This window comes from Arthrobacter sp. Sr24, from assembly GCF_054511175.1.
Genome location: NZ_JBTNDB010000023.1, coordinates 1 through 57,671 on the forward strand (window position 1 = coordinate 1; position 57,671 = coordinate 57,671).

The window sequence follows — 57,671 nt, forward strand, 5'->3', positions numbered from 1 at the left end:
CCTTCCCACCCCACCTCACGGTGACGCAGTTGCCATTGACTAGGTCTTAAACCACCTTCTCGACCAGAGGACTTTCACCTCCAAGCAAATGCCCATGCTGGGCGTACTGAAGAAGGCCCGAAGCCGCGAGATTTCGCAGCTTCGGGCCTTGACTAGGTTCTTCGTTTATATCGCCTTGGCGCTTGCCAGGGGAGCATGCCAAGGGAACGTTCCAGATGATTCCTGGCAGCCTCCCCCAAGTTCGCTCAGTGCACTAGGCCGAGAGGGCCTCTGACACGGAGGCTGACGGGCGACCAATCAAATCTTGCAAGTCGGTGCTCTCAGAGTAGAGGGCACCCTTTTCAATGACGGGTTCCATGCCCGCGACCATCCCTGCAACCTCGGCGGGCAACCCAAAGCTCTCCAATGTTGCTTGGTACTCGTCCACCGGCTGGTTGACGTACTCGACGTCGGCACCGATGACCTTGGCCACCCCGTCCGCAATACCTTGGTAGCTAACCGCGGGAGAACCTGCGAGTTCGTAAACTTTGCCAGCCTGATTTTCGCTGGTCGCCACTACGGCTGCAGCTTCTGCGTAGTCACGACGCGCCGCCCCTGAGACCCTGGCTGCGCCAGCGGCGCCGAAGAACTTCCCAGCAGCCTTGCCTGATTCAATGGCCGAGGCAAAGTTCTCCCAGTACCAGCCGTTGCGCAACCGCGCGTGGTCAATGCCGCTCTTCGCGAGAAGTTCTTCTGTGGCAGCGTGCTCCGGGGCCAAGCCGAGGTCAGAGGTGTCAAGGTTGAGCAGACTCGTGTAGGCAATGAACTTCACGCCAGCCGCCTTGGCGGCATTGATGATGTTGGCATGTTGCGCCACGCGCTGGCCCACCTCACTACCGGAGACGAGCACCAGCCGCTCCACGCCTTCTAGAGCCGCGGTGAGTGCGGCCTCGTCTTCGTAGGATGCGACACCAAGCTTGATGCCCTTGGCGGCAAGTTCAGCAGCCTTGTCTTGGTTGCGAACAATAGCAACGATGTCCGTTGCCGAGACGCCGCGGCTGATAAGTGATTCGATGACATGACCACCCAGGTGGCCGGTAGCTCCGGTGACTGCAATACGCACGCTGCGCCTCTTTCAATAGGTTGTTCAATAAGCTAACCACTTACTTTAAATAAGTGCAACTCTTTTGTAAGCACTGATTTCGGTGTAAGCTATGGGCATGTCAGGCAAGGAAGATGAATCAGTCGAGTTGCTAGAAGCCGACGTTTTCTCGAGCGCATGCACGTCTCGGCTTGCACTCCAGCACCTCACTGGACGGTGGGGTGCGCTCATCGTCGTGGCACTGAAACTCAGCGAGGATCCGATGCGCTTCGGCGAGGTGCGGCGCAGAGTTGAAGGTGTGAGTGAACGGATGTTGTCCCAATCGCTGGGACAGCTTGAGCGTGACGGGATGGTGACGCGGACCGTGCATAGCAACATCCCACCGAACGTCGACTACGCCCTGACGCCCCTTGGCCTCAGAATCGCAGGACCGCTCTTGGCCTTGACCAGCGCCCTGGAAGCCGAGCTTCCGCACGTACTTCAATCGCAGCAGGCCTACGACGCCGCCGAGGCCTGATACAAACTATCAATCGCCTCTGTAGCAGCCAGGAAAGCCCCGAAGCCCCGCTTGCCACGCAAGATGCTGGCACGGTAAGGGTCGGAGCCCTTTAACTGGAGAAAATAAAGACGCCCCGGATCTGCGACATTTCGCAGATCCGGGGCGTTTTAAGATTTTCAGCTGGAGCCTTCGAGAGAAGAAAGCTTAGAAGTCCCAGTCGTCGTCTTCGGTGTTGACTGCCTTGCCGATGACGTAGGAGGAACCTGATCCGGAGAAGAAATCGTGGTTCTCATCCGAGTTCGGTGACAGAGCCGAGAGGATGGCCGGGTTCACGTCGGTGACGGCGGCCGGGAACATGGCCTCGTAGCCCAAGTTCATGAGCGCCTTGTTGGCGTTGTAGTGCAGGAACTTCTTGACGTCCTCAGCCAAGCCAACGGGATCGTAGAGGTCATGAGTGTACTGAACTTCATTTTCGTAGAGTTCAAACATGAGCTCAAACGTCCAAGCCTTCAGCTCTTCGCGGCGCTCCTCGGAGACCTCCTCCAAGCCCTTCTGGTACTTGTAGCCAATGTAGTAGCCGTGCACGGCCTCATCGCGGATGATCAAACGGATCAAGTCAGCGGTGTTCGTCAACTTGGCGCGTGAGGACCAGTACATGGGCAGGTAGAAGCCCGAGTAGAACAGGAAAGATTCCAGCAAAGTGGAGGCAATCTTGCGCTTGAGGGGATCGTCACCGTGGTAGTAGGACTCAATAATCTGAGCCTTCTTCTGCAGGTTCACGTTTTCCACCGACCAGCGGAATGCCTCGTCAATTTCCTTCGTGGAGGCCAAGGTGGAGAAGATCGAGGAGTAGCTCTTGGCGTGGACCGATTCCATGAAGGCAATGTTCGTGTAGACGGCTTCCTCGTGCTGAGTGATGGCGTCAGGAATCAGCGAGACGGCACCCACCGTGCCCTGCAGGGTGTCCAGCAGGGTCAGGCCAGTAAAAACGCGCATGGTGAGCAGCTGCTCTTCCGGCGTCAGAGTAGCCCAGGACTGGACGTCGTTGGACAGCGGCACCTTCTCCGGCAGCCAAAAGTTGTTGCACAGGCGGTTCCAGACTTCAACGTCCTTGTCGTCCTCGATGCGGTTCCAGTTGATGGCCTTCACATGGTTCGCCAACTTCAGCTTGTCCGGTGTCATCGCTATTTCTCTCCTCGTAAAAATCTTTAGCGGCCGCACTGGGCCAAATCAATCTTAATCCGAAGGCACGACGGCGGGAACTCACCCGCCGTCGTGCTCTTCAGTTATGTGGTGCTCACGCCATTAAAGCTGACATGATACGCAGTTTTCGACCTCGGTCCCTTCCAGCGCGAGCTGGCGAAGACGGATGTAGTAGATGGTCTTGATGCCCTTACGCCAGGCGTAAATCTGAGCCTTGTTGATGTCACGCGTGGTGGCGGTGTCCTTGAAGAACAACGTCAAGGACAGGCCCTGGTCCACGTGCTGGGTGGCAGCGGCGTAGGTGTCGATGATCTTCTCGAAGCCGATCTCGTACGCATCTTTGTAGTACTCGACGTTGTCGTTCGTCAGGTACGGAGCCGGGTAGTACACGCGTCCCAGCTTGCCTTCCTTGCGAATTTCAATCATGGAGGCAATCGGGTGGATCGAGGAGGTGGAGTTGTTGATGTAGCTGATGGAACCGGTGGGCGGAACAGCCTGCAGGTTCTGGTTGTAGATGCCGTGCTCCATGACTGAAGCCTTCAGCGCACGCCAATCTTCCTGAGTAGGAATGTGCATGCCCTCGAACATCTCCACAACCTTGGCGGTCTTCGGCAACCATTCTTGATCGGTGTACTTATCGAAGAATTCACCCGTTGCGTACTTGGAGTTCTCAAAGTTGATGAACGTGGAGTTATTCTCGATCGCCAACAAGTTCGAGGCACGGAGGCAGTGGTACACAACCGTGTAGAAGTAGATGTTGGTGAAGTCCAGGCCCTCTTCGGAACCGTAGTGAACGCGCTCACGGGCAAGGTAGCCGTGCAGGTTCATCTGGCCCAGGCCGATGGCGCGCGACTGACGGTTGCCCTTGGCAATGGAGGGAACGCTGGTGATGTTTGACATGTCAGAAACAGCGGTCAAGGTGCGGATAGCCGTCTCGATCGTGGCACCGAAGTCGGGGGAATCCATGGCCTTGGCAATGTTCAATGAACCCAGGTTGCAGGAGATGTCCTTGCCGGTCTCGGCGTAGGAGAGATCATCGTTGTACGTGGTGGGTGCTGACACCTGGAGAATCTCAGAGCAAAGGTTGCTCATGATGATCTTGCCCTCGATGGGGTTTTCACGGTTCACCGTGTCTTCAAACATGATGTACGGGTAACCGGATTCGAACTGGATCTCGGCAAGAGTCTGGAAGAACTCGCGGGCCTTGATCTTGGTCTTCTTGATCCGGGCGTCGTCCACCATTTCGTAGTACTTCTCGGTGACCGAGATGTCGGAGAACGGCACGCCGTAGACCTTTTCGACGTCGTACGGAGAGAACAGGTACATGTCCTCGTCGCGCTTGGCCAGCTCGAAGGTGATGTCGGGGATGACAACGCCCAAGGAGAGGGTCTTAATACGAACCTTTTCATCAGCGTTCTCGCGCTTGGTGTCCAAGAAACGGTTGATGTCGGGGTGGTGAGCGTGCAGGTACACAGCTCCTGCACCCTGGCGGGCACCGAGCTGGTTAGCGTAGGAGAAGCTGTCTTCGAGGAGCTTCATCACGGGGATGACACCGGAGGACTGATTCTCGATCTGCTTGATGGGTGCGCCCACTTCGCGGATGTTGGTCAGAGCAAACGCCACGCCGCCGCCGCGCTTGGAAAGCTGGAGTGCGGAGTTGATGGAGCGGCCAATGGACTCCATGTTGTCTTCGATGCGAAGCAGGAAGCAGGAGACGAGCTCGCCGCGCTGTGCCTTACCGGCGTTCAAGAAGGTGGGGGTTGCCGGCTGGAAGCGACCGTCGATGATTTCATCGACGATGCTGTTTGCCAATTCCTCGTTGCCACGGGCCAGGTGCAGGGCAACCATGCACACACGGTCTTCGTAGCGTTCCAGGAAACGGTTACCGTCGAACGTCTTGAGCGTGTATGAGGTGTAGAACTTGAACGCGCCCAAGAAGGTTTCAAAACGGAACTTCTTTTTGTATGCGCGCTGGAACAGCTCGCGGGTGAAGTTCATGCTGTACTGATCCAGCGTCTCGCGTTCGTAGTACTCGTTCTTCACCAGGTATTCCAGCTTTTCTTCCAAGTCATGGAAGAACACGGTGTTGTTGTTCACGTGCTGGAGGAAGTACTGCCGGGCAGCTGCGCGGTCCGCGTCGAACTGGATTTCACCCTGAGAGTTGTACAGGTTGAGCATGGCGTTGAGCTCGTGATAACCCATGCCCTCCCATGCTGCGGGCATCTCCTTCGACGCCTTCACTGCAACTTCTTGGTCTGAGACAATCGTGTCCAAAATTCTTCCAATCCTTCACGAACCCGATCGACGTCCGCAGACGTTCCCATGAGTTCAAAACGGTATAAATGCTGTACTTTGCACTTCTCGGCGACGATGTCACCGGCGAGGCAATACGTTTGACCGAAGTTGGTGTTTCCCGCGCCAATGACGCCGCGGATCAACGCCCGGTTTTGTTCCACGTTGAGGAACTTGATGACTTGCTTTGGTACCGCCCCCAGCCGGTTCTCCCCACCATAGGTGGGTAGGACTAAGACAAATGGCTCTTGTGCCAGGAGGGTTTCTTCGTAGGTGTAAATCGGCATCCGGGCCGCATCCACGCCAAGTTTCACAATGAAACGGTGGGTGTTATCGGAGGCCGAGGAGAAATAGATCAGCCGGCTACTGGTGGTTCGAGAAGTTAGTGGAGCTACTGCGGCTTCTGCTGCAACGGCTAACATGGCTTTCGCTTTCCAACTACTTACGTGCGTGTGTGGGGCTGGCTGGTTGTGCTGGCCAGCCCCACCTCGTGTGCGTGATGCACGGGAACTAATGTTGATTCCACAGGCGCCTAGCCTGCAGGATCAATTAAGCTACGCTGGCGCTTTCGACGGCGGCAGCCAGTTCGGCAATCTTGTCCGGGCGGAAGCCTGACCAGTGGTCAGCGTCGGTGATCACTACAGGAGCCTGCTGGTAACCCAAGCTGAGCACGTGCTCGAGCGCTTGAGGATCGGTGGAAATGTCGACGCTCTGGTAGGTGATGCCCTTTTTGTCCAAGGCGCGGTACGTGGCATTGCACTGGACGCATGCGGGTTTGGTGTAAACCGTAACGGTCATGATCGAGTTCCCCTTTTTCATAAAACTGTTCTTAAAATTTAGCGCTCATGCCCCTTGGGGGCTTGCTCACTGCTTATGGGGCCTGGGCGCTTGCGCTACGGCCTCGCCAGTGTATTTGGGCATCAACCCAAACTGCTGTGTTCGATGTTTCAATACTACATCTAGTGCATCCCCCAACGAAAGACCCCAACATGATGTATTACACCTTTGTCATTTTGTGCACCCGTCATCCACAGGCTGTGGAATTTAAATACGCCAGAACTCAAGGTTTAATCCGATCTGTCCACAGGCTGTGGACTAGTTAGCCACAAATTAATGTGCGGCGTGTCTAGTTCTGTGGCGTGTCGGATCTAGTGTTGGGCAGCCACCGAAAGCACCATGGCAAGGATGCTGGTATAGGGCCCTCGGTGACCTAGAGTTTTCAAGAAACATGCCATTCCGCCAGAACCGGTAGAACTGCTAGAAAGTGACACGCTTGTGATCAACCCTCTGCACCTGCGCACCTTACTAGAAGTGGTGCACCGCGGCTCCTTTGCCGCCGCTGCCACACGACTGGGGTACACGGCGTCGGCCGTTTCACAGCAGATGACCGCCTTGGAGCGAGACAGCGGAGTGCAGCTCTTCCAACGCTCCGCCCGCAGCGTACAGCCAACCGACGCCGCTCTGGTCATGGCACGGCACGCATCGAAGGTGCTGACGGACATTGATGCGCTGCTGGCTGCGAGCGCCAAGACCGAGGCTGGCGCGGGGCAGCAATTGCGTCTTGGAATCTTCCCCTCACTAGCCAGTCATGTGTTGCCGCGCCTACTGGCCAGCCCGCAATGGCCGGAGCTAGGGATCAACTTGCATGTCTCGGTGGGCGAGCCGCAACAGACCATTGGTGGTTTACGGACAGGAGGCGAACTTGATGTCGCCCTGGTGTATCAGGTGGGCCAATCCGGGCTAGCGTGGCCGCACAGTCTTAATCGGCAGTGGATCGGCGACGACAACTTCAGGGTAGTGCTGCCTAAATCGTGGGGTATCCAACCAGGCTCGGTCATGGAGGCCGCGCAACTATCCGACATGCCATGGATCATGCACCACCCCGGCACCAGCGATGCCACCGTGATCGAGCGGCTGTTCGCCAGTTGCAATCTGTATCCACGCGTGGCCGTCTACAGTGACGACTTCAACACCAGCCTGCAACTTGCTGGCGTGGGCATGGGCGCCGCACTGGTTCCCGAATTAGCGCTGCAAGGCCGGACCGAGAACGTGGTGGTGTTGGATGTGCCCGAGATTCGGCTGGCCCGGAACATCTTTGCGCTGCTCATCAATGACAGCCGCACCGCACGTGTGGAGGTGTTCGTGGACAAACTAGCCAGCACTCTGGCCGAGGTTACCGGCACCAGCCACGTGGACCCCAAACCGTAACGAGCGCCGAGGCGCCCGGGCACCTGGACCCTAAGACTTCTTGGACTTCTTCGCCGGCGCCACAAGACGCTTGATGATCTGGGTCTTAACCGCACCGTACGGCGGGTAAATCAGCGAGAGGGTGTCCGGGGACAGCGGCTTATCCATCACGGCCTTGTGGTGGGAGAACGTTTCCACCGAAAGCTGACCATGGTAGCCCCCCATGCCGCTCTCCCCCACCCCGCCAAAGGGCAGTCCCGGAATGGACAGATGCGCCACGGGCACCCCAAAGTTTAGGGCGCCGGAGGAGGTCTGTTCCATGAAGTCCGCCCTCACACTTTCATCGCTGCTAAAGACATACAGGGCAAGAGGTTTGTCCCGCTCATTGATGAAGTCAATAGCCTCCGCCGCGGACCCAACGGTCAGCAACGGCAGCACGGGGCCAAAGATCTCCGCCTCCATGAGCTGCGCCGCGTCATCTACATGGATAACTGTCGGTTCGATGTAGCGCGTTGCAGCGTCCGTGTTCCCACCACTGACGAGGGCGGATCCGGCGTCGTCGGCAAGATCGTGGGCTAAGAGTCCGGTGATTCGGGCAAAGGCGTCGTCATTGATAATCCGCCCGTAGGCCAAGCTGTGCGCCGGCTCTGCGCCGTAGAGGTCCTCGATGGCAAGTGGCAGTTCCTTGGCAAGCTTGGCCAACGCCGCATCGGTGCCCAGTACATAGTCCGGGGCCACACAGGTCTGCCCGGCGTTCATGAACTTGCCCCAGGCGATGCGGCGCGCGGCAGCAATCATGTCCACGGACTCGTCAATGTAGACGGGCGATTTCCCGCCCAGCTCCAGCGTCACGGGCGTGAGGTGCTTGGCGGCGGCGGCCATCACAATGCGTCCCACGCGGCCATTGCCTGTGTAGAAAATATGGTCGAAACGCTGCTCGAGCAACTCGGTGGTCTCGGGTACGCCACCCTCCACGATGGTTACCGCGCCCGAGAGGTATTCCGGGATCCAGCGGGCCAGCGCCGCCGAGCTGGCAGGAGCCATCTCACTGGGCTTGCCCACCACGGTGTTGCCGGCTGCGAGCGCGCCAATCATGGGTGCCAGCAGTAGCTGGATGGGGTAATTCCATGGCGCAATGACCAGCACGACGCCGAGCGGCTCAAGTACCGTTGTTGCCCGCGCGGGTGCAAGGGCCAGCGGCACAGGAACCTTGCGGGGCTTCAGCCACCCCTCGAGGTGCTTGAGGGTGTGGGCGATATCTGAGGTGAGGAAGCCAATCTCGGTAAGCCATGACTCTGCCGGATGCTTGCCCAGATCGGCAGCCAGAGCGGCGGTGAAGTCGTCGCGATGCTCAACGAGCATGGTGTTCATGGCCTTCAACTGCTGCACCCGCCATGCCAAGGGCTTGGTGGTGCCGCTATTGAAGACTGCCCGGGCCGCTGCGACGCTCTCTTGTACGCTCATGGCTTTAATCTACCCCTCCACGGAACCCGTTGGTTACCCACGAGTAGTGTGCGGTGCGAGCAAACAACACAGCGCCCCTGGCCATTCCGTGCGGAGTGGCCAGAGGCGCTGTTGCTGAGGCTGGGGAAGCTGTAGAGCTAGTGCTGAACTCCGCTCCGCGCAGCAGAAGCAGCAGCCGCAGCAGTGCTAGTGCGAATGGGCGACGGCGAGCTGGGCGCGGACTTCTTTGGTTGCCGCCACCAGATTGCGCAGGGACTCTTCGGTCTCTACATAGCCGCGGGTCTTCAATCCGCAGTCCGGGTTGACCCAGAGCTGGCGGACCGGCACATGCTTGACGGCAGTGCCGAGCAATTCGGTGACCTCGGCCGCACCGGGGACGCGGGGGCTGTGAATGTCGTAGACGCCCGGGCCAACACCACGACCAAAGCCGTGTGCTTCCAAATCGTTGACAACATCCATGCGTGAGCGGGCAGCCTCAATGGAGGTCACGTCAGCGTCCAATCCGTCAATGGCGTCAATGATGACCCCGAATTCGGAATAGCACAGGTGGGTGTGGATCTGAGTGGCATCTGCTGCACCGGCGGTGGAGAGACGGAAGGAGTTGACCGACCAGTCCAGGTAAGCCCCCTGGTCTGCGCGGCGCAGCGGGAGCAGTTCGCGCAGGGCAGGCTCATCAACTTGGATGATCTTGATGCCGGCGGCTTCCAGATCTGCAATCTCATCACGCAGCGCCAAGCCCACCTGGTTGGCGGTGTCTCCCAGGGGCTGATCATCGCGCACAAAGCTCCACGCCAGAATAGTGACCGGACCCGTGAGCATGCCCTTCATGGGCTTGTTGGTGAGTGACTGCGCGTATTCTGCCCAAGAAACCGTAATGGCCTTCTCGCGGGTGACATCGCCCCAAAGGATGGAGGGCCGGGTGCAACGGCTACCGTACGACTGAACCCAGCCATGGACCGTCACATCAAAGCCTTCGAGGTTCTCGGCAAAGTACTGGACCATGTCATTGCGCTCGGGCTCGCCGTGCACCAGCACATCAAAGTCCAGCTCTTCCTGCAGGTCAACAACGCGCTTGATCTCATCCTTCATCAGCGTGGTGTATTCGTCCGAGGTGATGGCACCCTTGTTGGCGCGGGCACGGGCCGAGCGGATTTCTCCGGTCTGCGGGAAGGAGCCAATGGTGGTGGTGGGCAGCGGCGGCAGTGCCAACGCGGCTTCCTGCGCCGCCTCGCGCACCTCGTAGGCGGAGCGGTTGAAATCGGACGGGGTTAGTGCGGCCAAGCGGGCACGCACCTCTGGGCGCTTGACACCCGCCCCTTCGGCGCGGGAGGCAATGATGGCTGAGGCCTGGGCAATAGCGGCAGCGGACGACGCCGGGTCCCCAAGGTGCGCTGCCAGCGTCACCACTTCGGTGATCTTCTGGTCCGCGAACGCCAACCAGCTGCGCAGTTCCGCCGAGAGCTGGGTTTCCTCGGTGACATCGTGCGGGACGTGCTGGGTGGAGGTGGAGGTGGAGACGGTGACCGTGAGGCCGGCAGCCTTCAAGGTATCCAAACGGGCAGCCGATTCTGCCAGATCGTTGAGCCAAATGTTATGACCATCCACAACACCGGCCACCACAGTCTTGCCGGCCAGCAGTGCCAATTCCGCAGCGGAAGGAACGGCACCCTTGAATGCATCGATGTGCAACGCCTCGATGGGTGAGCCAGCCAAGGTCGGCAGCAATTCAGTCAGGGCGCCGAATGGGGTGGAGACAAGGATCTGCGGGCGGCCAGCAGCCGCACCGAGCACCTCGTAGCTACGGGCAACAGCAGCCTGAATCTGCGCAACGGGTACATCTTGATCGGCTACCAGAGCCGGCTCATCAAGCTGAACCCAGCTGGCACCCGCGGCACCGAGACGGCTCAACAGTTCAACGTAAACCGGCAGCACGTCTTCCAAACGGGAGAGCGGGTTGAAGTCTGCCGGCGCTTCATCGCTGGCCTTGCTCAACAGCATGAACGTGACAGGGCCAACCAGGTACGGGCGGGTCTCAAATCCGTTGGCTAGGGCGTATTTGAACTGCTCCACCACGCGGGTAGAGGTCAACGAGAAGGAGGTCTCCGGGCCAATCTCCGGCACCAGGTAGTGGTAGTTGGTATCGAACCACTTGGTCATTTCCAGCGGCTGTTGCTCCACTGTGCCACGGGCCAGGGTGAAGTAGGCGTTGATGTCCAGCTGGCCATCGGCGTTGCGCAGTTCACCGAAGCGGGCCGGGACGGCGCCTATGTGAGTGATGGCGTCCAGCACCTGATCGTAGTAAGAGAACGTGCCGGGGATGGCTGCTGCCTCGGTCAGGCCCAACTCAGCCAGGCGGCGGGCGGTGCCCAGCTGGATTTCCTTGGCGGCCGCATCGAGCTCGGTGGCGTCGATCTTGCCAGCCCAGAAGCCCTCAATGGCCTTCTTTAGTTCACGGCGGCGGCCAATGCGGGGGTAGCCCAGCAGGGAGGCGGTGGGGAATGCAGAGATGTTTGACATGTAAGTTTCCTTAGATTTTTAAGACAAAGATTTCATAGAAAAAAGGTAAGAGAGGGTGTGGAAGGGTACCCGAACGGAAGCTAGGCCCGCACTAAGCGTGGTGCTGGCGTTCGGGGCCCAACGGAAGGGCGCCCAGGACGGGGCAGTTGGAGCTTATCCAGCACTTCAAGAGCAGCTGCGTGCTCATTGAAGGTGTAAAGGTGAATGCCAGGGGCCCCTGCATCCAAAGCGGCTCGAGCCAGATCTACGGTAGCTTTGACCCCAACTTTCCGGCTCTGCGCACTGTCATCAGCACGGCCCAGATCATCAAGGAGCTTGGCGCTGGGCTCAACCCCGGTCAGATCCCCCAGGCGCTGAACTCGGCGCAGACTGGTCAGCGGCATGACCCCCGGGATGAGGGGAATGCTGACCCCGGCGCGGCGGGCCCGAGTGACTAGATCCTTGTACTGGTCCGCGTGGAAGAACACCTGAGTGATGGCAAAATCGGCGCCGGAGCGCTGCTTGGCCAGCAGGACCTCCACATCATGTTCAATAGAGGGCGATTCCGGGTGCCGTGCCGGATAGGCTGCCACACCAATGGCCACCTTGCCAGCACATAACAATGCCGAGCGGCGCTGTTCAACGCGACGGATCAGCTCAATGAGGTCTTGGGCATAATTCAAGGAACCTGCCCTAGGCGTGGTGGGTCCGTCCTGCGGCAGGTCCCCGCGCAGGGCCAAGATTCCGCGGACACCATGGTCCAACAGCTCAGAGATAATCTCGGCGAGTTCATCGGCCGTATTGCCAACGCACGTCAGGTGCGCCAGCGGTAAAAGGGAAGTCTCGTTCAGGAGCCGGTGGAGCAGTTCGACCGCGGTGTCACGGTTACTGCCATTGGCCCCATAGGTGACGGAGACATAGTCAGGATTGGTTGTTTCCAATTCACGGATGGTGTCCCACAACGTGGATTCGGCAACATCATTCTTAGGTGGGAAGAGTTCGTAGGAAAGGGCGATCGGCGCACTGTGCGATGCTTGCGCCGATGCCTGTATCAGGCTCGGAGGAGACATTTGCTTGAGGGTCCTTGAGGATGGGTTGGCCGTTGCCACCACAGGCTTCTAGAACACCTACTGGCTGCAACGATCACATTTTCGAAGAGAACAGCGGAAGCCAAGCCCAGTGTTACGCAAAATATTTAGTAGAACTGTTGCGTAGTCAGCGGCTTGATCCGCGAGCAAATGTCAGACCCACATGGGGGCACCCACACCTTCGAATCATCCAAAGGTCGCTGACACACGTTGAGGAACTAACGTGCGTCCACTATATGCACCCCTTTTCCGGCTGTGCAACCCGGGAATCGAATTACGACGCGACTTTACGGAATATTTCTATTCTTTTGTTCGGGCGGAGAAGAGTTTTTACCCTCTACGCCGAATTACTGAGCCATCGGCAGGTCTTCCGGTGATTCACGGGCGCTACCCTTCACCAGGGCTTGGAATGCTGTTGCGGCTCCTCATCGAGCATCTCACCGAGCCGCTCACCCTTGCTGCGCTCGCGCTGCGCTTTCTGCCCAGCCTCCTTCAACTGCTCCATCTTGCTGGCCGGCGGCGCTGGTGCCTGCTCAGGTTCACCCTCACCCTTCTGGTCCTCTTCACCACCAGTGGCGGCGCCCGATTGCTTCTCCTCAAGGCGTTGCGCCGCCTCGCGCAACGCCTCACCCTCACCCTCCTCGTTGTTGGGACTAGTGGGTGTGAAGCAGTCTCGGGGAGCCTGAGCCACCGTTTCGCTGCCCTGGGCATAAAATTCCATGGCCGACGCCGTGTCCCCGGCCTTTTCCTGCGCCTCACCGAGCTTCTCCAGGCTGAGCACCAAGTTCACCCGGACCTTGCATGACTCGTGTGCCGGCACCAGTTCCAACGCTGTGGAAAATTCCTCTTTGGCCTGGGCGAAGTCGCCGCGCAACACGTACCCATCCCCTAAGGCGAAGTGCGATTTATACCGTTCAACCATGTTCAGCACTCCCATGGCCTGGCCGGCCCGGACTGTCCCATCGGCGTTGTTTGCCTCATAAGCTGAGGCAGCCTGCCCAGCAGCCAGTGGCAGACTGAGTAGCTTCAGCGCTACCACAGCGGTGAGCAGCACGGCAGGGGCAGCCATGAGCAGTAACTTGCGGCGTCGGCGGCGGGCAGCCACGAGCACTGCGGCGGGTTCTGCCTTATCCATCTCGATTGCTTCAGCTGCAGATGTGGCAGCCTGGCCGGCGTCGCCCAATTCTTGAGGGTTCATCATGTGCGCTCCTTGGTCGGGACCGGTAGCTGTCGGTAGGCGCGGTTGATCGAGAGCAGTTCCCATCCGGCAACACCAAAAGCAGCCAACGCAAAGAGCCAGTACAGCTCCGTGCGTCCCGCCCCAGACCTGGCATCCGCTTCCTCGAGCGCTGAGGAGGAAACCATCGGTGCGGTCTTGCCCAACGCTGCGCCAATGTTCCCGGGCTGGTCCCGGTGCACATAGGGAACGTTGAGCTGCGCCGCAATTCCCGTAAGCGCTTTTTCATCAATGCTGGAGATGGCGGGCTTGTACTGGGCTGCCTTGTCCAAAATGTAGGGGCCGGGGGAACCGCTGCTGAAGCTGTATTCGCGCATCTTTCCACCCGCGGCAGTCCCATAGCCCAGTACTGCACCTCCGTCGATGAGTTCCGTGTTGTCCTTGAAAGGCTCGGGGGCGGCGTCGGCAGTCTGCTCACCATCCCCCAAATAAAACACCAGACGCGGCCGCTCAGGGTGGCTTTGAGCCCCTGCGGACAACCTCTGACCGAGCAGCTGGTTCGCCACACTGATGCTGCTGCCTTTGGAGATGAAAGTTGATGTGGGCGTCAGTACCGAAGTCATGGTCTGCAGTGCCGTGGCATCGGTGGTGAGCGGCAGCGTCACCTGGGCATTGCTATCAAAGGAGATCAGCGAGAAGCGTGCACCGGCCAGTTCGGTGGCAAGAGCAGCGATATCACTCTTCATGCCGTCAAGGCGCTGAGCTGCTCCGTTGTAGTCCTCGGCAGCGACGCTGGGTGTCACATCAACCACGAAGTACACATTGAGTTCGGTATTGGCCACAGGAGTATCGGCGCCCACCAGCCCGGGCCTGGCTCCGGCTACCAACACCAACGCCACCAAGGTGGCCAAACGCCAGCGGGCGGCGCTGGGCCCCTTCACCAGGAGCACAACTGCCCCGGCCAAGAGCAGTCCAGCCACAGACAGATAGAGCCAGAGGGGCAAAATTGGAAGCAGTGTCATCGCCGCAGCCTCCAGCACGCAGTTCCCAAGACCAGCAAAGCTATCAATGCCACGCCTAAGGCCCAGCCCGGGTTATCCAGAATAATGCGCTGTGGCGCACCCTTGAGCAGGGCCGCTTCAGTAGCCTGTACTTTTTGTACGATCTCCGGAACAGCAGACTCAGACTCCAGGGCAAAGTAGGCGCCGTCGGTGGCACTAGCCGTCTTTTTCAGGCCATCTGCTGCGTTACCAAAGTATATGTTTGTCCCGTAGTCGTTGGGGTTCAGGGGGTAAATGCGGATCTTGGCTGTTTGAGCCAAGGAGGTGGCTTCGGCCAAACTGAACAGCGGCCTTCCCGCCAAGAGGTTGTCCGTTGCCAGAATGACCGATCTGGACCGTTCTGACTCCCCCACTTCCGGGAAGCCATTGATACAGCTGGCTAATCCATCACCAATCAGGGAAGATCCGGCAGCCTCGTAGGTACCCGCAAAATACTGGTAGGAGGAGAAGTCAATACTGAGTGCCTTTTGGGCGATCTTGAGCTCTTCAGCGACAAAGTCGTAATCGTCCGTCAAGGGAAACACCGTGACAGCTGAGGAATCAAAAATGGTCAGCCCAATCCGTTCGCCCTTAAAGTTCTCCACCAACGTGGCAAACACGGAGACAATGGCCTCATCGGTGTCCAGCATGGAACCGGAGACGTCCAGACACAAGATGATGTCCCGGTTGAGCTGTTCTGGAATGCTGGTGCGTTCAGTCACGGGCCGGGCAGCCGCCACTAAAAGGGAGAGCGCCAGCACCGCCACAGCGGCCACAGCGGTGGTGAGCCACTTTCGCCGCCGCCGCACAGCACGCTGATAAGCCGGTAACGCCGTCAACCGTTCCGCGTGGGCCACCGGCAGATCGTGGATAGCGTCGTCGCGGCGACGCCATAAAAGCACCACAGCGATTGCAAGGACAACGAGTCCCAGTGGTAGTAGCCACCAAAACTTCAGTTCCATCGCGCTACCACCTCCCGGGCTGTCTGGGCCGATTCCGGGAAGGAATAATTTTGGCTCACTCGGGAAAATTCGGCAGGATAGAACTGTTCCACGGCATCTGCGGCCAACGGCAGCCGGTGCTCGCGCAGTTGGGCGAGGGTCATCCGTTGAGTCTGCAGGCCTGTCATCTCATGCACAAAGGTGCGCACAACCAGGCTCAGCTCAAGGTGAGCTGCGCGCCCATCCAACTGGCCGGCGTCGTACCGGTGTTGGATGTCATCGATCAGCGACCAGTACTTTCGTTTGACACTCGAGGTGTTCCGCGGTGCTACGAAGATGGGTACCGCTGTGTTGGTTCGCGATTTGGTGGCGATCCAAATCCACGCCACCGTGCCAGCGCACAAGATCAAGAGGGCCGCGCCCAGCAGTGGCCACCACACTGAGTACCCAATGGGGGCATAAAATATTGCGTCACCGGGCACGACGATGCCTTTCCAACAGGGCAAAGACTTCATTCATCACCTGGGCCGAGGCGCCAATACTGCTCGAGACAATCCCGTTGGACTTCAAGAGGTCGGCCAATCCACGGGCACGTTCGGCGGCGGCGTCAGCGTAGCTGCGGGCCAGTTCTGGTTCGCCAGCAAGATCGAGCAGCACCTGCGCCAGGCCGTCAACATCCGTCCCTGTGCCATGTACGCTGTGGACCGCATCAGGACCGGCCAGAACAGCATCCGCAATTTCCACCCACAGGATTTCGTGCTGGGCTTTGAGTCGGCGCAGAACTTTGGCTAGACGCTCGTCAGCAGTAACTTCATCAGCGATGACCACCATGAGGGTGCGGGTTCTAATGTGAGAGGCGGCATATTCCAGCCGGGCACACAGATCGCTGGAGCCGCGCTCCAAGGAGGCCGCATCCATGTGGCGCAGCACGTTCTCGAGATGACTTTCGGTGCCCTTGGCCGGCAGTGCCGAGCTGTTGGCTCCCTCGCCGTGGACCAGCGCCACGGAGTCACCGTGGCGGGTGGCCAGCAAGCCCATGACACCCATGACCATGACGGCAATGTTCTTTTTAATGTCTCCGCCGCGAGAGGTGGCTGCCATGTTGCGGCCAGTATCGGCCACAAAAAGAACTTGCTGCCTTCGGGTGGCGACATACCGTTTGATCAGTGGCGTCCCCACACGCGCTGTTGCCTTCCAATCGATGTCGCGGATCTCATCCCCTGGCACGTAGTCCCGGAGATCATCGAAATCTAGGCTGCGGCCACGAAAAATCGAGGCGTACTCGCCATCGAGCACACCACGGGCGCGGCGGTGCGCGAAGATATACATTTTGGCTTTGACGCCCGTCAACAACGTGATCATAAGCAGGCTACGGCGTCTGAACTGAGGCGACGATGGCGGCAATCACCTTTTCGACGCCGACGTTTTCTGCCACAGCCTCAAAACCCAGAATAATTCTGTGCCGCAAAACCCGATCGGCCAGTGCCTTGATATCTTCGGGAATGACATGGTTGCGGCCTTGCAGCAGTGCCAGCGCACGGGCCGCTTGAGTGAAGGCAATGCTGGCACGTGGGCTGGCCCCAAATTCAATGAGCTTGGCGAGGGCCGGGTCAATGTACTGGCCAGCATGACGGGTCACATACACCAGTCCCACAATGTAGTTGATCAGCGCCGGGTCCAAGTACACCTTTCTAACAGTGTCCTGCAGGGCTCGAATATCAACGAGGTTAGCCACGGGCTCTGGGGTTGCGCCCGCCAGAAACACGCCGGAGTCAATGCGCCGGATCACCTCGGCTTCTTCAACCGGGCTGGGATAGTCCAGCACATCCTTGAGCATGAACCTGTCCATCTGGGCCTCCGGCAGTTGGTAGGTGCCTTCTTGTTCGATGGGGTTCTGGGTTGCCATGACCATAAAAGGTTGCGGGAGTGTGTGGACCTGCCCACCAATAGTGGTTTGGCGCTCCTGCATGGCTTCAAGCATGGCCGACTGCGTTTTGGCACTGGAGCGGTTAATTTCATCAAGGAGGACAATGTTCGCGTGAACCGGTCCCAGCTGAGTCACAAAGGTGCCCTGGGCGGCGTCGTAAATCTGGGTTCCCACAATGTCACTGGGCAGCAGATCAGGGGTGCACTGAATGCGATGGAAGAGGGCACTGACAGACTCGGCCAGGGTCTGGGCGGCGGTGGTCTTCGCCAGACCCGGTACGGATTCCAGAAGGACGTGACCGCCTGTCATGAGCGAGATCAGCAGGGTCTCACGCAAGCGGGCCTGTCCCACCACCTTGCGCTCAAAGCTACGGGAAATATTACCGATCACCTGCTGCGCTTGAGCCAGCTCTGCCTGGTCGAGGGTGGAGCTGACGCTAGTTGATAACACGGCGATGGGGCCTTTCATCGGTCACAGGTCACAGCTGATGCTACAGACCAGTCCACACATTCTAGTGCTGCACCGCAATGGGTAGAACTTCCCGTGCGCCCCTGTCCGGGACGCACGGTGCGGACTAGAGTAAAGACCATGAGCCAGTTGCCAGCAGTGTATGAAGCCTATCTGCAGGGCAAGGACGCGGACTTCATTGCCACCGTCCGCCCCGTCCTGCAGCAATCAGTGGCGGAAAAGGACCATGGGGTCCGTGTCGTTCGCAATCCCCACGTTCTTCAGGCCCACACAGATCCTGCCATCCCCTTTGGTGAGATCTTGGAGGTAGCGGACTGACTCCTCATCCGTCCATAACGTCCGGAAGATACGATCGCACTGACTGAGCTGGCCCCGCTGGATCAGTCAGTTTTTCGCGGGTACAGGTAGCGGGCCTGATCAGCGTTGGGCTGGGTAGTCGCTGGGCTAAACTGGCTCTCGGCTAGGCCTTGGAGTCCAGCAATAGTTGAGCGGCCTTGGGACTGAACGCATTTTCCATCACAAGGCAGGCCGCCCCGAAGGCTTCCTCCCCGGAATTTACTATGGTTCCGACAACGTCCACCGAATGAACGCAACTCGTGACGCTGAGGCCAGTCAACAGAGCGGGCATCTGAGCCAAGTAGGTGGGTGCCAGAGCGGGCCAGAACGGGCCACCAAAAACCACCCGATCCACATCCAACAGGTTCGTCAACACTGACACTGCACCTGCCAACCGCTGGGCCGATTGCGTCAGCACATCTTGAGCTCCCGTGTTACCAGCAACAGCGGCCTCCGCCAGTGCCGCCATGTCATCAGGCAGAGACTGGGCTTCCCCTTCGGCGAGAGCAGGAAGTGCTCCCAGCGCACGGGCCTGTGCCACAAGGGTTTCGGGCATGCAGGTGACCTTGACGCAACCACGCCGCCCGCAATCGCACGGCGGACCGTCGGGGTCGGTGATGATGTGGCCGATCTCGCCCACGTTTCCCGAGGAACCACGAACCACTTCGTCATTGAGCACCAAGCCTGCGCCGATACCTGTGCCAATGTACACAAAGACAAAATCAGTGGCGCTGGCATCTGCACCGGCCCACAGCTCAGCTACGGCAGAGGCGGTGACGTCCTTGTCCATGACCACTGGCAGCCCCGTTGTTTCGCGCAAAATATCGCGGACAGGAACCCTGTTCCATCCAGGCATGTGCGGCGGGTCAACCACTGTTCCGCTGCTGGCATCCACGGGGCCTGGGGTGGCAACTCCCACCCCTGCAATTCTTTGCTCAGGAATTCCGGACTCGGCAATAATCTGACGAATTTGTCCGCCCATGGCGGCGACCGCCTGTTCTGGCGGGCTGCAAAGATCGGTGGGTTCGTCAATTGAGATCAGAACGGTGCCCACAGCGTCCAACAAGGCGTAACTGGTCAAGGTCGGGTCTATGTGAATGCCGATGGCATACATACCTTGGGGGTTCAGACGTAAAATAGTACGGGGTTTGCCGGGACCTGAGGTCTCTTTGCCGGCTTCCATAATGAGCCCGGTATCGAGCAGGCGGCGGCAAATGTTGGATACCGTTTGTGCGGCCAAACCTGCCGAGGCGGCCAGTTCAACCCGGCTCAGCCCCTCCTCGGAGCGCCTGATGGAGTCCAGGATTACGGCCTGGTTGAAACCACCCATCTTGGGCAGATTTGTGCCGCGGCGGCGCTGCGGCACCACCATATCGGGAACACCCAACATTTTCTCCTTGAGACGATCACTGATTGTTGCTTACCAGCATCCTGGACAATGCTGTCCCCCACCATTCCCCAGCTGTCAGATTACATCTCAGCGGGCGGAGAGTTGTGCACGCCACGGCGGGCCAAGGGCCCTGAGTTCTACTCCCCGTTCAGGCTCTGGGTGATTCAGACTATCTACGGTTGAGCTTTGGTGGAAACCGTGACCGTGAATTTGCTGTTCCGTCCTGCAACACGCGTCGGTCCCACCACTTTCTCCAGAGCTCCCCGGTAGTCCAGATGGCGGTTGTATACGCACCACAGCTCACCTCCCGGGGCCAACACTCGGGCGGCCGCGGCAAAGAGCTTGTGCGCAATCCCCGCATGGACCGTGGCCCCGACGTGGAAGGGCGGGTTGAGGACTATCAATCCGGCTGAAGCTGAGGCAAATCCAGCCAGCGCGTCATCGCGGACCACCTCTATGCGGTCAGCTAGGCCGTTAGCCAACGCTGTCGCTTCCGTGGAAGCCACCGCCGCCGCTGACTGATCAGAAGCCAGAACAGACAACTTTGGCCGAGCCTTCGCCAAAGCAGCGGAAATGGTTCCATTGCCACAACCCAGATCAATGGCTACAGCGGCGTCCGGACGCATTTCAGGAATGAATTCGAGCAGGAAACGGGTGCCGATATCCATTTTCGTTCCGCCAAAAGTTGCCCCATGGGCGCACAACCAGAACCCGGCGTCGGCATGGAATTCCCGCTTGGGAAAGCTCGACGCCGTCCTCTCCTTCAAGGGGCCAGCCAGGGTCAACGGGCGAGACTTGCGCCAGGCCCGGCCGGGGACAACGGAAGAAAAGTATTGCGCCAGAACGGTGTTCATGGCCAGAGTCATGTGCTTGATGCGGCCGCCGGCAAAAACCACTACGTCTGGGGCGGCGTGGGCGCTGATCAGCTCGGCTACTTCGGCTAACTCCTCAAGGCTCCGAGGCAGCTGCCACAACACCACCGCAGCATCAGCAAATAGTTCTGGCCCGAGCGCCATCGAGGTGTACTCTCCCGACAGGCCTGCCCGCTCCGCATTGGCGGCCAGCGCCCGTTCACCAGAGAGCCCATCTTGATGGACACGCACGCCAGCGAGTCCGTGGACCGTTGCAGCAGCCAGGGTCAGTGCGCCGTATCGATCCCCCACCACGGCGAGATGTCCGCCGTCGGCCGTCTCCAGGGCAGTTGCCGCCTCGCTCAGGATCAGTTCGTCAGTGGGGTCATGGGCAAACAGATTCTCCGCCTCAATGTCAGGGAACCTGCGCAACTGCCCAAAATCAAAGGTGTTGCCCTGTACGCTACTGCCGCTGTTTTCCTCCACCGGACAACTCTACCGTGCCGGTTTTCAGCAAAAAGTCGCTACCTATATTGAGGTATTCAGGATCACAGCAGACTGGGAAGGGAGGCAGTCACCCGAGGTCAAAGGTACGTCGCCGTGAGGGCCGCCGTCGGGCTGCGGTAGTGAGTGTAATTTCCATGCCATTGATTGATCAAAGGGCAGGTACAGACTTCGTGGTCCGCTCATGAGGGGCGAGATCCTGCATGCCCGCCGTGTGCTGGCCGAGCGCTGGCCCAGCGCGAAGCCGCATCAGTTTCAGCAGGTGGATCTCACGTAGGACCGCCTCAAACAGAACCCGACCTAACTGAAGAGGAAGACTGCTAAAGCTCTAAGGATTGATCTCTAAGGCTTTGACGTACAGCCATTGCTGGCCAACTTTTACGAAGCTGCTGGTCTCCTTAAAGGAATCCCGCAGCTTGCGGTTGACTGACGAGCGGTAGTGCGCGCGGAAGCTCACCACACCGTCATTATCAAAAGGTCCACCGCGTGTGGAACCGAGAATTTCCAGTAAGTACCACTGCTGGTCAGAGTCCAATTCCAACGAATCCGGGCGCTCGTCCGGGTGCCAGGTGCGCAATAGGTAATCAGCATCTCCGAGGGCGAAGGCGCTAAAACGGGAGCGCATCAGCGCCTCGGCCGTGGGCGGGAACGCCAGGGCCACGCCGTCGTCATTCTCCGTGCCCAAGTAGCGAGCACAGCAACTTCCGAATGACTCCCCGCTACTGCACGGGCATCGCATGCTATCTACTCTCATGATCTCTACTTTTCGTTGGTGATTCTGTTCTTACTGTGGTTTTTGCTCAAGACGTCTATTACATCGGGTGAGTTTGCGAGTGGAACCATTCGATGTGGTTCTTCAGCGCACTGGCTGCGCGGACGCCGTCGTCGGCCAGGACTGCGGCCAGAATTTCACTGTGCTGAGCGCGCAATGAGGGAACCATGCCATCCCACATGGCGTCGTTGTCTATGGCTGCACTGACATAGCTCTGAATGGCCTGGCGCAAGGACTCCATCATGGCTGTGATAACCGTATTACCAGCGAGAGAGCTCAACATCACGTGGAAGGCGGCGTCCAAAACATGGAATTCCTCCCTGTCCAGATCGGGGGCGTCCATGGCATCAAGGAGCTTTCGCAGCGATTCTTCCTGGCTGGTACTGCGAGGCCGCCCAGCACCCTCCACGGCCGCCCACGTCTCCATCATGATGCGGGTTTGAACAATGTCTGTCACGGGAAAATGGTTGGTCGCCATATGGAGTCGCAGCGTGGCAGCTAGGCCTGCCATGGGATTGGCGATCACCACCGTACCCGACTGCGGACCCGAGCCCACTCCAGCGCGGACAACACCCATGACGTCAAGGACTCGGATGGCGTCACGCACGGAAGCGCGCGAGATTCCATGAGTCAAGGCCAGCGCCCGCTCACCAGGGAGATGATCCCCCACCTTGATTTTTCCCTCGCGAAGGTCAGTTTCGATGCTGGTGAGCACCACCTCGTAACTCCGGGCAGCGGGAATGGGGGCAGGTTCTGGCGTGGACACGCAATCATTCTTCCACTACCTGCGAGGAGACGGTGAATCAGTGGCGCTTAGGGGCGCGGTAGTGCGGATCCGGTTCAGAATCGTGGCCACACCGGCTAACCCGCTAACCCCTAGTCTTCGAGACCTCAGGTATGGCCCCTTCCCCCGCTTTCAAGGGGCCAAACCTGAGGTCTCGAAGAAGGTGAGTCGCATCAGCTGCAGTTTAGGTCGTTGCGGCACATAAAAAACCGGCCACCTACGAGTAGATGACCGGACTTTGTTTTGGTGGAGCTGAGGGGACTCGAACCCCTGACCCCCTGCATGCCATGCAGGTGCGCTACCAGCTGCGCCACAGCCCCAAAACTTTTGATATTTAGTTATAAACCACCGAATTAATGTTTCCATCATTCGGTGCGTTTGGTGGAGCTGAGGGGACTCGAACCCCTGACCCCCTGCATGCCATGCAGGTGCGCTACCAGCTGCGCCACAGCCCCAAACACTTTGTTACGTTGCTATTTTTTCCTTGACCTTTCGGTCTTGTTTGTTACGTTGCTATTTTTTCCTTGACCTTTCGGTCTTGGCTGAAGCAACCTGTCTATCCTAGAACACGTTTTGGCGTAGTGCCAAATCGGCGAGTTCTAGGGGCCTAATCCTCTACGGGTTCGGCAAGATCTTCGGGTGCTTCATACGGTTGTGGCAGTGTTCCAACGTTGTGCTCAAGCAACCTCCAATGCCCAGTTTCAGCTCCGTCCAAGGCCGATTGCGAAGCTTCGACCACTGACCAGTGGCAATTGGAAAGCCCAGAGAGGGTTCTCCAGAGCGACTCCGGTAGGCCCAGTAATTTTGCCAGGGCAACACGTGTGGCTCCGCCGTGTGTTGTCACGACCAAGGTGCCGCCGTCTGGCAGTGAGGTCACTGCATCAAGGACGGCATCGACCATCCGTTGAGCCACTTCACTTCTGGTCTCGCCCCCACCCGCACGGATACCGGGCTCATCGCGCTGCCACAATTTAATTTGTTCGGGATAGGTGGCGGTAATTTCAGCAAAAGTCTTACCCTCCCACTCCCCGCCATAGGTTTCCCGCAGCCGCTGATCTACTAGTACCGCTCCACCAGTCAGCGCCGCCAATTGCTGAGCCGTGGAGAATGCGCGGGAAAGATCTGACGAGACGATGCGTACAGGGTGTTCGGGGGCGCTACTCGAACCAAGCTTGCCGGCCAGCAATGCGGCAGCTCGGCTAGCTTGCGAAATCCCAACCTCATCTAGGGGAATGTCACTTTGACCTTGGAAACGTCCAGCAGCATTCCAGGAGGTTCGGCCGTGACGCCAAAAAATGACCCGCCGGCGTAGACCGGCGGGCTGCAGGACTGAACGCCCAGGCGAGTGGTTGACCATCAATTGATAATGTCCCATCCAAAGCTCCCAACGGAGCGATTCAGAGTGCTGATTTTTGGTGTGGTTACTCCGCGGCCGGTGTGGCCGGCACTGCTGCGTCATTCGAGTCTGTGGACTCTGTGGCCGTACCTGACTCAACCGATCCAGCTGAGTTAGCAGAGGGATCGCTCTCAGATAGCTGCAGGTCAATGACCGGGCACTCACCGTAGAGGCGCTCCAGAGCATAGAAGACACGGTCTTCTTCGTGCTGGACGTGAACCACAATGTCGGCGTAGTCAAGCAAGACCCAGCGTCCGCCTGAACGACCTTCGCGGCGCACCGGGCGCAGACCAAACTTGTGCAGCTCGTCTTCGATCCCGTCAACGATGGCGTTAACCTGACGCTCCGTGGGCGCGGAAGCGATAAAGAAGATATCTGTGATGGCCAGACGCTCACTGACGTCAATAGCCGTCACGTCCTGGGCCAGTTTGTCCGATGCGGCCCGCGCCGCAGCGCGTGCCAAGTCAATGGACTGTTGTGTTGCTGTCACTGGTGTTCCTTTGATTGTTGTAAAAACTTAGTTAAGAATATTAGTCAGGACCATGATGGCGCCAGCGACAAAAGCCGCACCGCCGAGAATAATGCTGCCCCACTGAATCAAGAGATTCCGCTGAGTGCGCCGCAAGCCGGCCGTCATGGCATCCAACGGTTCCATGCCGTGGGCATAGTCAGCTGGCATGGGCGGCATCTGCGAGCGTTGGACTGGAACCGGTTCAAGGACTGCTTGTTCCGGCTCAGCTATTGCACTTGCTGGCTCAACGACTGCACGTTCTGGCTGAGCGGTTGGGAAAGCGGCAGGAGCAACCTGCTCCACTGCGGCCATGGCCTCTGCGCGTTTGAGTGTGCTGCTACGGCCGCCAGTCAACGGACGTTTGCCCGGGCCGGGACGGTGACTGGCACGCGCAGCTACAGCAGCATCGAAGCGCTCCGCATTGATATTCGGAACGGGCGATGCTTTCGCCGATGCCGACGTCGGCGTCGACGCCGGCGCGGGGGTGGCTGGCGACTGGCGGGGTGTGGACCGTGTCACGATGGGCACATGCGTGGTAGTCGGCGGCCGCATCATGGGCCGTTCGCTACCGGGAACGTCAATGAATTCCATGGGAGTGACCATGGCCAGGTTATTCGTCGCCGTAGGATCAGCTGGCGGGCGGCGGTTCTTGACGTTTTCCTGTGCCAACCGTTCACGGGCCTGAGCCCGTTGAGCCAAAATCGCTGCCCGTTCGGCGTCTGCCCGCTTTACTGCCAGTGCCGCTAGCTGTTCGGGTCCCGGTGCTACTGGTGGCCCAGCAGTAACTGGATAGTAACTTCCACCGGGGACCAGCTCGGGCAGAGGGGTCACACGGGCATCGCTGTCAACGACGCCGCCGTCAGGGACAGCACCGAGAGCTGCAGCGTTCTCGGGTGCCGCAATTTCAGCTACGCCCTCAACCGCTCCGGCTACGGTTGCGGATCCGGTACCGGCTCCGGTTGCGACTTGAGTTTCCCCAGCAATCCTCGGGGCATTACCCGGTTTGCTCGCCGGAGGGTTTGGTAGCTTGCGAGGTGCCGCAGGCGCCGCCGACGATTCGGCAGTTCCAGGCACAGCAGTGCCCTCAGCGTCTACGGGCGCAGTTCCACCGACATATTTATCGGCGGGCACCGGCGCAGCGCGACGACCTGGCCGGGTCCGCAGCCTCGGTACCGTAGCTGAGGTAGGAGTCACCGCCGGTGTCGGAGCGATCATAGGGACCTCAGAGGCGGCCCCTTGGATAGGGTCGCTTGCAGGACTGCCAGCTGGAGTGTCCGAGCTTGCAACCTTGGGCAGCACCACGGCGGGCCCCTGCACGGTCTCGGGTCCAGCAGCGCTCTTCTTCGCCGTTGCAGTCAACGATACAACCGGGTTGACGGCAGTGATGGGGGCGCGTTCGGCTTCGAGCTGGGCTTGCCTCAGCGCTTTGCGTGAGGGCAGGGGGCTCGGTTCGGGGGGATCAATGAGCCCTTTGTAGGCGCGTAAGGCCGCACGGTCGCGGGCACGAATCTGAGAATCTCGTTCGCGCTGCGGGGCAGTTAACGGCGGGGCCGTTAACGGGAGAGCTTCTGAATCCTGGGGAGTTTGTGCTGGAGCAGCTGGGGCTGGCGAAACAGGTGCACTGCTAACAGGCACCGCGGGGACTCCCGGGGCACCTGTGGTGTGCGCGGATTGTTCGCGCAGTTGCCTGCGGCTTCGAATCGGCTCAGTTTCCTTGCTCATTACTTACTCATTCGGTTCTCTTTAGTCACCGGCACTAGACCTGCGCCGGCATCTTTTACGGGCTTCAGGTACAGCCCATACTTGGCAATATATTGCACCACACCATCCGGGACCAGGTACCAAACGGGGTTCAGCTCTGCCACACGCTTGCGGCAGTCAGTAGAAGAAATAGCCATCGCGGGCACTTCTAGCAGACTTACATCGGTGCGGCCCGCATCATCGAGCACATGCCCTGGGCGGGTCACTCCAACAAAATGCGCTAGGTCCCACAGCTCATCACTGTCTTTCCAAGACATGATCTGGGCCATGGCATCGGCGCCAGTGATGAAGAATAGGTCCGCTTCAGGACGCATCCTCCGCAGATCACGCAGCGTATCAATGGTGTAGGTCAACCCGGGACGATCGATGTCCACCCGGCTGACCGTGAACTGCGGATTGGCTGCCGTGGCAATCACTGTCATCAAGTAACGGTGCTCTGCGGCACTGACCTTGCCTTTGGCTTTTTGCCAAGGCTGGCCTGTGGGAACAAAAATTACTTCATCAAGTTTGAAAACGCTCGCAACCTCACTAGCTGCGACAAGGTGACCATGGTGGATCGGATCAAACGTTCCACCCATGACTCCAACCCGGAGACGGCCCCGGGCACCTTCAGGTGAAGATACCCGGGTTGTTTCCTCAGTGATTGGAGGACGCCGAGTCGTCGCCGTGCAGGTGCTTGTTGGTGTGCTGGCGGTGCGGATCATCCGTGGCTTCAACAGCCTCGTGCCGGTTGCCCAAGTTCATGAACGATACCGTGACAACCATCAGCAGCAGCAGCGCAGCTAGCATGATGCCACCAATCACAAACGGCGGCGCAATCAGTGGCGCAAGTTCGTGTTCTTCTGTAGCAGCAAGTACGACGCCGGCAAGCTGGGTCAGCATTATTTCTCCCCTTGGGTACGTGGCCGGGCGGTTATCTCGCCATCCCTAGCCAAATTAGTGCGTGTATTCCCTCTAATGGTACGTGCAATCGGCATGCTCGGCGGCACCGACCGCGCCGCGTGCGCCACAGCACGGCGATTCTAGGGAGCATACGTGGTTAGTCACACATCAACAGGCGGTCAGCCGCGGACTTGACCTTCGCCCTGAACGATCCACTTGGTTGTGGTCAGTTCGGTCAAGCCCATGGGTCCACGGGCATGGAGTTTTTGTGTGGAGATGCCAACTTCTGCACCCAACCCCAGCTCACCTCCATCAGTGAACCGCGTACTGGCATTGACAATCACAGCTGCGGAATCAATCTGTGCAATGAATTTTTCCGCATTACCCAAATCGTTAGTCAGGATTGCTTCGGTGTGTCCCGTGCTCCACGTGCGAATGTGTTGGATGGCTTCATCCATGGAATCCACCATTTTCACTGCCAAGTCCAAGTCCATGTATTCCGTGGCCCAGTCTTCATCAGTGGCCAGGTCCGCAGTGACGCCTGCAGGCAGCACAGCCTGGATCCGTTCGTCAACGTGTAACCGGACCCCAGACCTAGCCAGAGCCGAAAGTACCGCTGAGAGCACCTTACTGTCCTTGTGGACCAGCAAAGTTTCCACGGTATTGCAGACGCTGGGGCGTTGGGTTTTGGCGTTGAGCAAAATATCCACGCTCATCTCCTCCTGCGCACTGGCATCAATGAAGATATGAACGTTCCCCTCCCCTGTTTCAATGACGGGGACCGAAGAATTATTGACCACAGTTTGGATAAGCTCACGTCCACCTCGGGGAATCAGCACGTCTACGGCACCGCGGGCCTTCATAATCAGATTGGCCCCCTCACGGCCGAACTGATCCACCGATTGAACGGCGTCCGCGGGCAGACCCACTGAATCAAGCGCCTCGCGCAGGATGCTCAAAAGTGCTTTGTTGGTATTGGCAGCAGCGGTGCCACCGCGCAGGATGACGGCGTTTCCGCTCTTGAGCGCCAATCCGGCAATGTCCACAGTCACGTTGGGACGGGCCTCGTAGATGGCGGCCACAACACCCATGGGCACGTTGATCTGGCGCATGCGCAGCCCATTGGGCAGCGTTTGACCACGCACTACGTTGCCCACGGGATCTGGCAACGAGGCCAGGTTCTCGAGTGCATCGGCCAAGCCCTGCATGCGGGGCTTGGTCAAGGTCAGTCGATCGAGCATGGGAGTTGAGGTACCGTTTTCTTTTCCAGCGGCCACATCTTTGGCGTTGGCGGCCAAGATACTGTCCTGGCTGGCCAAGAGGGCTTTGGCCATAGCCCGCAGCCCTTTGTCCTTCCATGCACGGTTTGCTGCGGCCATGCGGCGGGAGGCCCTGCGGGCGCGGTCGGTGATCGCCCGAACGTCTGCGGCGATATCAAGTTCAACAATCTGCTCGGTCATACCCCAAGTCTAAGGTACCCGGGCACAGGGCGCTGTGATGGCGCCCTCAACCAGTTCAGCAGGAGGATCGGCCTAAAATAGCTAGTAGTCAGCTAGTGAGGAGTACCAGATCGTCAACGTGAACCACTACGCGCTCAAACTCGCTCCCAAGTTCCTTCGCCAACGATTTCGTTGACCGTCCCAGCATTTGCGGCAGGTCCGAATGCCGGTAATTGACCAGACCGTGGGCAAAAACCTTACCTTGTGAGTCACTGATCTCAACAGCATCGCCTGCATCAAAGTCTCCTGTTACGGACGTGATACCGGCCGGCAGAAGTGACTTGTTCCGTTCCCCCACAGCCCGCACGGCGCCGTCGTCCAGTACTAGGCGGCCCCGAATATCCGCAAGGTGTGCCAGCCAGAGCATGCGGACCGGACGCCTGTTGCCGTTGATACCAAACCAGGTGCCAACGTCTTCACCAGCCAGTGCCTGTGCTGCTTGGTCCGTGGAAGTAACCAAGGCCGGGATGCCGGTTTCAGCAGCGATCATGGCCGCCTGAACCTTGGTGGCCATCCCCCCGGTACCAACTCCGGCCTTACCTGCGCTGCCAATGACGATGCCTTCAAGATCCTCGGGAGAATCCACAACACTGATGCGGGTGGCCCCTTCTGAGGGCGGACCATCATAGAGAGAGTCCACGTCGGAGAGCAGTACCAGCGCATCAGCCTTGACCAGGTGCGCCACCAAAGCGGCGAGTCTGTCGTTGTCCCCGAACCGGATTTCATGCGTGGCGACAGTGTCGTTCTCGTTGACGATCGGCACCACACCCAAGTGCAACAAACGCTCCAAGGCACGGTGTGCGTTGACGTACTGATGCCGCCGCGAAAGATCTTCAGCTGTCAAAAGCACCTGTGACGCGGTAACGCCGTGGGAGATGAACGCCCGATTGTAATGCGCCATCAGCAGGCCTTGGCCCACACTCGCGGCAGCCTGCTGGGTAGCCAAGTCTTTGGGTCTCTTGGCGAGTCCCAATGGCAACAGCCCAGCAGAGATAGCACCTGAGGAAACCAGGATGATTTCAGTGCCAGCAAGCTGGCGCTGCGCCAACACAGCCACCAGCTTCTTCAGCGCCTCCTCGGAGATACCACCCGCAACAGAGGTCAGTGACGATGAGCCAACTTTGACAACGATGCGAGCAGCCGTGGCCATCTGGCTGCGTGAGGTAACTGAGCCCACCTGGTCCTGCCCCGTAGTTCCCATTAGTCCTGCGCTGCACCTGTCTCGTCAGAGGCGCCTTCAGCAGCCAGCTCTGCTGCCATGCTATGTGCCTTGCTAGCAGCGCTGTTGTCGCTGAGCTCGGTCCAGATACCCGCATTCCGCTCGGCAGCCATTTCAGCACGAGTGGCAGCCTTGGCATCACGGCGATCCTGCTGCTCCTGACGCTTCTGCGAACGCGTGGGGCGGTCACCCAGATCCAGCAAGCGCAAGTCAGTGCCGCGCGGTGCAGCGAGGTGCTCGGCGCCACCCATCATAGTGGGCTCCCAATCGAAGATCATGCCATTGTCACCGCCGATGACCACGGTATCCCCGGGAGTGGCACCGATCCTGAAGAGTTCCTTCTCGACGCCGGCCTTCGCCAGACGGTCTGCCAGGTAACCAATCGCTTCCTCATTTTGGAAATCGGTCTGGGCTACCCAACGTTCCGGCTTTTCGCCGCGAACCCGGAACAACGGTGCGAGGTTGCGCTCTTCACGGTGAATGGTGAAGGAAGATTCGTTAATGGCGCGGGGCCGCAGAACCACCGGGGTGGCCTTTGCGGGGGCATCAGCAACGGCCTTGCGTGCTGCCATGACAATTTCTGCCATTGCAAAACCAAGCTGCTTCAGACCCTCATGGCTTGCCGCGGAGACTTCAAAGACACGGTAGCCGCGCTCTTCCAAGTCAGCCCGTACAAATCCGGCCATGTCGCGGCCGTCCGGTGAATCCACCTTGTTCAGTGCAATAAGGCGGGGGCGGGCGTTCAGGGGAACCACGTCTCCGTCAGTTCCTGCGTAGCTCATATCGACGTCGTAGCGGTCAAGTTCGCGCTCAATGGTGGCCAGGTCGCTGATGGGATCGCGGTCTACCTCCAGAGCTGCACAGTCCAAGACGTGCACAATCGCTGCGCAACGCTCAACGTGACGTAAGAAGTTGTGACCTAGACCCTTACCTTCGCTGGCGCCCTCGATGAGGCCGGGCACATCGGCCATGGTGAAGCGAACGTCACCAGCCTGGACAACGCCTAGGTTAGGAATCAGGGTGGTGAAGGGGTAGTCGGCAATCTTGGGCCGAGCCGCTGACATGGCGGCGATGAGGCTGGACTTGCCGGCGGAGGGGAAACCCACCAAGGCGATGTCGGCAATGGACTTCAGCTCAAGAACAATGTCAGCCTCAGTGCCTTCAATACCCAACAGGGCAAAGCCCGGGGCCTTGCGCTTGAGCGAGGAAAGGGCGTTGTTGCCGAGCCCGCCTGGGCCACCTGAGGCAGCGACGTATTCTGTGCCGATGCCCACCAGGTCGGCAAGGACATTGCCTTCCTTGTCTTTGATGACCGTGCCATCGGGAACGTCAAGGATCAGGGAAGCCCCGTCCTTGCCGTCACGCCAGTCACCCATGCCGGGCTGGCCGTTGCCGCCGCGGCGGTGAGGTGCGTGATGGAAATCCAGCAAAGTGGTCGTCTGGTCGCTGACACGGAAGATGACGCTACCGCCGTCGCCGCCCTTGCCGCCGTCGGGCCCGCCCAAAGGCTTGAATTTTTCGCTATGAACTGAGACGCAGCCGTGGCCGCCAGTCCCGCCGGATACGTGCAGAACAACCCGGTCAACAAAGCTGGCCACTGAAATCTCCTTGAATAGAACTTACTTTTTCGCACTAATTCTAGTCCCGGACGGGACTGGGGCCTGATGCCGGCCCGTGTATGAAACTAGATGAAACTATCTAAAATTCACGCTGTGTTAAAAGCCAGTGGAGCGAGCCATGCGGCCCGCTCCACTGACAAAAGCTTTGGTATTAGACCGCAGCTGCAACGATGTTTACAACACGACGTCCACGACGTGTGCCGAACTCGACTGCGCCTGCGTCCAATGCGAACAGCGTGTCGTCCTTGCCACGGCCGACGCTAACGCCGGGGTGGAAGTGAGTGCCGCGCTGGCGAACGATGATTTCGCCAGCCTTGACAACCTGACCGCCGAAGCGCTTTACGCCCAGGTACTGAGCGTTGGAGTCGCGACCGTTGCGAGTGGAACTCGCACCCTTTTTATGTGCCATTTGAAAATGCCTGCCTTTTTACTAAAAGTATCTAAGAGGATCTAACCGTCAGTGCGCTTATTAAGCGATTGAGGTGATCTTGACCTTGGACAGTTCCTGACGGTGACCCTGACGCTTCTTGTAGCCGGTCTTGTTCTTGAACTTCTGGATGACGATCTTCGGTCCACGAAGATCCTCCAACTTCTCAGCCGTAACCTTCACATTAGCCAGGTCCTTCGCGGCTGTGGTGAGCTTGTCACCATCAACCAGCAGCAGGGCGGGCAGCTCAAATGTGCTGCCGACTCCACCGGGGACGCGGTTCATGGTCACGTGGTCTCCTACGGAAACCTTTTCTTGACGGCCGCCTGCGCGGACAATCGCGTACACCACTGGGGAACTCACTTCTCTCGACGTTTATTACAAAGTTTTTATGCTGGCTTGGATCGTATATAACCCTTGCCAACCGCATGCGCCGCAGTTCAAAAATTGAACCAGCGCGGGGTGCATACTATGTGCCTCAACGCCGTGGACCTCAATGGAGTTCTACCATGGAGTGGTTGCCCTAGGTGTTGGCGTAAGCACCGAAGATCAAGAATACGCTAATTCTGGCTCCGGGGGCAAATGAGACTGGTTCTTTGATCCGTGCGGCCTCAGATGGAATCGAAGATTTCACCTTTAGCTGCAACGATCAGTAGAACCGCACTAAGCCACTTTAGCGCGACTCTGGAACTAAAAGAGCATTTAGGGGCAGGACTCGCCGTATTTTTACCCACGGACAGGTGGTGTTAATCACCCAGCACTGCTCGGTAGCTGCTGTGGATGGGTTACATGGGCGTGGGGTGCGGCGAAGAAGTCCACCTCATACTGTGCCGAATGGGCGAAGGCCACCTCCATTCCTGCCCTCTCCCGTGCCGAACCGCGCCGGGCCGCTGCGTCCAGAATGCTGATGGCAGTCTCGGTCGCCTGCGCGAATTCATCAGAGGCATAGGTCTGCAACCACGTCCCGTAGGGGTGCTCGCCAGAGAAGTTGAAGTAGTCGGCATATAAAACGCGCCCCACCTCTGCATACAACCAGTAGCAAGGAAGAACTGCGGCTACCACCTCGGCGTAGCTGCCGGAGAAGGCCACCGCCTGTAAATGGTCAACGTAGTGCTTGGTGACGGGGCCTTGCCTCATCGCCGCTTCCGGCTCTGCCGGGTAATGGCTGAGCCAGTCTCGGTGCAGCGACATCTCCACCTCCAGGCAGTTCTGCGCCCCGGCGGCCCAGAACTTCTGCTCCGTCTCGTTGGGCGCCAAGGCACTAGCTTTGGCCAGCACTCGTGAATAGGTACCGAGGTAGAGAGCATCCTGGGCCAGATAGTAGGCAAAGTGGTGGCGCGTGAGCGTTCCTGCCGCAAGTTCTTTGATGAAGTCCAGCGAGGCTATGGCGGCCCGCTGCCCAGCGCAGTCCTGCCACAGTTTTCTACTGAAGCTTTTCGCGCGGGGAGCAGCACTGGCCCATAGTTCGTGCAGGTGGTTGACGGGTCCCGGACCGCTTCCCACCCTCAGCTCATGGGAGGTCTCCAGTGCGTTGCCAAGCCATTCCTTGGCGCGCTCAACGCTGGTTGCCCAATCACCGGACTGGGCCTGCAGCGTCGCGACAGCCGCTGAGAGCGAGCACCCCGTGCCGTGCGTGTTGGCTGTGTCAATCCGCGCAGCATAGAACTCGCGCACCGTCCCATTCGGGAAGATCAGCGCGTCCGGGCAGTCGGCACCAGTGAGGTGCCCGCCCTTGACCAGTACCCGCAGCTCATGCGTGGCCGCTAGTTCCTGGCCCTGGGCGATGGCCGCATCCCAGCTTGTCGCCGCAGTTTGGCCCAGTAAAACTCCCAATTCAGGAATGTTCGGAGTAACCAGGTGCACCTGCGCCAGCAAGGTCAGCATGACGGTGAGTGCTTCCTTGTCCATGAGTGAGTCTCCACTGGTGGCCACCATCACCGGATCAAGTACGACGACGGGAGGCCGGGTTCGCTCCAGCCACTCCCCTACCGCAACCATCACCTCAGCGGAACCCAACATGCCGATTTTCACGGCGTCAAGGGTGATGTCTGCCGACACTGCATCCAGCTGGGCGGTGAGGAATTCTGCCGGCGGTATAAGGACGCCGTGTACTCCTACCGTATTTTGGGCGGTGAGTGCTGTGATGGCTGCCATAGCATAGCCGCCATGAGCGGAAATGGCTTTGATATCTGCTTGGATTCCGGCCCCACCCGAAGGATCGGAGCCGGCAATACTCAGTACACGCGGATGTTTTACCCGCTGAGTCGCTTGTTCGGCGGAAATGCTGACAACTGGGCTAACAGCTGGAGACGCAGGTGGAAAGTCGGCTGGAAAAAGTGCAGTCGTGTTCATCAGGACATCCCTTCGCCGGTGCTAACCGGACAGGTTCAACGGGTATTGTCTCAGCCGGCTCTGTAGCCTGGCACCCCGTGTCGCCACCAACCCTAACCTGCGCCAGGTCCCGCAACGAAAAATGACCCGCAACAGCGACACAAAACATGCTTTTCGTGTCACCGCTGCGGGCCAGTTCAACTGCGCCGGAGCTACTACAGCTCGGAGGCCGGAACTCCTACACCCAAAATGATGGGCTCGGCGTTCTTCTTGACCGCTGCTGCAGGAGCCGGGATTTCTGCTTCGGCACTGCTATGCGGTGTGGAGCCCTGAGCTGCGGGAGGCGCATCAACGGTCTCGACCGTCATATCTGCCCCACCCTGAGCACTGCGGGCACTGCGATTACGCCGGCCACGACGTGCGCGCGAACGGTTGCCGCCGGGCTCGGTTCCCTCATGGGCCGCTTCCTGGCTAGGGGCAACGAGCTGATCCAACGCTTGGGTCAGACCCGCCAAGGCTGCTGCCTGATCAGCATTGTTGGGCTGCGCAAAGCCGCTGCTTTCACTTCGGTGTCCGCGCGGCAGCTCAATGGCTTCCCCGCCCAAAGTGAGAATGCCAGTATCAGCAGAGTCATGCTGTTGGGCAGACTCTGCTGTTTCTGTTGCTGTTTCTGTTTCTGTCGCGGTTGTTGCGCGCTGCTCAGGAGCATGCTCATGGTGCGTGGCAGCAGCCGCAGCGGCGATGTTCGCCAAGGCGGTACGGGCTTCGTGGGCCTTCTGTGCCTTAGCGGCTTCGCTCGGCTCCTCAACCACGGGGGTGGTTACGGTCTCTTGATCCTGACCATCGTTCTGTCCGCGGTTGCGGTTACGCTTGCGTTCACTGCGAGTTGACCGGTTAGCTGTGCGTTCGGGTTCGCGCTGTTCCTGCTTAGGTGCGTGCGCGTGCGCCTGTGCAGCTTCAACTGCAGGGGAATGCGTGCGGCGGTGCTCCACGGGGATCTCGTGCGTGACCATGCCGCGGCCGGCACAGGTGCCACACTGCTCGCCGAAGACTTCCAGCAGACCTGTGCCCATGCGCTTTCGTGTCATCTGAACCAGACCCAGCGAGGTGACCTCGGCTACTTGGTGCTTGGTCCTGTCACGGCCCAAGCACTCCACCAGGCGGCGCAGCACCAGATCGCGGTTAGATTCCAACACCATGTCGATGAAGTCGATGACGATGATGCCGCCAATGTCACGCAAACGCAGCTGTCGAACCACTTCTTCTGCGGCTTCAAGGTTGTTCTTGGTGACAGTTTCTTCCAGGTTTCCGCCGGAGCCGGTGAACTTACCGGTGTTGACATCCACCACGGTCATGGCTTCAGTGCGGTCAATGACAAGCGAGCCACCGGAAGGCAGGAAGACCTTGCGCTCAAGTGCTTTGTTAATCTGCTCATCAATGCGATGCGCAGCGAAAATATCCTCGGGCTTGGTCCACTTTTCCAGGCGATCCAGCAGATCCGGGGCAACATATGTCACATACGCTTCAATGGTGTCCCAGGCATCCTCACCGGAGACGATGAGCTTACTGAAATCTTCATTGAAGACGTCGCGGACCACCTTGATGGTCAGATCTGGCTCGCCATACAACATTTCAGGGGCCAGCGTCTTGGTCGAGGCAGCACGGTTATTGATGCCTTCCCACTGGGCACGCAAACGGTTGATGTCGTTGGTGAGCTCTTCTTCGCTGGCGCCTTCAGCCGCGGTCCGCACAATGACTCCGGCGTTCTCCGGCAGGTGATCCTTGAGAACTCGCTTGAGGCGGTTACGTTCCACGTCGGGCAGCTTACGTGAGATGCCTGTCATGGAGCCGCCGGGTACAAATACCAGGTAGCGGCCAGGCAGGGAAATCTGGCTGGTCAGGCGGGCACCCTTGTGGCCAACAGGATCTTTGGAGACCTGGACCAAGACAGAGTCACCGGACTTGAGCGCGTTTTCAATGCGGCGCGGCTGGCCGTTGAGGTTAGCAGCATCCCAATCAACCTCACCGGCATACAGCACAGCATTGCGGCCGCGTCCAATGTCGACGAAGGCTGCTTCCATGCTCGGCAGGACGTTTTGGACCTTGCCCACGTAGACGTTGCCGATCAGGGAATCCTGCTGAGTTTTTGAAACAAAGTGCTCGGCCAAGATGCCGTCTTCCAGGACACCAATTTGGATACGGTCATCAGCTTGGCGGACCACCATGACGCGGTCTACAGATTCGCGGCGAGCCAAGAACTCGGCTTCGGTGATGACGGTGCGGCGGCGGCCGGAGTCGCGAGAATCGCGGCGACGCTGCTTCTTCGCTTCCAAACGGGTGGAGCCGCGCAGGCTGGTGACGCGGTTACTGACCCCTGCTGCAGGCTCAGTGGGCACGCGCGGGGCACGGACTCGGGTCACTGTGTTGGGCGGGTCTTCATCGCTGCCACCGCTCAGTTCCAGATCCTGATCACCGCGGCGGCGACGGCGACGGCGACGGGAAGTCACGCCGTCGTCCAAATCATCGCTGTCATGGTCAGAGGGCTCAGTGTCCTGAGCACTTTCACCAGCGTCAGCGTCAGTTGCCCTCGGGCGGCGGTTGCGGTTGCGGCCGCGCTGCTCGTTGTCCGCACCTGAACGCTGCTTGTCACCGCTATCGCCGTCGGACGCGTCCTGAGGAGTGGTTGCCGAAACAGCCAAGCTGAGATCCGGAGCCAAGAACAGTGCCGAGATACCGGCGTCGGGAGCCAAGAACAAGGACTCCGTCACAGGGGCCGGCTGAGCCTCAGGCTCAACAGTGGCGGGCTCGGCCGGAGCGACTTCTTCGGCCGGAGCTTGTGCCACAATAGGGTCAGTTGCGCGCCCGGCAGCCTTAGTGGCGGTCCGTCGGCGGCCACGGGTCCCCCTGGGAGCTGCCGAAGCAGTATCCGAGGACGCAGCGCCAGAGTCGAGTACTTCAGAAGTAGCTTGGCTCTTCGCAGCCGGGACATCAGTGGCGTCACTCCCCTGAGCATTCGCCTCCGAGGCAGAATCCTGAGCAGCAACGACTGGGGCTGGCGCTCCAGCTTTGGCGGCGGCGCGGCGAGAGGGTGCCCGGCGTGTGGAACGGCCAGCAGCGGGGGCAGATTCTGTGGAGGAGGTGGCAGCGGACCCGTCCGTGGCGGTTTCTGCAGCAGTTGCCGTAGCGGCAGCTTCAGGTGATTGTACTTCCGTTGCTGCAACGTCAGCCGCAAGAGCTTCGGTGGCGGCAACCTTGGTGACGGGAGCTTTCGCTGCCCGGCTACGCCGCACTGGGGCTTTCTTGACCGGAGCAGCCTGAGCATGAGCAACTTCTGTCTGTGCCGCTTCAGGCTGAGCTGCTTCAGTCTTCGCAGCGATGGCCGACTCCTCGCTTGCCAAGCTCAATTCGCCCTGCCCAGCAACCTCTGCCGAAACAGGTGCCGTGACAGGGGCGCTGGCACGGCGGCGGGTGGCCTTCTTAACCGGCGCTGCGGCGGGAGCTGTGGCTTTCGTGACAGCTACCTCGGCGATGGCATCAAGAAGCGACGGGTCAGTGGCGCTGTTTGTTTCCGCAGCAGAAACGGTGACAGCGGCAACCGCATCAGCTGCGGCGTCGGTCTTCTTCGCCCGACTGCGTCGAGCAGGGGCCTTCTTGGCAGGGGCAGTGGCTTCGACTGCTTCAACCTGGACAGCTGCCGCAACAGGCTCCTTGGCAGCGGCCGGCGCGGCAGCTGCCGTGACCTTCGCGGCAGTGACAGCCGGTGCAGCCGCGGAGCCGGGGCTGGTCACTGCTGAGGTGGCGCGGCGCGATCGTGAGGCGCGAGCCTTGACCGGAGCTACCTGCGCAACATCTGTGTTGTCTAGTGTGGGTTGTTCATTTTCCATTGTGGGCATTACCTTCGCGCCGACGTGCCACCCCCACATCGGGTGCCAAGTTCGGCCGATGTGCCAACACCCTCGGGCGCTGACGGAAGTCGTCTAATTACTCCTCAGGCGGCACCAACTTGATGGGTGCGCAAGCTCTGAAAAGCCAATGGTTTGCGAGAAACGTGGCTGGTGGATGGCTGCACACGCAGGCAGCGTCTTCTCCAGCAGCCCGTGGGCGTGCCATTGGACCGAAAGGCGCATGTGGATCACCAGCCAGCCGAAATCATTGTCTCATACGAGCCTGTCCAACCCGCGATTCCACGCAGGGCGCGCCTAGATTCACGCGCTACAATCAGGACACAATCACGCCTTCGCGAGGAATAGGACTCCATGCCCAGCACCAACATTTCCACCAGTGATCCCGCCGACTTGGACCTACCAGCCATGTCCAGAGCCAAACCCTTTGGCTGGTTGCTGATCATCACCGGAGCTATTGCGTGGATCTCGTCCTTTACTTTGGTGATGGAGCGGCTGAACTTATATGTAAATCCCAACGCGTCCGCGAGCTGTGATTTCAATTCCTGGATCTCCTGCAGCGATGTGATGAAGACTCCGGAAGCCGCCCTGTTAGGCTTCCCCAATCCGTTCATTGGCATCTGCGCCTTTGCCGTGGTCATCACAGTAGGCGTGGTCCTGTTGGCCGGAGCACGCATGAACCGTTGGTTCTGGATCTGCCTGCAGCTCGGCATCACGGCCGGTATGGCTTTGGTGAGTTGGTTCTGGTTCACGGCCCTGTACTCCTTGGCTGTGCTGTGCCCCTACTGCATGATCGTGTGGGCCATGATGATCCCGATCTTTGTTCTCACCACGGTGCGCAACATCAACCACGGCGTTATCCCGGCCCCTGCAGGACTGCGGAAGTTCCTCAACGACTGGGTTTGGGTGATCGTGGGCCTGCTCTACATCGGCGTCTTGGCGTCCATCTTCTTCCGCTTCATGTACGCCATCCTGGGCTAAACAACCCATACCGGGTGGATGGGCCCACGCCCGCGAGGGACCCGCAGTGAGCTTGCGAGCTGTGCGACCGGGTGGATGGGCCCACGCCCGCGAGGGACCCGCAGTGAGCTTGCGAGCTGCGGGAGCGGGTGGGGAACGGGGGGGGGAGCCCCCTTTTGGAAAAAAGGCCCCCCCCCGCCGTCGTACTCTATGGGGTATTACGCGAACCAGATGGCGATCTCGCGCTCGGCGGACTCAACAGAGTCGGAGCCGTGGACCAGGTTCTGCTGCACCTTCAGGCCCCAGTCGCGGCCGAAGTCGCCGCGGATGGTACCCGGAGCGGCAGTGGTGGGATCGGTGGTGCCGGCCAGTGCGCGGAAACCTTCGATGACGCGGTGGCCTTCGAAGATCGCGGCGACTACCGGGCCGGAGAGCATGAACTCAACCAGCGGCTCGTAGAACGGCTTGCCAACGTGCTCTTCGTAATGTGCCTCCAGCTGCTCGCGGGTAGCGGAAACCTTCTTCAGCTCGGCCAGGGTGTAGCCCTTGGCTTCGATGCGGGCCAGAACGGCGCCGGAAAGGTTGCGTGCCACGCCGTCGGGCTTCACAAGGACAAGAGTGCGCTCAATGCTCACGAATAACTCCAATAACTAGGTAAAAAATCTAATAAGGACAATCAAAAACAGTTTACTTGGACGGCTGCTCGGGAGCAGATTCTACGGGATTGGCTGCGTCCCATTCGGCTTGCTCCTTGGCCCGAACAACGTTCTCACGGTCAATCTTTGCACCGGCGAACAGCGCGTACCACCAGGCGATCGCAAAGAGCACGCCCACCACGAACATGGACGGTTCCCAGAAACCACCCGCAATCAGCAGCAGTTGCAGAATCCAGCCAAAGGCGATGCCCCACGTCTTACGGACTACACCGCAGGCGAGGATCAACAAGACCGCCAAAATTCCGGCGGCGATGAGAAAGGCCGGGTTCTTGTCCTTGAGGCCGAACAGCGCCAGCCCCAGGAACAGCGCCACGAACGCCTCGAGCATCAGCACCACCGAGGCGAACATGGTCTTGGTGGAGCGCACCTTCTTGGGCGTGTTGGGCTTCCATTCGCGCTGGGCTTTTGTCAGCTTCGCCATGAGTTAGGCACCTTCCTTTTCACCGGGACGGCCCAGCAGGATCCGGGCCTCACCTACCAGCGTGATCGAACCGGTGATCAGCACACCGCCAGCGAGGTCATTGTTGGCTTCGGCACGTTCAACGGCCCATTCGATGGCGTCGTCGAGCTTTAGTGCAATGTGGATATCTTCCTCAGCCCAGCCAAGGTCCACAGCGAGTTCGGCCAGTTCCTCGGCCGGGATGGCCCGCGGAGAATTGGACTGGGTCAGGCACAGTTCCTGCGCTTCATCGCCGTACGCTTCCTTGAGGGAATTGAGGATTTCCTCGGCATCCTTTTCGACCAGAACACCCAGAACCACCACAAGCTTGCTGAAGGCAAAGGACTCCTGCAGGGCCGCGGCGCTAGCGGCAATCCCTGCCGGGTTGTGCGCGGCATCGACCACGATGGTGGGCGAGGTACGCATGACTTCTAGGCGGCCAGGGGAGGTGACAGCGGCGAAGCCATCCTGAACCAGTTCCCGGTTGAGTTCCTTCTCGCCGCCGCCCAAAAAGGCTTCCAACGCCGCAAGTGCGACGGCGGCATTCTGGGCTTGGTGTTCACCGTGCAGCGGTAGCAAGATCCCTGGGTAGCGACCGGCGAGACCCTGCAGATCCAACTGCTGTCCACCCACGGCCACGGTGCGTGACTCCACACCGAACTCCACGCCTTCAAAGCGGAAGTCGGCATGCTTTTCGCGGGCCGCCGCCAAAATGACTTCGGCAGCATCCTGTGGCTGGGCAGCGCTGATGACAAACGCACCCTCCTTGATGATGCCTGACTTCTCTTCGGCAATCAGACCCGTGGTGTCACCGAGCAATTCGGTGTGGTCCAGCGAGATGGGGGTGATGACAGCAACTTGGCCATCGCCCACATTGGTGGCATCGGTGATACCGCCCAAACCAACTTCCATGACAGCTACATCCACTGGCTGATCGGCAAAGATGGCGAACGCCAGGATGGTGAGGCATTCGAAGTACGTCAGGCGGTTTTCGCCTGCTGTTTCGAGTTCGGCGTCGACCATCTCCAGATAGGGGCGGATTTCGTCCCAGATCCGCACAAACGTCTCATCGCTGACAGGAGCCCCGTCAACGCTGATGCGTTCGGTGACCTTCGTCAGGTGCGGGCTGGTGTAACGGCCAGTGCGCAGATCGTGAGCCAGCAGGCCGCACTCGATCATGCGTGCCGTGGAGGTTTTTCCATTGGTTCCGGTGATGTGGATGATGGGGAACGCCTTGTTGGGGTCACCCAGAATATCCATTGCACGGAACAAGGGAGCCAGACGCGGTTCCATCTTGTTCTCCGGGGCACGGCCCAGGAGTTCGGCGTAGACGCTCTCCACAGAGAATTCGTCGTGGTTTACAGTCATTTACGACACTGTCCGTTCAACTGTGATGGTGGTTTCAACGTCACCGGGGATAAGTTCAAGCTTCAGCGTCAAGGTTTCACTCTTGACCAGCTCAGTGTTGGCATGCAGCGCATCGATGATGTCCTGCGGGGCGCTGATGATGGTGCGGATCCGGTCGCTGACCTGCAGGCCCGTGTCCTTACGTGCCTGCTGGATGGCGCGCACCATATCGCGAGCCGTACCCTCGGCCTCAAGCTCGGGAGTCAACTCGGTATTGAGCACCACGAAGCCGCCACCGGGCAACATCGCAACGGCACTCTTACCGGCGTCGGCCGCGTCTTGGACAACGGTCTCCAGCGTGTACTCGGAGGGTTCCAGCTCCAGACCACCGGCAGTAACAACACCGTCGGTCACGGACCAATCACCGGACTTGGAGCCCTTGATGGCGAGCTGCACGTTTTTGCCCAGACGAGGCCCGGCGGCACGGGCGTTGACGACAAGCTTTTGGGAGATGCCGAACTCTTCCGGGGAAGCATCCGCGGCGTCAACAAAGCGCACGGAGCGGATGTTCAGCTCCTCCGCAACGATCCCGGCACCGCTGTTCAGGGCTGCGGCGTTGGGGGCAACCACCGTCAGTTCCTGCAGGGGCAGGCGAACCCGCAGCTTGGCAGCCTTGCGAAGGCTGGAACCGGTGGAGCAGATCTGCTGGATCTGATCCATCTGCTCCACCAGTGCGGCGTCGGGCAGGAAGAGGTCAGCGTTGGGCCAATCGCTCAGGTGCACCGAACGGCCACCGGTGAGTCCGCGCCAGATTTCCTCGGTGACCAGCGGCAACAGCGAGGCGGCCACGCGGCACACGGTCTCCAGTGAAGTGTAGAGGGCGTCAAAGGCATCGGCGCTCTCGTCAAAGAAGCGGGTGCGGCTGCGGCGGACGTACCAGTTGGTCATCATGTCGAAGTAAATACGCAGTAAATCACAGGCGCCGGAGACGTCATAGCCATCCAGCTTGGCGGTCACTTCGCGGACCAGATCGCCGGTGTTGGCGAGCAGGTACTGGTCCATGGGATCGGTGTAGCCGTCGTAGCGGAGCTTGGCGTCGTAGCCCTTGCCCTCATTGGCGGTGTTCGCGTAGAGGGTGAAGAAGCTGTAAACGTTCCATAGCGGCAAGATGACTTGGCGGACGCCGTCGCGGATGCCCTGTTCGGTGACCACCAGGTTGCCACCGCGCAGGATCGGGCTGGCCATGAGGAACCAGCGCATGGCGTCGGAGCCGTCGCGATCCAGGACCTCGGAGACGTCTGGGTAGTTGCGCAGGCTCTTGGACATTTTCTGCCCATCGGAGCCCAGCACAATGCCGTGGCTGATGACGTTGCGGAAGGCCGGGCGGTCAAAGAGAGCGGTGGAGAGGATGTGCAGCATGTAGAACCAGCCGCGGGTCTGACCGATGTACTCGACAATGAAGTCTGCCGGGTTGTGGGTGTTGAACCATTCCTCGTTTTCGAACGGGTAGTGGACCTGTCCGTAGGGCATGGAGCCGGAATCGAACCAGACATCTAAGACGTCTTCGACGCGGCGCATGGTGGACTGGCCCTGCTCCGGGGTGCGCGGGTCATCCGGGTTGGGGCGCGTGAGCTCGTCGATGAACGGGCGGTGCAGGTCCACTTCGCCCTCATTGTTCAGCGGCAGGCGGCCAAAGTCGGCCTTCATCTCGGCGACGGAGCCGTACACATCGGTGCGCGGGTATTCGGGGTCATCGGACTGCCAGACCGGGATGGGTGAACCCCAGTAGCGGTTGCGGCTGATGGACCAGTCGCGAGCGTTTGCCAGCCACTTGCCGAACTGGCCATCCTTGACGTTGCCGGGGATCCAGTTGATGTCCTGGTTCAGCTCGGTCATGCGGTCCTTGATGGCGGTAACTTCTACATACCAGGAGGAGATGGCGCGGTAGATCAAGGGTGTGCGGCAGCGCCAGCAATGCGGGTAGCTATGCACGTAGCTGGCTTGACGGACCAAACGGCCGGCGTCCTTGAGCACGCGAGTGATGGTCTTATTGGCGTCAAAGACCTGCACGCCGGCGATCTCACTGAGCGGGCCCTCGGCGAAGAGCGGCAAGAACTTGGCGCCCTCATCGATGGAGAGAACGACGGGGATGCCGTACGCCTCGCAGACCTTCTGATCCTCTTCACCGTAGGCCGGGGCCTGGTGAACAATACCGGTACCGTCGGTGGTGGTGACGTAGTCAGCTACAAGGAACTGCCAGGACTTGGCGGTTCCGTACTTTTCGTCGTCGGCGAAGTAGTCCCACAAGGGCTCATACTTCAGGCCTTCCAGCTCGGTACCCATGTACGTGGCGGTGACAGCGGCCGTCGCGGCAGCTCCGTCGTCGTACCCTAGATCCTTGGCGTGGGCGGCGACTAAATCAGCTGCCAGCAGGAACTTCTCGGCTGTGGCGCCTAGGGTGACACCGTTGGGGCCAACCGGGACAACCGAGTAGCTGACGTTGGGTCCGACGGCGAGGGCCTGGTTGGTGGGCAGGGTCCAGGGCGTGGTGGTCCAAGCCATGGCGCCGACGCCGGCCAGCTCCTGTGAGATGGCGGATTCGCCGGTCAGGATGGGGAAAGTGACGGTGACGGTCTGATCCTGACGGTCCTTGTAAACATCGTCATCCATGCGCAGCTCGTGGTTGGAGAGAGGGGTCTCATCCTTCCAGCAGTAGGGCAGCACGCGGTAGCCGTTGTAGGTGAGCCCCTTGGTGTGGAGCTGCTTGAACGCCCAAAGAACAGACTCCATGTACTCAACGTTGAGTGTCTTGTAGTCGTTGTCGAAGTCCACCCAGCGAGCCTGACGGGTGACGTATTCTTGCCACTCGCCGGCGTACTTCATGACTGAAAAGCGGCACGCGTCGTTGAACTTGTCGATGCCCATGGCCTCGATTTGGGCCTTGTCCGTCATGCCCAGCTGCTTCATGGCTTCCAGCTCGGCCGGCAGACCGTGGGTGTCCCAGCCGAAGCGGCGCTCAACACGGCGCCCGCGCTGGGTCTGGTAGCGGGCCACCAGGTCCTTGGCGTAGCCGGTCAGCAGGTGGCCGTAGTGCGGCAGGCCATTGGCGAAAGGGGGACCGTCATAGAAGACGAACTCGTTTGACCCGTCTTCACCGGCGTCGCGGGCATCAATGCTGGCCTGGAAAGTGCCGTCTTCATCCCAGTACTTCAGGACGAGTTCTTCTACCTTCGGGAAATTCACGGAGGAGGGGACGTGCTTGGATTTGGCGTGGAGGCCGGCGGCGGCAGAGGCCTTCGGGAAGTGGGTCATCACATCATCCTGGTGGTTAGTGTTCAGGTTCAGGATGCAAGGACGGCTTGCGCCGCGGTACCACCTCGCTTACCGCATTTGTTGCCAAGTGCGGCCGCTCATTAACTGCTGTGACGGGCTTACCCGTCCGGTTCTACTTGCTTTGCGTAGCGCGCGGCGTTCTTCCGGAAGCTCACCGGTGATAGCCGGGTCAACGCTTTGTCCTCTATTCTACCGGATACTTGTGCAGGGCTTGGACTGGCGGAATCCGTGCGGGGTATGCACCAGTCCGCGTCCATTTGCCCCAGATACATTGACCCGTTAGCTTTGGTCGCTTCCCCCCGGTCTAAACGACCAAAGCTCACTGGTCAATGTGGAGCGGACGTAGCTAGCGGCGAATCACCTTGTGTGCTGCTGCTTGGGCCACCGGACGCATGACAATCTGGTCCAGGTTGATGTGGTGGGCAAGCCCGACGGCGTAGGCCACCACCTCCGCTACGTCCTCCGCCGTCAGTGGTTTCTCTACCCCCTGATAGACCTTCTCCGCAGCTTCCTGGTTGCCGCCGAGACGGTTCTTGCTGAACTCTTCGGTGTGCACCATTCCGGGGGCTACCTCGATGACACGGATGTTGTGCTCCGCTTCCTCCAAACGCAGAGCTCCGGTCAGAGCATGCTGGCCGAATTTGGCGGCGTTATAGCCAGCACCGCCTTCGTATGCTGTGTGCCCGGCGGTGGAGGTCAGGTTCAGTACGGTGCCAAAACCATGCTCACGCAGATCGGGAAGGAAGGCCTTGAGGACATTCAGCGTGCCCAGCACGTTGACTTGGAACATCCACTCCCAATCGTCATCCTTGGCGTTGGCTACGCTATCCACACCGCGAGCGCCACCGGCAATATTGATCAGGGTATCCACGCCACCTACTGCTTTGAACGTCTCTGTGGCGAAGGCGCGAAGCCGCTCGATGTCCCCGGCTACGGTGACGTCCGCAGTGAATGGTGTTGCGCCAGTTTCCTGTGCCAGCTGGGCTAAGCGGTCCTCGCGGCGGGCTACGGCGATGACGTTCCAGCCGTTGCTGCGGAGTTGACGGACAGTGGCGGCACCGATGCCGGAGCTGGCGCCAGTGACAATTGCATTCTTGGAAGTGTTTTCAGCCATGGTTTTAATCTAGCGCGGTTGGGCTGAGCTGAAGAACCTGTTTTGGGCTGCGGCTGTTGGTTCAGGAAGCCCAGCAGCACGGCGGCCTGGTTCTGTTCGTGGTCCTTGGCGCCGTAGAGGAGTACCACTTTTTCGTGATCCTTGATGACTGTGCGCAGTTCCGCCACGGCTGAGTTATGTTCCAGTTCCGCGCAGTAGTGACGTTCAAAGGCATTGAAGTGTTCCGGCACATGGCCAAAGGCGTTGCGCACCTCTGTACTGGGTGCCACTTCCTTGAGCCAGAGATTGATCTTGTCCTTCTTGACCCCACGGGGCCACAGCCTATCGACTAAGACGCGGTACTCCCCCGGGTTTGGCTCCTCATACACACGTAAAATCCGCACTGTACCCATATCCGCATCCTAAACCCCGAACACATACGCACCACCCGATGTTACTGGTGCGTCTAGGTGTCTCTACGCACCACTTGACGCGAGTGGTGCGTATACGTTCAGGCTTCAGGCCGAAAACGGGTGGAACTAGGCAGGCTTCAGGCGGAAAACAGTTCGCGGAACCGTTCAGCGGGAGCGTCGTGCGCCACAAAGTACTCGCACTGCCAGTTCTGCGTCCGCAGAGCCTGGGCGCTGGACACCTGAACATTCGGAGCATAGACGCGCATGGCCCGTTTACCTCCCTTACCGTCAGTTGAGACCACCCCGTGGCGAGCCAAAACGCCAAGGGGGAACACGAACTGTCCCAGCCCCGCGCCCAAGCCAGCTTGGATGACAAACAGCTCAACGCCGTCGTGCGTGTCAAAGGGACGGATGGATCCCTCCGCGGAACGCTGCCACAAGGTGACGAACTGGCCAACCTTGGTGGGTGTGGTCTTGGCTTGGCGAAATATGGTGGGCCGGTCACCGAGAAGAAGGGTGTGCGCGGCATCGTCGGAACTCTCCGGCTCAGGCTGGATCTGGGCATACTCCAGCGCGGCCGCTTGCCACATTCTGGTTGCCTGCGTAGGGATACTCACCTGCCCATTAAGGCCCGAATCTGGGTTAGGAGGCAACTCATGAAAGACTTGGACCATGGCTGAAAACATTCCGGGCACAGACACGCCCGCACCCACCACAAGCAACGTTCCCGACAAGCCCGTTTTGGAGGGCCTGGAAGAGTCCCTGACCAAGCGCTGGCTGGCAGAGGGCACCTACAAATTTGACCGTGAGACCACGCGGGAGCAGGTGTATTCCATTGATACTCCCCCGCCGACGGCGTCGGGCTCCCTGCACGTGGGACACATGTTCTCCTACACACAGACCGATGTGCTGGCTCGTTTCCAGCGTATGAACGGCAAGAACGTCTTCTACCCCATGGGTTGGGATGACAATGGCTTGCCCACCGAGCGCCGCGTGCAGAACTTCTACGGTGTGCGTTGCGATCCGAAATTCTCCTACGTGGAGGGTTACCGTCCCCCGGCCGCCCCGGCGAAGAACCAGCGCGACTGGGATGTCATCTCACGCAAGAACTTCATTGAACTGTGTGAAGAGCTGGCTGTTGAGGATGAAAAGGTCTTCGAACACCTCTTCCAGACCCTGGGCCTGTCCGTTGACTGGGCGCTGACCTACCGCACCATCGATGATCATTCACGGGCAGTTTCGCAGCGCGGTTTCTTGGAAAACCTGACCGCCGGCGACGCCTACATGGCCGAAGCCCCCACCCTCTGGGATGTCACCTTCCGTACGGCTGTTGCGCAGGCAGAGCTGGAAGACCGCGAAATGCCGGGCGCGTACTACCGTTACCCGTTCTTCGCTGAAGACGGCACCAAGATTTACATTGAGACCACTCGCCCGGAACTTCTTGCAGCATGCTCGGCCCTGGTGGCGAATCCGGATGATGAGCGCTACAAGCCGCTGTTCGGCAAGAAGGTCACCTCACCGTTGTTCGGAGTTGAGGTTGAAGTCCGTCCGCACGCCCTCGCCAAGGCTGACAAGGGCTCCGGCATCGCCATGGTCTGCACCTTCGGTGACTTGACCGACGTTATCTGGTGGCGTGAACTGCAGCTGCCCACCCGCGCCATTGTGGGCCGTGACGGCCGCATCCTTGGAGAAACTCCGGAGTGGATCACCACTGAGGAAGGCCGCGCCAACTACGCATCCATCGCTGGCAAGACCGTCTTCAGCGCCAAGGAAAGCGTCATTGCGATGCTCACTGATGCTGAGCTGATGGACGGCGAAGCCAAGAAGATCATGCACCCCGTGAACTTCTTCGAAAAGGGTGACAAGCCCTTGGAGATCGTCTCCTCCCGCCAGTGGTACATCCGCAACGGTGGCCGCGATGAGGAACGCCGTGAACGCTTGATCAACCGCGGTAAGGAAATTGAATTCCACCCGGCGTTCATGCGCTCGCGTTATGACAACTGGATCTCCGGCTTGAACGGCGACTGGCTGGTTTCGCGCCAGCGCTTCTTCGGCGTGCCGGTTCCTGTCTGGTACCCGCTGGATGCTGACGCTAACCCGGACTACGATCACCCCATCCTGCCCAGCACCGAGATGCTCCCGGTTGACCCCGCAGCGGATGTTGCTCCGGGCTACACCGAGGATCAGCGCAATGTAGCTGGCGGTTTTGTGGGCGACGCCGACGTGCTGGATACTTGGGCAACCTCTTCGCTGACCCCGCAGATTGTGGGCGGCTGGGGTGTTGACGAGGACCTCTTCTCCAAGGTCTACCCGTTTGATTTGCGTCCCCAGGGCCATGACATTATCCGCACTTGGCTGTTCTCCTCCGCCGTGCGCGCCGACGCCTTGCAGGGTAGCGCGCCGTGGAAGCACGCTGCCATCTCGGGTTGGATCCTTGACCCGGATCGCAAGAAGATGTCCAAGTCCAAGGGCAACGTGGTGGTCCCCACCGACGTGCTCAATGACTTTGGCGCCGACGCCGTCCGCTACTGGGCAGCCTCGGCCAAGCTCGGTGCAGACACGGCCTATGAGATTGCGCAGATGAAGATTGGTCGCCGCCTGGCTATCAAGCTTTTGAACGCCTCCAAGTTCGTGCTGAACCTGGGCGCCACCGAGGCCAATGTGCTCACAGCCGACACCGCTGTGCTGACCAACCCGCTGGACCGTGGCCTGCTGGCCCAGCTCTCCGAAGTTGTTTCAGCATCAACGGCTGCGTTTGAAAAGTACGATTACGCCCGTGCTTTGCAGATCACCGAGAGCTTCTTCTGGCACTTCACCGACGATTACGTTGAGCTGATCAAGGACCGCGCTTACGGCGCATCCGGGGAGGAAGGCCAGGCTTCGGTGCTGGCTGCTCTGGCCACCACGCTCGATTCGTTGCTGCGCTTGTTCGCACCCTTCCTGCCCTTCGCCACGGAAGAAGTGTGGGGATGGTGGCGCGCCGGCTCGGTGCACCGCGCACCGTGGCCCGCCGCTGTTGGCGTGGACGACGGCGACACCTCCTTACTCGCGACGGTGGGCGACGCTCTCAGTGGGGTCCGTAAGGCTAAGTCCGAGGCCAAGGTCAAGCAGCGCACCCAGGTGCTCGCCGCGACCGTGACCGCTAGCGACGTTCAGGCAGCCCAGCTGAGGGCCGGCTTGGGTGACCTGAAAGCTGCTGCCAATGCTCTGGAGATCACAGTTGCTGTAGGCGAGGGCGAACTGATGGTGTCCGACGTCGAGCTTGCGCCGGCGGAGGAGCCTGTTCAGGCTTAGGTAACCGCGCGGGCTATTGAATAGCTCAGACTAGACAATAGCGCCGGGTCCTTGGCGGTATATGTGGAACGCTGCATCACTTTTAGTGGTGCAGCGTTCCTTTTTGCCTCAGCGCCTGATCTTCTGGACCAACTTCTTCAGGCCCTTCTTGGGCGGCACGGGTACCGGCATCGGCCATCGCGGAGTCAGCGAATCGCCCAAGGTGGTGCGCCGGATTTTGCGCCCAATGAGCGGCACCACCCACTGCGCCACCCACACATAGTGCCCGTGTCCTCGCTGTTTCCAGGTGGGTGCGGGTGGGAGCTTTTTCTCCTTGAGCATGATGCCATGAGAAACCTCCAGGATCTCCAACACGTGGGCGGCCAAGTACTTGTGCCCTCGTTTGGACATGTGCAACCGGTCTGAGCACCACATGCGCGGGTTTGCGTAGGCGTCAAGAGCTGCGTAATCCACCACGGTGGCCCCATACTTGGCCGCGATCGCCTTGATGCCGCAGTTGTAGGCGTGATTCTTGCGTCGCAACGGCGCCAGAAGTGGCGAGACCTCAACGTCATATCCGGTGAACAGCAGCAAGGTAGCCCCAGAGCTGACTAACCGCGCCACCAGGAATTCGTACTGCTCAAGGATCACGGTGATTGAGGTACCCACATCCATGACGTCATTACCGCCGGCGTAGAGGGTGATCAGCGTCGGCTCCAGGGCCAGGGCTGGCTCGATCTGCTCGGCAATAATGTGGCGTAACCGTTTGCTACGGATGGCCAGGTTGGCGTACTCCCAGCCAGGCGTATCGTGGGCTAGCGCCTCTGCCACCCGATCTGCCCAGCCTCTGACACCGTTAGGCAGGTGCTTGCTGGTATCACCGACTCCTTCAGTGAAGGAGTCACCCAACGCCACATAGCGGCCCGGATTTCTCAGTATCACGGCCCGCTAGAACGCAGCCTGCGGGCGGGACGTGCTAGCCTGCGTTAATCCTGCGACCCGGACCCGGCCCCCGCCGTGATACTCCCACCCGGCATCGGCCCATCGCGCACCATCCAAAGGATTGCGGCCATCTAGCATGACGCGGCGCTGTACCAGTGCGGCTGTGCGTGCTGGATCCATGGCCACCAACTCTGGCCATGGCGTCAAGAACAATACCAACTCGGCCCCCGCCAATGCCGTCTCAATCTGACTTTCAAACGTCAGCTGAGAATATTGCAGCCACGCCGCTTCCACTGCCTGCGGATCAGTCACTGCTACCTTGGCTCCTTTGTTTGCCAGCTGACAGGCCACATCCAAGGCAGGTGAATCCCGAATATCATCGGTATGAGGCTTGAACGAGGCTCCCAGAACCGTAATGGTCCGTCCCTTGACCGTTCCACCCAACAAGCGAACGGCAGTCTCGGCCACTAGATACCGCGCGTCGGCATTCACGCCATCAACTAAGGAGAACATCGCATCGAGCGATTCCACACCGTGTGCTTGCGCCTGTGTCCTGAACGATCGTAGATCCTTGGGCAGACAACCACCACCAAAGCCCACTCCAGCCTGAAAGTACTTGCCCCCGATGCGCTCATCGTGCCCCCATGCCTGCGCTAATTGCACGACGTCGGCCCCGGCTTCTTCGCAAAACTCACCGACTGTGTTGATGTAGGAAAGTTTCAAAGCCAATAACGCGTTGGCGCAGGCCTTGATCAGTTCCGCTGTGGCGAAGTTAGTCATGATGCGCGGGGTTCCCCGTTCCAGCAGTGGAGCATAGACGGCATCCTGAGCCTCGGCCCCCAAGGCTCCGGCATCGCCATCTTGGGCGCCGTAGACCAGCCGATCCGGAACCAAGGAATCTTCCACAGCCGTACCTTGGCGCAGGAACTCAGGTTTCCAAGCCAGTACTGCCCCCGTCCCGAGGCGCATCTCTTGAATCTGAGCAGCGGTGCCCACTGGAACGCTCGATTTGCCCACCACCACACCAGGATGCAGGTTCTGCAGCAATGCCGGGTCGGTGGTGAAGGTGAGGCGGCCGCCGTCGTGCCCTTCTTCCAAGAGCTCCACCAGGCCAGGCTCAGGGAACGGCGCCAACCCCGCAGCCAGCTGCTCAATTCTGTCGGCATCAGTGTCCAATCCGATGACCTGATGGCCCATGGCGGCCAGCGTGGCTGCATGAACGGTGCAGAAGTAGCCGGCTCCAATGACTGGAATCTTCATTTTGTTCGGCTCAGTTCGGCAGGCAAGACTGAACCCGCTGCTATGGCGTGAACGTAATGGTCCATCAGTTGGTCTCCCACGACGGCCCAGCTACGGCCCTGGACTTGCTGGAAGGCTGCGGCGGCAAAGGCGGCGCGTTTGGCGTCGTCGCCCATCAGGTCAACGGCGTAAGTGCGCAATTCGTGCAAATTGCCGGGAGTGTAGAGCCAACCTGTGCGGGAAGAATCCACAAGGTCCACGGGCCCGCCGCGTCCTGTGGCCACTACGGGCACACCGGAGGCCATGGCTTCCTGGATGGTCTGGCAGAAGGTCTCCAACTCGCCCGGATGCACAAAGAGATCAAAGGAAGCCATGGCCACAGCCAAGTCCTCTCCCCCGAGAAAACCCGTGAAATGTGCGTGCGGCAGGGCATCTTCCAGGGCAGCCCGCTGCGGTCCGTCCCCTACAATGACCAGTTGACAATCTGGGATATCCGCCAGCACGGCCAAGTCCTGCACTTGCTTCTCCAACGCCAGCCGTCCCACATATCCAATGATCTTGGTACAGCCGGGGGCAACCTCTGCCCGGAACTCTGCGCTGCGTTTGTTGGGGTGGAAACGTTCGGTGTCTACGCCACGGCGCCAGAGCTGCACCCGAGGAATTCCGTGGCCACGAAGTTTATGCACCGAATCAGTGGAAGGCGCCAGTGTTGTGGTGGCCGCTGTGTGGATGCGCTCTACTCGCTGCCACGCCCAGTTTTCCAGGTACGTCAGCCCGTATTTCCCCGCGTAGCCTGGCACATCCGTCTGATAAATGGCTACGGTGGGAATCCCTAGGGCAGCTGCGGCGCGAACTGCCCGCCAGCCAAGCACGAAGGGTGAGGCGAGGTGGACCACGTCCGGGTTGAACTCAGCAAGAAGGAGCTTCACCCTCCTGACACCGCCCACGGCTATCCTGATATTCCGGTATCCCGTGAGCGCAATGGCCGGAAGCCGCCGCACCGTTGCCCCTTCAACCACACGGGGTGCATCTTGTAAGGTCGACGGGGCAATGACCAGAACTTCGTCACCGCGGGCGTCGAGGTACTGGAGGATTTTCAGGAGTGAATGGGTGACCCCGTTCATTTCCGGCAAGAATGACTCAGCTATGATGGCGATCTTCACGTTCTAACCGTGACACGTTGAGGTTGCCGCCACGGGCTGTTGCAGGAACATCACGGTGAAGAGCAGATGAACTGAAGCCTTTGGATTCAGCTATCGAGAATCGGTGCGTACGGAAATGCCGCCTCGGCGAGATTGAAACGGCAGCTGATGCGATTTCTGCGCAAGCCCGGATTCCAGATCGCAGCTGATGCGGTAAAACCCCCGGATTTTCCGCATCAGCTGCACTGTGGAATCCCCAGATCGCATCAGCTGCAGTCTCGACTACGGGGTGGCCCGCCAAGGTGAGAGTTGCAGTGCAACAATCCGAGAACATCTAGCGTTTAGAGGGGCGCCCAATGGCATCAATAGCAAAAGGCACCAGGATGGGCTCCGGAAAAAGCCACTGACTCGCCCAGGGCCCGCTTTGGCCGTTGCACCTGATTTTGGGCAAAGGGGAAGCCCCATCGGCTAATTGCCGTCGGTGGGGCTTCGACTTTCATACCGCGTGTGACGTTCGCGGTCTGATCGATGCTAATGATTTTCAGGACAGTCACCGCGTCACCGGTGCTAAGAACCTTTACGAGCGTCCCGCCGAAGCAGTGCTCAATGATCATAGGTTCAGTCACTGAATTTTTTAGTATCTATCAGCCCTTTCCTTGGCGGATTGGGTAAGAACAAGTATGCGCCTGTCCCCGGGTACAGACAAGGGCAGGTGGGAAAGTTTTTTTACAAACTTTCCCACCTGCCCTCCGACACACAATAACTGCAGAGCGGGCCGCAGTTTAGTCGAACTGCGGATCCTCGGTGCGGCTGCGCTTGATCTCGAAGAAGTACGGGAAGCTGGCCAATGTCACTGTGGCGTCCCAGAGCTTGCCAGCTTCCTCTCCGCGCGGGATGCGAGTGATGACCGGACCAAAGAAGGCAGTGCCGTTGAAGGCCACGATCGGTGTGCCCACGTCCTGGCCAACCTTGCTGATGCCTTCAGCGTGGCTGGCACGCAAAGCGACATCGTGGGCATCTGTGGTCGCTGCGGCTGCCAGATCGGACGGCAAACCAGTCTCAGCCAAAGCCTTGGCTATGACATCGGCAATGTCCTTGTTGCCATTGTTATGGATCTGCGTGCCCATGGCGTCATAGAGGGGCTTGATGACTTCGTTGCCGTGGGCTGCAGCTGCAGCCGTGATGACGCGTACCGGGCCCCAGGCCTTGGCCATGAGGTTCTTGTACTGATCGGGAAGATCCTGGTTATTCTCATTGAGCACCGAGAGGCTCATGACATGCCAGTTGACCGAGATATTGCGGACCTGCTCTACTTCACCGATCCACCGCGAGGTGACCCAAGCAAAGGGGCAGGTGGGGTCAAACCAGAAATCGGCTGTTTCGGGTGTAGTCAAAGTGCTTTCAGACACGAAAAATCTCCTTGGTAGAACATGGATTCCAGCTAGAAACCGGGCCAAAGCCCATCGCTCTTTTCAACCGCGGGGATCTACAAACTATTCCGGGCAGGTATCAGAGGTGGAATCCGGGCCGGAAGCCGAAGTGGGTTCAGAAGCCGCAGTTACGCTGACTTGTTCCTGCGTTTGGCAACAACCTCGTGTGGGATCAACGTTGGTTCGGCCTTCTTGGCCACTACGTCTGCGGTGATCACTACGGTGGCAATGTCTTCGCGGCTGGGCAGATCGAACATGACGGGTTGGAGCACTTCTTCCAAGATGGCGCGCAGTCCGCGGGCACCGGTTCCTCGGTCCAAAGCGAGCTCGGCTATGGCAGTCATCGCCTCGTCATCAAACTCAAGGTCAACGCCGTCGAGCGTGAACATCTTTTGGTACTGCTTCACGAGCGCATTCTTAGGCTCGGTGAGTATCTGGATCAGCGCAGTACGGTCTAGCTGGGTGACGGTGGTGATGACGGGCAGGCGGCCAATGAACTCGGGGATCAGCCCGAACTTCAGGAGGTCCTCGGGCATGACATCGGCGTAGCTTGCCTCGTTCTTCTTCAAGGCGCTGAGCGGAGCGCCAAAGCCGATGCCCTTCTTACCCGCACGGGAGCCGATAATTTCTTCAAGGCCAGCAAATGCGCCCGCCACAATGAAGAGCACATTGGTGGTGTCAATCTGAATGAATTCCTGGTGCGGATGCTTGCGCCCACCCTGCGGGGGAACTGAGGCAACTGTTCCTTCGAGAATTTTCAACAGCGCCTGCTGTACTCCTTCGCCGGAGACGTCGCGGGTGATGGAAGGGTTCTCGGACTTGCGCGAGATCTTGTCAATCTCGTCAATGTAAATGATGCCCTGTTCGGCCTTTTTAATGTCGAAGTCAGCGGCCTGGATGAGCTTGAGCAGAATGTTTTCCACGTCCTCGCCCACGTAGCCAGCTTCGGTTAGGGCGGTGGCATCGGCCACGGCAAACGGGACGTTGAGACGACGGGCAAGGGTCTGCGCCAAGTACGTCTTGCCGCACCCGGTAGGCCCGACAAGCAAGATGTTGGACTTGGCAATTTCTACTTCGTCGTGGACACCGCCAGAAATGGTGGTGCTCTTGACGGCGTGCCCGGACTGGATGCGCTTGTAGTGGTTGTAAACGGCGACAGCGAGGGAGCGCTTAGCGGGCTCTTGACCAATGACGTATTCCTGCAGGAAGTCGAAGATTTCCCGCGGCTTGGGCAGTTCAAAAGCGTCTAGGTCCGCCACCTCAGAGAGTTCTTCATCGATGATTTCGTTGCACAGTTCAATGCACTCATCACAGATGTAAACACCGGGTCCGGCAATGAGCTTACGGACCTGCTTCTGGCTCTTTCCACAGAAGGAACACTTCAGCAGATCGGTGCTTTCGCCCATCCTGGCCATTGGCGTGTCCTTCCACGAATAACCCGCCGGTAGCGGTGTTACCTCTACTACATCTTCATTCCACAGCAGGTGCCGCAAAACGTCCTTCGAATTACCTTCCACTCTAAGCCACGGGTGTGACATTGGGCGGAATGCAAACGCCGGAACAAGGGACTAATTCCCTTGTTCCGGCAGATACTTCTGCTTGCCTAACGCGCGATGGCGGCAGGCTTCATCTTGCGCGGTGCCAGCACTTCATCGATCAGGCCATAGTCCTTAGCCTGAGCGGCGGTGAGGATGTTATCGCGCTCAATATCATTGCTGACCTGCTCCGGCGTGCGGCCGGAAAGATCAGCCAGGGTGTTCTCCAACCATTCACGCATGCGCATGACCTCATTGGCCTGGATTTCCAAGTCAGAGGCCTGGCCGCCCTGGCCACCGGAGAGTGCCGGCTGGTGGATCAGTACGCGAGCGTTCGGCAGAGCCAAACGCTTGCCGGGTGCACCGGCTGCCAAGAGCACAGCTGCTGCCGAAGCTGCCTGGCCCAGGCAGACAGTTTGAATCTCGGGGCGAATGAACTGCATGGTGTCGTAAATGGCCGTCATGGCCGTGAACGATCCGCCGGGAGAGTTGATGTACAGGGTGATGTCGCGGTCGGTATCGTCGGCTTCCAGCACGAGCAGCTGGGCCATGACGTCATCGGCCGATGCGTCATCAACCTGAACACCTAGGAAAATAATCCGGTCTTCGAAAAGCTTGGTGTACGGATCCTGGCGCTTGAAGCCGTAGGGCGTGCGCTCCTCGAACTGCGGAAGTACGTAACGGCTGGTGGGCAGGTTGCCGGCGGTTTTGCCAAACGCTGTGCTGCCAAAGTTATAAGTCATGTCTACTTGCTCCTGAAATCTGTTCTTCGGCTTGCTTAGTTGGCGTTGGTTCCGCCGCCACCGGCAACGGTTCCTGCGTGACGGGCGATCTTATCGAAGAAGCCGTATTCCAGACCTTCTTCGGCCGTGAACCACTTGTCGCGGTCGTTGTCGACGAGGATCTTCTCAATGGTCTGGCCGGTCTGCTCTGCAGTCAGCTGGGCCATGACCTTCTTCATGTGCAGGATCAGTTCGGCCTGGATCTTGATGTCCGACGCCGTTCCTCCAATACCGCCTGAAGGCTGGTGCATGAGGATGCGTGCGTTGGGCGTCGCGTAGCGCTTGCCCTTGGTGCCTGAGGAGAGCAGGAACTGCCCCATCGAGGCGGCCAGCCCGGTGGCGACAGTGACGACGTCGTTCGGGATGAACTCCATGGTGTCGTAGATGGCCATACCGGCAGTGACTGAGCCACCGGGTGAGTTGATGTAGAGGAAGATGTCCTTCTCGGGGTCCTCAGCCGAGAGCAGCAACAGCTGCGAGCAGATCAGGTTCGCGTTGTCATCACGAACTTCCGAGCCCAGCCAAATGATGCGTTCCTTCAGCAGGCGGTTGTAGATGTACGCATCCGATCCGGACGGGTCCGCGCTGGCCATCGTGGGGGTGGTGTGCTGTGCCATGGTGGTTTACCTCTCCTTCGTGTGGCCTGCTAGGCGTGCCCAGCGGAACCAACACTTATGTTCACTACTTGGACAGTAGCCCTTTTCTGGCTTGCTTTGTGGCCCATCTGGACGCTGTTCGCTGTCGGCGCACGATCGCCGTTCGCCCTGCGCGTAGGGGAATAAATGCGCCCACCTACAGGCTTGTCTGTGGGCACAAAAAGCCGTTGCCGGCTCCCAGAGGGAACCGGCAACGGCTGGTAAATCTGCTAACCCGTGAGGGCAATGTCTTAGATGCGGGCTTCGCCCGGATCGGAGACGGCGGTGGGCTCGATGACCTCATCTTCGGAAGTGACTTCTTCTTCCTCGGAGGCGACTGAAACG

The 57,671-nt window shown here is 59.5% G+C and carries 50 protein-coding genes, 2 tRNA genes and 1 riboswitch (1 of these 53 running past the window's edge); of the genes, 5 read left to right on the forward strand and 47 right to left on the reverse strand.

From position 1 onward, the window contains the following. Nucleotides 1-253 precede the first annotated feature (253 nt). Nucleotides 254-1,102 carry an SDR family oxidoreductase gene (locus ACX80D_RS13825; RefSeq protein ID WP_459323426.1) on the reverse strand — a complete coding sequence of 283 codons (849 nt, stop codon included), beginning with the start codon at nucleotides 1,100-1,102 and terminating at the stop codon, nucleotides 254-256. 97 nt (nucleotides 1,103-1,199) lie between these two features. On the opposite strand from ACX80D_RS13825, the gene ACX80D_RS13830 reads away from it, so the two are divergent. Further along, on the forward strand, nucleotides 1,200-1,598 hold the full coding sequence (locus ACX80D_RS13830; RefSeq protein WP_459323428.1) for a winged helix-turn-helix transcriptional regulator: 399 nt from the start codon (nucleotides 1,200-1,202) through the stop codon (nucleotides 1,596-1,598). Between the two features lie 186 nt (nucleotides 1,599-1,784). On the opposite strand, the gene nrdF is transcribed toward ACX80D_RS13830, so the two are convergent. The 4 genes from nrdF to nrdH form a co-directional block, all read right to left on the reverse strand. Then, nucleotides 1,785-2,762, reverse strand: coding sequence for a class 1b ribonucleoside-diphosphate reductase subunit beta (gene nrdF, locus ACX80D_RS13835; RefSeq protein ID WP_459323430.1), 978 nt, complete (start codon nucleotides 2,760-2,762; stop codon nucleotides 1,785-1,787). A 123-nt stretch (nucleotides 2,763-2,885) separates the two neighbouring features. Continuing rightward, on the reverse strand, nucleotides 2,886-5,006 hold the full coding sequence (nrdE, locus tag ACX80D_RS13840) for a class 1b ribonucleoside-diphosphate reductase subunit alpha (protein WP_459323501.1): 2,121 nt from the start codon (nucleotides 5,004-5,006) through the stop codon (nucleotides 2,886-2,888). Nucleotides 5,007-5,020: 14 nt separating this feature from the next. Continuing rightward, the gene (gene nrdI / locus ACX80D_RS13845; RefSeq protein WP_459323432.1) at nucleotides 5,021-5,497 is read right to left on the reverse strand and encodes a class Ib ribonucleoside-diphosphate reductase assembly flavoprotein NrdI; all 477 of its coding nucleotides are present in this window, start codon (nucleotides 5,495-5,497) and stop codon (nucleotides 5,021-5,023) included. Nucleotides 5,498-5,624: 127 nt separating this feature from the next. Next, nucleotides 5,625-5,873: a glutaredoxin-like protein NrdH gene (gene nrdH, locus ACX80D_RS13850; protein WP_363840449.1), complete on the reverse strand. Its 249-nt coding sequence runs from the start codon at nucleotides 5,871-5,873 to the stop codon at nucleotides 5,625-5,627. 477 nt (nucleotides 5,874-6,350) lie between these two features. Here nrdH and ACX80D_RS13855 point away from each other — a divergent pair, with 477 nt between their 5' ends. Beyond that, the gene (locus tag ACX80D_RS13855) at nucleotides 6,351-7,283 is read left to right on the forward strand and encodes a LysR family transcriptional regulator (protein WP_459323434.1); all 933 of its coding nucleotides are present in this window, start codon (nucleotides 6,351-6,353) and stop codon (nucleotides 7,281-7,283) included. Between the two features lie 30 nt (nucleotides 7,284-7,313). On the opposite strand, the gene ACX80D_RS13860 is transcribed toward ACX80D_RS13855, so the two are convergent. The 9 genes from ACX80D_RS13860 to ACX80D_RS13900 all read right to left on the reverse strand — a co-directional run bounded on the left by ACX80D_RS13860 (nucleotide 7,314) and on the right by ACX80D_RS13900 (nucleotide 17,845). Continuing rightward, on the reverse strand, nucleotides 7,314-8,726 hold the full coding sequence (locus ACX80D_RS13860) for an aldehyde dehydrogenase family protein (protein WP_459323436.1): 1,413 nt from the start codon (nucleotides 8,724-8,726) through the stop codon (nucleotides 7,314-7,316). 186 nt (nucleotides 8,727-8,912) lie between these two features. Further along, nucleotides 8,913-11,243 (reverse strand): 5-methyltetrahydropteroyltriglutamate--homocysteine S-methyltransferase, encoded by a 2,331-nt coding sequence (gene metE / locus ACX80D_RS13865; protein ID WP_459323438.1) that lies wholly within the window; start codon nucleotides 11,241-11,243, stop codon nucleotides 8,913-8,915. An 80-nt stretch (nucleotides 11,244-11,323) separates the two neighbouring features. After that, nucleotides 11,324-12,292: a methylenetetrahydrofolate reductase gene (locus tag ACX80D_RS13870; protein WP_459323440.1), complete on the reverse strand. Its 969-nt coding sequence runs from the start codon at nucleotides 12,290-12,292 to the stop codon at nucleotides 11,324-11,326. 412 nt (nucleotides 12,293-12,704) lie between these two features. Beyond that, nucleotides 12,705-13,511: a hypothetical protein gene (locus ACX80D_RS13875; RefSeq protein WP_459323442.1), complete on the reverse strand. Its 807-nt coding sequence runs from the start codon at nucleotides 13,509-13,511 to the stop codon at nucleotides 12,705-12,707. Next, nucleotides 13,508-14,509: a VWA domain-containing protein gene (locus ACX80D_RS13880; protein ID WP_459323444.1), complete on the reverse strand. Its 1,002-nt coding sequence runs from the start codon at nucleotides 14,507-14,509 to the stop codon at nucleotides 13,508-13,510. The genes ACX80D_RS13875 and ACX80D_RS13880 overlap by 4 nt, the downstream gene beginning before the upstream one ends. Then, on the reverse strand, nucleotides 14,506-15,489 hold the full coding sequence (locus tag ACX80D_RS13885) for a vWA domain-containing protein (RefSeq protein ID WP_459323446.1): 984 nt from the start codon (nucleotides 15,487-15,489) through the stop codon (nucleotides 14,506-14,508). Before ACX80D_RS13885 ends, ACX80D_RS13880 begins: the two co-directional genes overlap by 4 nt. Then, nucleotides 15,480-15,950: a hypothetical protein gene (locus ACX80D_RS13890; RefSeq protein ID WP_459323448.1), complete on the reverse strand. Its 471-nt coding sequence runs from the start codon at nucleotides 15,948-15,950 to the stop codon at nucleotides 15,480-15,482. Before ACX80D_RS13890 ends, ACX80D_RS13885 begins: the two co-directional genes overlap by 10 nt. Further along, nucleotides 15,940-16,830: a DUF58 domain-containing protein gene (locus ACX80D_RS13895; RefSeq protein WP_459323450.1), complete on the reverse strand. Its 891-nt coding sequence runs from the start codon at nucleotides 16,828-16,830 to the stop codon at nucleotides 15,940-15,942. Before ACX80D_RS13895 ends, ACX80D_RS13890 begins: the two co-directional genes overlap by 11 nt. A gap of 7 nt (nucleotides 16,831-16,837) precedes the next feature. After that, nucleotides 16,838-17,845 (reverse strand): AAA family ATPase, encoded by a 1,008-nt coding sequence (locus ACX80D_RS13900; RefSeq protein ID WP_459323452.1) that lies wholly within the window; start codon nucleotides 17,843-17,845, stop codon nucleotides 16,838-16,840. A gap of 138 nt (nucleotides 17,846-17,983) precedes the next feature. Between ACX80D_RS13900 and ACX80D_RS13905 the strand changes: the two genes are divergently transcribed. Beyond that, entirely contained in the window at nucleotides 17,984-18,181 is a 198-nt protein-coding gene (locus ACX80D_RS13905) for a hypothetical protein (RefSeq protein ID WP_459323454.1), read from the forward strand. A 142-nt stretch (nucleotides 18,182-18,323) separates the two neighbouring features. Here ACX80D_RS13905 and ACX80D_RS13910 read toward each other — a convergent pair whose 3' ends face one another. The 18 genes from ACX80D_RS13910 to ACX80D_RS13995 form a co-directional block, all read right to left on the reverse strand. Next, on the reverse strand, nucleotides 18,324-19,589 hold the full coding sequence (locus ACX80D_RS13910) for an ROK family protein (RefSeq protein WP_459323456.1): 1,266 nt from the start codon (nucleotides 19,587-19,589) through the stop codon (nucleotides 18,324-18,326). A gap of 173 nt (nucleotides 19,590-19,762) precedes the next feature. Beyond that, on the reverse strand, nucleotides 19,763-20,926 hold the full coding sequence (locus ACX80D_RS13915) for a class I SAM-dependent methyltransferase (RefSeq protein ID WP_459323458.1): 1,164 nt from the start codon (nucleotides 20,924-20,926) through the stop codon (nucleotides 19,763-19,765). 346 nt (nucleotides 20,927-21,272) lie between these two features. Continuing rightward, nucleotides 21,273-21,629, reverse strand: coding sequence for a YchJ family protein (locus ACX80D_RS13920; protein ID WP_459323460.1), 357 nt, complete (start codon nucleotides 21,627-21,629; stop codon nucleotides 21,273-21,275). A gap of 127 nt (nucleotides 21,630-21,756) precedes the next feature. Beyond that, the gene (locus tag ACX80D_RS13925) at nucleotides 21,757-22,482 is read right to left on the reverse strand and encodes a FadR/GntR family transcriptional regulator (protein WP_459323462.1); all 726 of its coding nucleotides are present in this window, start codon (nucleotides 22,480-22,482) and stop codon (nucleotides 21,757-21,759) included. A gap of 262 nt (nucleotides 22,483-22,744) precedes the next feature. Continuing rightward, nucleotides 22,745-22,820 (reverse strand) — tRNA-Ala (locus ACX80D_RS13930). Nucleotides 22,821-22,879: 59 nt separating this feature from the next. Further along, nucleotides 22,880-22,955, reverse strand: a tRNA-Ala gene (locus ACX80D_RS13935). Between the two features lie 152 nt (nucleotides 22,956-23,107). Further along, a complete protein-coding gene (locus tag ACX80D_RS13940; protein ID WP_459323464.1) occupies nucleotides 23,108-23,875 on the reverse strand; it encodes a histidine phosphatase family protein in 768 nt (255 codons plus the stop codon). A gap of 46 nt (nucleotides 23,876-23,921) precedes the next feature. After that, a complete protein-coding gene (gene rsfS / locus ACX80D_RS13945) occupies nucleotides 23,922-24,386 on the reverse strand; it encodes a ribosome silencing factor (protein WP_459323465.1) in 465 nt (154 codons plus the stop codon). A 27-nt stretch (nucleotides 24,387-24,413) separates the two neighbouring features. Beyond that, on the reverse strand, nucleotides 24,414-26,129 hold the full coding sequence (locus ACX80D_RS13950; protein WP_459323467.1) for a hypothetical protein: 1,716 nt from the start codon (nucleotides 26,127-26,129) through the stop codon (nucleotides 24,414-24,416). Continuing rightward, nucleotides 26,129-26,872 (reverse strand): nicotinate-nucleotide adenylyltransferase, encoded by a 744-nt coding sequence (gene nadD / locus ACX80D_RS13955; protein ID WP_459323469.1) that lies wholly within the window; start codon nucleotides 26,870-26,872, stop codon nucleotides 26,129-26,131. The genes ACX80D_RS13950 and nadD overlap by 1 nt, the downstream gene beginning before the upstream one ends. Next, the gene (locus tag ACX80D_RS13960; protein ID WP_459323471.1) at nucleotides 26,805-27,050 is read right to left on the reverse strand and encodes a hypothetical protein; all 246 of its coding nucleotides are present in this window, start codon (nucleotides 27,048-27,050) and stop codon (nucleotides 26,805-26,807) included. The genes nadD and ACX80D_RS13960 overlap by 68 nt, the downstream gene beginning before the upstream one ends. A gap of 179 nt (nucleotides 27,051-27,229) precedes the next feature. Next, a complete protein-coding gene (locus ACX80D_RS13965; protein ID WP_459323473.1) occupies nucleotides 27,230-28,510 on the reverse strand; it encodes a glutamate-5-semialdehyde dehydrogenase in 1,281 nt (426 codons plus the stop codon). Between the two features lie 88 nt (nucleotides 28,511-28,598). Continuing rightward, nucleotides 28,599-29,750: a glutamate 5-kinase gene (proB, locus tag ACX80D_RS13970; RefSeq protein ID WP_459323475.1), complete on the reverse strand. Its 1,152-nt coding sequence runs from the start codon at nucleotides 29,748-29,750 to the stop codon at nucleotides 28,599-28,601. Beyond that, entirely contained in the window at nucleotides 29,750-31,366 is a 1,617-nt protein-coding gene (gene obgE / locus ACX80D_RS13975) for a GTPase ObgE (protein ID WP_459323477.1), read from the reverse strand. The genes proB and obgE overlap by 1 nt, the downstream gene beginning before the upstream one ends. Nucleotides 31,367-31,538: 172 nt before the next feature. Further along, complete coding sequence (rpmA, locus tag ACX80D_RS13980; protein WP_038462850.1) at nucleotides 31,539-31,796, reverse strand: 50S ribosomal protein L27; 258 nt, start codon at nucleotides 31,794-31,796, stop codon at nucleotides 31,539-31,541. A gap of 60 nt (nucleotides 31,797-31,856) precedes the next feature. Next, nucleotides 31,857-32,165 (reverse strand): 50S ribosomal protein L21, encoded by a 309-nt coding sequence (gene rplU, locus ACX80D_RS13985; RefSeq protein ID WP_110106340.1) that lies wholly within the window; start codon nucleotides 32,163-32,165, stop codon nucleotides 31,857-31,859. A gap of 399 nt (nucleotides 32,166-32,564) precedes the next feature. After that, nucleotides 32,565-34,166 (reverse strand): bifunctional hydroxymethylpyrimidine kinase/phosphomethylpyrimidine kinase, encoded by a 1,602-nt coding sequence (locus ACX80D_RS13990; RefSeq protein ID WP_459323479.1) that lies wholly within the window; start codon nucleotides 34,164-34,166, stop codon nucleotides 32,565-32,567. Continuing rightward, a riboswitch (TPP riboswitch) is annotated at nucleotides 34,157-34,254 on the reverse strand. Its footprint overlaps the gene before it by 10 nt. Before the next feature lie 106 nt (nucleotides 34,255-34,360). Next, entirely contained in the window at nucleotides 34,361-38,029 is a 3,669-nt protein-coding gene (locus tag ACX80D_RS13995) for an Rne/Rng family ribonuclease (RefSeq protein ID WP_459323480.1), read from the reverse strand. Between the two features lie 372 nt (nucleotides 38,030-38,401). On the opposite strand from ACX80D_RS13995, the gene ACX80D_RS14000 reads away from it, so the two are divergent. Continuing rightward, nucleotides 38,402-39,028 carry a vitamin K epoxide reductase family protein gene (locus ACX80D_RS14000; RefSeq protein WP_459323482.1) on the forward strand — a complete coding sequence of 209 codons (627 nt, stop codon included), beginning with the start codon at nucleotides 38,402-38,404 and terminating at the stop codon, nucleotides 39,026-39,028. Between the two features lie 197 nt (nucleotides 39,029-39,225). Here ACX80D_RS14000 and ndk read toward each other — a convergent pair whose 3' ends face one another. From ndk to ACX80D_RS14035, 7 genes are all read right to left on the reverse strand, one after another. Beyond that, a complete protein-coding gene (gene ndk, locus ACX80D_RS14005) occupies nucleotides 39,226-39,642 on the reverse strand; it encodes a nucleoside-diphosphate kinase (protein WP_459323484.1) in 417 nt (138 codons plus the stop codon). 52 nt (nucleotides 39,643-39,694) lie between these two features. After that, nucleotides 39,695-40,144, reverse strand: a complete 450-nt coding sequence (locus ACX80D_RS14010; protein WP_459323485.1) for a DUF4233 domain-containing protein — start codon at nucleotides 40,142-40,144, stop codon at nucleotides 39,695-39,697. Nucleotides 40,145-40,147: 3 nt separating this feature from the next. After that, the gene (locus tag ACX80D_RS14015; RefSeq protein WP_459323487.1) at nucleotides 40,148-41,530 is read right to left on the reverse strand and encodes a bifunctional folylpolyglutamate synthase/dihydrofolate synthase; all 1,383 of its coding nucleotides are present in this window, start codon (nucleotides 41,528-41,530) and stop codon (nucleotides 40,148-40,150) included. Beyond that, nucleotides 41,531-44,821, reverse strand: a complete 3,291-nt coding sequence (gene ileS / locus ACX80D_RS14020; RefSeq protein WP_459323488.1) for an isoleucine--tRNA ligase — start codon at nucleotides 44,819-44,821, stop codon at nucleotides 41,531-41,533. A 367-nt stretch (nucleotides 44,822-45,188) separates the two neighbouring features. Continuing rightward, nucleotides 45,189-45,956 carry an SDR family oxidoreductase gene (locus ACX80D_RS14025; RefSeq protein ID WP_459323489.1) on the reverse strand — a complete coding sequence of 256 codons (768 nt, stop codon included), beginning with the start codon at nucleotides 45,954-45,956 and terminating at the stop codon, nucleotides 45,189-45,191. After that, nucleotides 45,848-46,348: a DUF488 domain-containing protein gene (locus tag ACX80D_RS14030; RefSeq protein WP_459323490.1), complete on the reverse strand. Its 501-nt coding sequence runs from the start codon at nucleotides 46,346-46,348 to the stop codon at nucleotides 45,848-45,850. Before ACX80D_RS14030 ends, ACX80D_RS14025 begins: the two co-directional genes overlap by 109 nt. 137 nt (nucleotides 46,349-46,485) lie before the next feature. Then, nucleotides 46,486-46,965 carry a MepB family protein gene (locus tag ACX80D_RS14035; RefSeq protein ID WP_459323491.1) on the reverse strand — a complete coding sequence of 160 codons (480 nt, stop codon included), beginning with the start codon at nucleotides 46,963-46,965 and terminating at the stop codon, nucleotides 46,486-46,488. A 55-nt stretch (nucleotides 46,966-47,020) separates the two neighbouring features. Between ACX80D_RS14035 and valS the strand changes: the two genes are divergently transcribed. Next, nucleotides 47,021-49,642: a valine--tRNA ligase gene (valS, locus tag ACX80D_RS14040; RefSeq protein ID WP_459323492.1), complete on the forward strand. Its 2,622-nt coding sequence runs from the start codon at nucleotides 47,021-47,023 to the stop codon at nucleotides 49,640-49,642. A gap of 108 nt (nucleotides 49,643-49,750) precedes the next feature. Here valS and ACX80D_RS14045 read toward each other — a convergent pair whose 3' ends face one another. The 8 genes from ACX80D_RS14045 to tig all read right to left on the reverse strand — a co-directional run. Beyond that, nucleotides 49,751-50,563 carry an SGNH/GDSL hydrolase family protein gene (locus tag ACX80D_RS14045; protein ID WP_459323493.1) on the reverse strand — a complete coding sequence of 271 codons (813 nt, stop codon included), beginning with the start codon at nucleotides 50,561-50,563 and terminating at the stop codon, nucleotides 49,751-49,753. 6 nt (nucleotides 50,564-50,569) lie between these two features. Continuing rightward, a complete protein-coding gene (locus ACX80D_RS14050) occupies nucleotides 50,570-51,823 on the reverse strand; it encodes a UDP-glucose dehydrogenase family protein (RefSeq protein ID WP_459323494.1) in 1,254 nt (417 codons plus the stop codon). After that, nucleotides 51,820-52,965, reverse strand: coding sequence for a glycosyltransferase family 4 protein (locus ACX80D_RS14055; protein WP_459323495.1), 1,146 nt, complete (start codon nucleotides 52,963-52,965; stop codon nucleotides 51,820-51,822). Before ACX80D_RS14055 ends, ACX80D_RS14050 begins: the two co-directional genes overlap by 4 nt. Before the next feature lie 761 nt (nucleotides 52,966-53,726). Beyond that, on the reverse strand, nucleotides 53,727-54,353 hold the full coding sequence (locus tag ACX80D_RS14060) for a mycothiol-dependent nitroreductase Rv2466c family protein (protein ID WP_459323496.1): 627 nt from the start codon (nucleotides 54,351-54,353) through the stop codon (nucleotides 53,727-53,729). Between the two features lie 149 nt (nucleotides 54,354-54,502). Next, nucleotides 54,503-55,789: an ATP-dependent Clp protease ATP-binding subunit ClpX gene (clpX, locus tag ACX80D_RS14065; RefSeq protein ID WP_459323497.1), complete on the reverse strand. Its 1,287-nt coding sequence runs from the start codon at nucleotides 55,787-55,789 to the stop codon at nucleotides 54,503-54,505. Nucleotides 55,790-55,977: 188 nt separating this feature from the next. Then, nucleotides 55,978-56,652 (reverse strand): ATP-dependent Clp protease proteolytic subunit, encoded by a 675-nt coding sequence (locus ACX80D_RS14070; protein WP_459323498.1) that lies wholly within the window; start codon nucleotides 56,650-56,652, stop codon nucleotides 55,978-55,980. 35 nt (nucleotides 56,653-56,687) lie between these two features. Then, nucleotides 56,688-57,308 (reverse strand): ATP-dependent Clp protease proteolytic subunit, encoded by a 621-nt coding sequence (locus ACX80D_RS14075; protein ID WP_459323499.1) that lies wholly within the window; start codon nucleotides 57,306-57,308, stop codon nucleotides 56,688-56,690. Nucleotides 57,309-57,577: 269 nt separating this feature from the next. Further along, nucleotides 57,578-57,671, reverse strand: the final stretch of a protein-coding gene (tig, locus tag ACX80D_RS14080) for a trigger factor (protein ID WP_459323500.1). It continues 1,277 nt past the right edge of the window; the window shows 94 of its 1,371 coding nt (coding positions 1,278-1,371); its start codon lies off the right edge, out of view; its stop codon occupies nucleotides 57,578-57,580.

Bases quoted from the DNA above. Each gene is read 5' to 3' on its own strand.
- ACX80D_RS14000 (WP_459323482.1), top strand. From the start codon at position 38,402: ATGCCCAGCACCAACATTTCCACCAGTGATCCCGCCGACTTGGACCTA.
- ACX80D_RS13880 (WP_459323444.1), bottom strand. From the start codon at position 14,509: ATGACACTGCTTCCAATTTTGCCCCTCTGGCTCTATCTGTCTGTGGCT.
- ACX80D_RS14070 (WP_459323498.1), bottom strand. From the start codon at position 56,652: ATGACTTATAACTTTGGCAGCACAGCGTTTGGCAAAACCGCCGGCAAC.
- ACX80D_RS13960 (WP_459323471.1), bottom strand. From the start codon at position 27,050: ATGCTGACCCAGCTTGCCGGCGTCGTACTTGCTGCTACAGAAGAACAC.
- ACX80D_RS13870 (WP_459323440.1), bottom strand. From the start codon at position 12,292: ATGTCTCCTCCGAGCCTGATACAGGCATCGGCGCAAGCATCGCACAGT.
- rpmA (WP_038462850.1), bottom strand. From the start codon at position 31,796: ATGGCACATAAAAAGGGTGCGAGTTCCACTCGCAACGGTCGCGACTCC.
- nrdH (WP_363840449.1), bottom strand. From the start codon at position 5,873: ATGACCGTTACGGTTTACACCAAACCCGCATGCGTCCAGTGCAATGCC.
- ACX80D_RS13995 (WP_459323480.1), bottom strand. From the start codon at position 38,029: ATGGAAAATGAACAACCCACACTAGACAACACAGATGTTGCGCAGGTA.
- ACX80D_RS13830 (WP_459323428.1), top strand. From the start codon at position 1,200: ATGTCAGGCAAGGAAGATGAATCAGTCGAGTTGCTAGAAGCCGACGTT.
- ACX80D_RS14030 (WP_459323490.1), bottom strand. From the start codon at position 46,348: ATGGGTACAGTGCGGATTTTACGTGTGTATGAGGAGCCAAACCCGGGG.
- ileS (WP_459323488.1), bottom strand. From the start codon at position 44,821: ATGACCCACTTCCCGAAGGCCTCTGCCGCCGCCGGCCTCCACGCCAAA.
- ACX80D_RS13910 (WP_459323456.1), bottom strand. From the start codon at position 19,589: ATGTTGGGTGTTCCCGATATGGTGGTGCCGCAGCGCCGCCGCGGCACA.
- valS (WP_459323492.1), top strand. From the start codon at position 47,021: ATGGCTGAAAACATTCCGGGCACAGACACGCCCGCACCCACCACAAGC.
- nrdI (WP_459323432.1), bottom strand. From the start codon at position 5,497: ATGTTAGCCGTTGCAGCAGAAGCCGCAGTAGCTCCACTAACTTCTCGA.
- ACX80D_RS13965 (WP_459323473.1), bottom strand. From the start codon at position 28,510: ATGACCGAGCAGATTGTTGAACTTGATATCGCCGCAGACGTTCGGGCG.
- clpX (WP_459323497.1), bottom strand. From the start codon at position 55,789: ATGGCCAGGATGGGCGAAAGCACCGATCTGCTGAAGTGTTCCTTCTGT.
- proB (WP_459323475.1), bottom strand. From the start codon at position 29,750: ATGGGAACTACGGGGCAGGACCAGGTGGGCTCAGTTACCTCACGCAGC.
- nrdE (WP_459323501.1), bottom strand. From the start codon at position 5,006: ATGCCCGCAGCATGGGAGGGCATGGGTTATCACGAGCTCAACGCCATG.
- ACX80D_RS13950 (WP_459323467.1), bottom strand. From the start codon at position 26,129: ATGAGCAAGGAAACTGAGCCGATTCGAAGCCGCAGGCAACTGCGCGAA.
- ACX80D_RS14015 (WP_459323487.1), bottom strand. From the start codon at position 41,530: ATGACTGTAAACCACGACGAATTCTCTGTGGAGAGCGTCTACGCCGAA.
- ACX80D_RS13885 (WP_459323446.1), bottom strand. From the start codon at position 15,489: ATGGAACTGAAGTTTTGGTGGCTACTACCACTGGGACTCGTTGTCCTT.
- ACX80D_RS13875 (WP_459323442.1), bottom strand. From the start codon at position 13,511: ATGATGAACCCTCAAGAATTGGGCGACGCCGGCCAGGCTGCCACATCT.
- nadD (WP_459323469.1), bottom strand. From the start codon at position 26,872: ATGATCCGCACCGCCAGCACACCAACAAGCACCTGCACGGCGACGACT.
- ACX80D_RS14050 (WP_459323494.1), bottom strand. From the start codon at position 51,823: ATGAAGATTCCAGTCATTGGAGCCGGCTACTTCTGCACCGTTCATGCA.
- ACX80D_RS13905 (WP_459323454.1), top strand. From the start codon at position 17,984: ATGAGCCAGTTGCCAGCAGTGTATGAAGCCTATCTGCAGGGCAAGGAC.
- ACX80D_RS13860 (WP_459323436.1), bottom strand. From the start codon at position 8,726: ATGAGCGTACAAGAGAGCGTCGCAGCGGCCCGGGCAGTCTTCAATAGC.
- ACX80D_RS13940 (WP_459323464.1), bottom strand. From the start codon at position 23,875: ATGGGACATTATCAATTGATGGTCAACCACTCGCCTGGGCGTTCAGTC.
- nrdF (WP_459323430.1), bottom strand. From the start codon at position 2,762: ATGACACCGGACAAGCTGAAGTTGGCGAACCATGTGAAGGCCATCAAC.
- ACX80D_RS13895 (WP_459323450.1), bottom strand. From the start codon at position 16,830: ATGATCACGTTGTTGACGGGCGTCAAAGCCAAAATGTATATCTTCGCG.
- ACX80D_RS14075 (WP_459323499.1), bottom strand. From the start codon at position 57,308: ATGGCACAGCACACCACCCCCACGATGGCCAGCGCGGACCCGTCCGGA.
- ACX80D_RS13990 (WP_459323479.1), bottom strand. From the start codon at position 34,166: ATGAACACGACTGCACTTTTTCCAGCCGACTTTCCACCTGCGTCTCCA.
- ACX80D_RS14025 (WP_459323489.1), bottom strand. From the start codon at position 45,956: ATGGCTGAAAACACTTCCAAGAATGCAATTGTCACTGGCGCCAGCTCC.
- metE (WP_459323438.1), bottom strand. From the start codon at position 11,243: ATGTCAAACATCTCTGCATTCCCCACCGCCTCCCTGCTGGGCTACCCC.
- ACX80D_RS14010 (WP_459323485.1), bottom strand. From the start codon at position 40,144: ATGGCGAAGCTGACAAAAGCCCAGCGCGAATGGAAGCCCAACACGCCC.